Source organism: Pseudomonas sp. HMSC066A08 (genome assembly GCF_001813025.1).
Lineage (GTDB): Bacteria > Pseudomonadota > Gammaproteobacteria > Pseudomonadales > Pseudomonadaceae > Pseudomonas > Pseudomonas aeruginosa.
In genome coordinates this window covers 8,292-61,294 of record NZ_KV811280.1, presented here as the reverse complement: position 1 = coordinate 61,294, position 53,003 = coordinate 8,292, and the positions used below count along the sequence as shown (strand labels likewise).

At 64.8% G+C, this 53,003-nt stretch carries 45 protein-coding genes, 1 tRNA gene and 2 pseudogenes; 27 read left to right on the top strand and 21 right to left on the bottom strand.

The features are described from left to right. Positions 1-185 precede the first annotated feature (185 nt). A complete protein-coding gene (locus HMPREF2886_RS05955; protein WP_039027721.1) occupies positions 186-1,784 on the top strand; it encodes an ABC transporter substrate-binding protein in 1,599 nt (532 codons plus the stop codon). Between the two features lie 67 nt (positions 1,785-1,851). Here HMPREF2886_RS05955 and mdpA read toward each other — a convergent pair whose 3' ends face one another. Further along, positions 1,852-3,069 carry a metallopeptidase MdpA gene (gene mdpA / locus HMPREF2886_RS05950; RefSeq protein ID WP_003116232.1) on the bottom strand — a complete coding sequence of 406 codons (1,218 nt, stop codon included), beginning with the start codon at positions 3,067-3,069 and terminating at the stop codon, positions 1,852-1,854. A gap of 168 nt (positions 3,070-3,237) precedes the next feature. Here mdpA and psdR point away from each other — a divergent pair, with 168 nt between their 5' ends. The 8 genes from psdR (at position 3,238) to HMPREF2886_RS05910 (ending at position 12,990) form a co-directional block, all read left to right on the top strand. After that, the gene (psdR, locus tag HMPREF2886_RS05945; RefSeq protein WP_024914687.1) at positions 3,238-3,801 is read left to right on the top strand and encodes a transcriptional regulator PsdR; all 564 of its coding nucleotides are present in this window, start codon (positions 3,238-3,240) and stop codon (positions 3,799-3,801) included. Between the two features lie 265 nt (positions 3,802-4,066). After that, positions 4,067-5,668, top strand: a complete 1,602-nt coding sequence (locus HMPREF2886_RS05940; RefSeq protein WP_021264153.1) for an ABC transporter substrate-binding protein — start codon at positions 4,067-4,069, stop codon at positions 5,666-5,668. A gap of 224 nt (positions 5,669-5,892) precedes the next feature. After that, positions 5,893-7,347, top strand: a complete 1,455-nt coding sequence (locus HMPREF2886_RS05935) for an OprD family outer membrane porin (protein ID WP_083318526.1) — start codon at positions 5,893-5,895, stop codon at positions 7,345-7,347. A gap of 48 nt (positions 7,348-7,395) precedes the next feature. Then, positions 7,396-8,991 (top strand): ABC transporter substrate-binding protein, encoded by a 1,596-nt coding sequence (locus HMPREF2886_RS05930; RefSeq protein WP_057387696.1) that lies wholly within the window; start codon positions 7,396-7,398, stop codon positions 8,989-8,991. A 67-nt stretch (positions 8,992-9,058) separates the two neighbouring features. After that, positions 9,059-10,069 (top strand): ABC transporter permease subunit, encoded by a 1,011-nt coding sequence (locus tag HMPREF2886_RS05925; protein ID WP_033970493.1) that lies wholly within the window; start codon positions 9,059-9,061, stop codon positions 10,067-10,069. Between the two features lie 11 nt (positions 10,070-10,080). Next, the gene (locus tag HMPREF2886_RS05920; RefSeq protein WP_070746961.1) at positions 10,081-10,992 is read left to right on the top strand and encodes an ABC transporter permease subunit; all 912 of its coding nucleotides are present in this window, start codon (positions 10,081-10,083) and stop codon (positions 10,990-10,992) included. Between the two features lie 52 nt (positions 10,993-11,044). Continuing rightward, positions 11,045-12,019: an ABC transporter ATP-binding protein gene (locus HMPREF2886_RS05915; RefSeq protein WP_003094451.1), complete on the top strand. Its 975-nt coding sequence runs from the start codon at positions 11,045-11,047 to the stop codon at positions 12,017-12,019. Beyond that, entirely contained in the window at positions 12,019-12,990 is a 972-nt protein-coding gene (locus tag HMPREF2886_RS05910; RefSeq protein WP_033970487.1) for a peptide ABC transporter ATP-binding protein, read from the top strand. Before HMPREF2886_RS05915 ends, HMPREF2886_RS05910 begins: the two co-directional genes overlap by 1 nt. Positions 12,991-13,022: 32 nt before the next feature. Here the strand turns inward: HMPREF2886_RS05910 and HMPREF2886_RS05905 are convergent, their stop codons facing one another. Beyond that, positions 13,023-13,655, bottom strand: coding sequence for a LysE family translocator (locus tag HMPREF2886_RS05905; RefSeq protein ID WP_033970486.1), 633 nt, complete (start codon positions 13,653-13,655; stop codon positions 13,023-13,025). Between the two features lie 140 nt (positions 13,656-13,795). Here HMPREF2886_RS05905 and HMPREF2886_RS05900 point away from each other — a divergent pair, with 140 nt between their 5' ends. After that, positions 13,796-14,269: an Lrp/AsnC family transcriptional regulator gene (locus HMPREF2886_RS05900; RefSeq protein WP_058179513.1), complete on the top strand. Its 474-nt coding sequence runs from the start codon at positions 13,796-13,798 to the stop codon at positions 14,267-14,269. A 4-nt stretch (positions 14,270-14,273) separates the two neighbouring features. Here the strand turns inward: HMPREF2886_RS05900 and HMPREF2886_RS05895 are convergent, their stop codons facing one another. From HMPREF2886_RS05895 to HMPREF2886_RS05885, 3 genes are read right to left on the bottom strand one after another with little or no spacing between them, the layout of a single operon-like run. Continuing rightward, the gene (locus tag HMPREF2886_RS05895) at positions 14,274-15,203 is read right to left on the bottom strand and encodes a 5-oxoprolinase subunit C family protein (RefSeq protein ID WP_033970485.1); all 930 of its coding nucleotides are present in this window, start codon (positions 15,201-15,203) and stop codon (positions 14,274-14,276) included. Continuing rightward, positions 15,200-15,877, bottom strand: a complete 678-nt coding sequence (pxpB, locus tag HMPREF2886_RS05890) for a 5-oxoprolinase subunit PxpB (RefSeq protein ID WP_057387695.1) — start codon at positions 15,875-15,877, stop codon at positions 15,200-15,202. Before pxpB ends, HMPREF2886_RS05895 begins: the two co-directional genes overlap by 4 nt. Further along, on the bottom strand, positions 15,874-16,629 hold the full coding sequence (locus HMPREF2886_RS05885) for a 5-oxoprolinase subunit PxpA (RefSeq protein WP_033970482.1): 756 nt from the start codon (positions 16,627-16,629) through the stop codon (positions 15,874-15,876). Before HMPREF2886_RS05885 ends, pxpB begins: the two co-directional genes overlap by 4 nt. A gap of 129 nt (positions 16,630-16,758) precedes the next feature. On the opposite strand from HMPREF2886_RS05885, the gene lpxO reads away from it, so the two are divergent. Continuing rightward, positions 16,759-17,658, top strand: coding sequence for a lipid A hydroxylase LpxO (lpxO, locus tag HMPREF2886_RS05880; protein ID WP_003094463.1), 900 nt, complete (start codon positions 16,759-16,761; stop codon positions 17,656-17,658). Positions 17,659-17,843: 185 nt separating this feature from the next. On the opposite strand, the gene HMPREF2886_RS05875 is transcribed toward lpxO, so the two are convergent. Both HMPREF2886_RS05875 and piuD read right to left on the bottom strand, forming a co-directional pair. Further along, positions 17,844-20,396 carry a PepSY domain-containing protein gene (locus tag HMPREF2886_RS05875; RefSeq protein WP_070746959.1) on the bottom strand — a complete coding sequence of 851 codons (2,553 nt, stop codon included), beginning with the start codon at positions 20,394-20,396 and terminating at the stop codon, positions 17,844-17,846. 215 nt (positions 20,397-20,611) lie between these two features. Then, on the bottom strand, positions 20,612-22,912 hold the full coding sequence (gene piuD / locus HMPREF2886_RS05870) for a TonB-dependent siderophore receptor PiuD (protein ID WP_070746958.1): 2,301 nt from the start codon (positions 22,910-22,912) through the stop codon (positions 20,612-20,614). Between the two features lie 217 nt (positions 22,913-23,129). On the opposite strand from piuD, the gene HMPREF2886_RS05865 reads away from it, so the two are divergent. The 3 genes from HMPREF2886_RS05865 (at position 23,130) to HMPREF2886_RS05855 (ending at position 26,553) form a co-directional block, all read left to right on the top strand. Beyond that, entirely contained in the window at positions 23,130-23,810 is a 681-nt protein-coding gene (locus HMPREF2886_RS05865) for a Fe2+-dependent dioxygenase (protein ID WP_033976477.1), read from the top strand. Positions 23,811-23,812: 2 nt separating this feature from the next. Further along, positions 23,813-24,628 (top strand): tetratricopeptide repeat protein, encoded by an 816-nt coding sequence (locus HMPREF2886_RS05860; RefSeq protein WP_070746956.1) that lies wholly within the window; start codon positions 23,813-23,815, stop codon positions 24,626-24,628. A 122-nt stretch (positions 24,629-24,750) separates the two neighbouring features. After that, entirely contained in the window at positions 24,751-26,553 is a 1,803-nt protein-coding gene (locus HMPREF2886_RS05855) for a phosphoethanolamine transferase CptA (protein ID WP_033970474.1), read from the top strand. 55 nt (positions 26,554-26,608) lie between these two features. On the opposite strand, the gene HMPREF2886_RS05850 is transcribed toward HMPREF2886_RS05855, so the two are convergent. The 7 genes and pseudogenes from HMPREF2886_RS05850 to HMPREF2886_RS05825 all read right to left on the bottom strand — a co-directional run bounded on the left by HMPREF2886_RS05850 (position 26,609) and on the right by HMPREF2886_RS05825 (position 34,780). After that, positions 26,609-27,034 (bottom strand): VOC family protein, encoded by a 426-nt coding sequence (locus HMPREF2886_RS05850; protein WP_033970473.1) that lies wholly within the window; start codon positions 27,032-27,034, stop codon positions 26,609-26,611. 115 nt (positions 27,035-27,149) lie between these two features. After that, positions 27,150-28,313 (bottom strand): type III PLP-dependent enzyme, encoded by a 1,164-nt coding sequence (locus HMPREF2886_RS05845; RefSeq protein WP_033970471.1) that lies wholly within the window; start codon positions 28,311-28,313, stop codon positions 27,150-27,152. 451 nt (positions 28,314-28,764) lie between these two features. Continuing rightward, positions 28,765-29,469 (bottom strand): methyl-accepting chemotaxis protein, encoded by a 705-nt coding sequence (locus tag HMPREF2886_RS35280; protein WP_369700337.1) that lies wholly within the window; start codon positions 29,467-29,469, stop codon positions 28,765-28,767. Positions 29,470-29,622: 153 nt separating this feature from the next. Beyond that, positions 29,623-29,826 (bottom strand): annotated as a pseudogene (locus tag HMPREF2886_RS35275) (HAMP domain-containing protein); the annotation flags it as partial. A 1,149-nt stretch (positions 29,827-30,975) separates the two neighbouring features. Beyond that, positions 30,976-31,812: a regulatory signaling modulator protein AmpE gene (gene ampE, locus HMPREF2886_RS05835; RefSeq protein ID WP_070746954.1), complete on the bottom strand. Its 837-nt coding sequence runs from the start codon at positions 31,810-31,812 to the stop codon at positions 30,976-30,978. Next, complete coding sequence (ampD, locus tag HMPREF2886_RS05830) at positions 31,809-32,375, bottom strand: 1,6-anhydro-N-acetylmuramyl-L-alanine amidase AmpD (RefSeq protein WP_033970467.1); 567 nt, start codon at positions 32,373-32,375, stop codon at positions 31,809-31,811. The genes ampE and ampD overlap by 4 nt, the downstream gene beginning before the upstream one ends. Before the next feature lie 149 nt (positions 32,376-32,524). Then, complete coding sequence (locus HMPREF2886_RS05825; protein ID WP_057389196.1) at positions 32,525-34,780, bottom strand: DUF1631 domain-containing protein; 2,256 nt, start codon at positions 34,778-34,780, stop codon at positions 32,525-32,527. A 285-nt stretch (positions 34,781-35,065) separates the two neighbouring features. Between HMPREF2886_RS05825 and nadC the strand changes: the two genes are divergently transcribed. Further along, the gene (nadC, locus tag HMPREF2886_RS05820) at positions 35,066-35,914 is read left to right on the top strand and encodes a carboxylating nicotinate-nucleotide diphosphorylase (RefSeq protein ID WP_070746952.1); all 849 of its coding nucleotides are present in this window, start codon (positions 35,066-35,068) and stop codon (positions 35,912-35,914) included. Positions 35,915-35,966: 52 nt separating this feature from the next. Here nadC and HMPREF2886_RS05815 read toward each other — a convergent pair. Both HMPREF2886_RS05815 and HMPREF2886_RS05810 read right to left on the bottom strand, forming a co-directional pair. Then, positions 35,967-36,042: transfer RNA gene (locus HMPREF2886_RS05815), tRNA-Thr, on the bottom strand. Positions 36,043-36,102: 60 nt separating this feature from the next. Beyond that, positions 36,103-36,558: a pilin gene (locus HMPREF2886_RS05810; protein ID WP_070746950.1), complete on the bottom strand. Its 456-nt coding sequence runs from the start codon at positions 36,556-36,558 to the stop codon at positions 36,103-36,105. A gap of 231 nt (positions 36,559-36,789) precedes the next feature. Between HMPREF2886_RS05810 and pilB the strand changes: the two genes are divergently transcribed. The 5 genes from pilB to yacG are packed head-to-tail and all read left to right on the top strand — an operon-like array spanning position 36,790 to position 41,395. Next, on the top strand, positions 36,790-38,490 hold the full coding sequence (gene pilB, locus HMPREF2886_RS05805; RefSeq protein WP_033976388.1) for a type IV-A pilus assembly ATPase PilB: 1,701 nt from the start codon (positions 36,790-36,792) through the stop codon (positions 38,488-38,490). Between the two features lie 3 nt (positions 38,491-38,493). Further along, a complete protein-coding gene (gene pilC / locus HMPREF2886_RS05800) occupies positions 38,494-39,714 on the top strand; it encodes a type 4a pilus biogenesis protein PilC (protein WP_033976387.1) in 1,221 nt (406 codons plus the stop codon). A gap of 3 nt (positions 39,715-39,717) precedes the next feature. Further along, positions 39,718-40,590: a type IV prepilin peptidase/methyltransferase PilD gene (gene pilD, locus HMPREF2886_RS05795; protein ID WP_033976386.1), complete on the top strand. Its 873-nt coding sequence runs from the start codon at positions 39,718-39,720 to the stop codon at positions 40,588-40,590. Further along, complete coding sequence (coaE, locus tag HMPREF2886_RS05790) at positions 40,587-41,198, top strand: dephospho-CoA kinase (RefSeq protein ID WP_003094654.1); 612 nt, start codon at positions 40,587-40,589, stop codon at positions 41,196-41,198. The genes pilD and coaE overlap by 4 nt, the downstream gene beginning before the upstream one ends. After that, entirely contained in the window at positions 41,195-41,395 is a 201-nt protein-coding gene (yacG, locus tag HMPREF2886_RS05785; protein WP_003094656.1) for a DNA gyrase inhibitor YacG, read from the top strand. The genes coaE and yacG overlap by 4 nt, the downstream gene beginning before the upstream one ends. 36 nt (positions 41,396-41,431) lie before the next feature. On the opposite strand, the gene HMPREF2886_RS05780 is transcribed toward yacG, so the two are convergent. From HMPREF2886_RS05780 to HMPREF2886_RS05765, 4 genes are all read right to left on the bottom strand, one after another. Further along, positions 41,432-41,641, bottom strand: coding sequence for a hypothetical protein (locus HMPREF2886_RS05780; RefSeq protein ID WP_070746948.1), 210 nt, complete (start codon positions 41,639-41,641; stop codon positions 41,432-41,434). Between the two features lie 105 nt (positions 41,642-41,746). Next, positions 41,747-42,436, bottom strand: a complete 690-nt coding sequence (locus tag HMPREF2886_RS05775) for an energy-coupling factor ABC transporter permease (protein WP_003103868.1) — start codon at positions 42,434-42,436, stop codon at positions 41,747-41,749. After that, positions 42,433-42,903: a hypothetical protein gene (locus HMPREF2886_RS05770; RefSeq protein WP_003103866.1), complete on the bottom strand. Its 471-nt coding sequence runs from the start codon at positions 42,901-42,903 to the stop codon at positions 42,433-42,435. Before HMPREF2886_RS05770 ends, HMPREF2886_RS05775 begins: the two co-directional genes overlap by 4 nt. After that, entirely contained in the window at positions 42,900-43,325 is a 426-nt protein-coding gene (locus HMPREF2886_RS05765; protein ID WP_033970457.1) for a GNAT family N-acetyltransferase, read from the bottom strand. The genes HMPREF2886_RS05770 and HMPREF2886_RS05765 overlap by 4 nt, the downstream gene beginning before the upstream one ends. A 132-nt stretch (positions 43,326-43,457) precedes the next feature. Here HMPREF2886_RS05765 and HMPREF2886_RS05760 point away from each other — a divergent pair, with 132 nt between their 5' ends. The 4 genes from HMPREF2886_RS05760 (at position 43,458) to HMPREF2886_RS05745 (ending at position 46,100) form a co-directional block, all read left to right on the top strand. Then, positions 43,458-44,087, top strand: a complete 630-nt coding sequence (locus tag HMPREF2886_RS05760) for a DUF1780 domain-containing protein (protein ID WP_003094668.1) — start codon at positions 43,458-43,460, stop codon at positions 44,085-44,087. After that, positions 44,084-44,533 (top strand): MOSC domain-containing protein, encoded by a 450-nt coding sequence (locus HMPREF2886_RS05755; protein WP_033970456.1) that lies wholly within the window; start codon positions 44,084-44,086, stop codon positions 44,531-44,533. Before HMPREF2886_RS05760 ends, HMPREF2886_RS05755 begins: the two co-directional genes overlap by 4 nt. Positions 44,534-44,558: 25 nt before the next feature. After that, positions 44,559-44,729, top strand: coding sequence for a DUF3094 family protein (locus HMPREF2886_RS05750; protein WP_003094672.1), 171 nt, complete (start codon positions 44,559-44,561; stop codon positions 44,727-44,729). Between the two features lie 63 nt (positions 44,730-44,792). Continuing rightward, on the top strand, positions 44,793-46,100 hold the full coding sequence (locus HMPREF2886_RS05745) for an NAD(P)/FAD-dependent oxidoreductase (protein ID WP_033970454.1): 1,308 nt from the start codon (positions 44,793-44,795) through the stop codon (positions 46,098-46,100). A 38-nt stretch (positions 46,101-46,138) separates the two neighbouring features. Here the strand turns inward: HMPREF2886_RS05745 and zapE are convergent, their stop codons facing one another. Next, entirely contained in the window at positions 46,139-47,197 is a 1,059-nt protein-coding gene (zapE, locus tag HMPREF2886_RS05740; protein WP_033970453.1) for a cell division protein ZapE, read from the bottom strand. Between the two features lie 585 nt (positions 47,198-47,782). On the opposite strand from zapE, the gene HMPREF2886_RS05735 reads away from it, so the two are divergent. The 3 genes and pseudogenes from HMPREF2886_RS05735 to HMPREF2886_RS34960 all read left to right on the top strand — a co-directional run. Then, entirely contained in the window at positions 47,783-49,420 is a 1,638-nt protein-coding gene (locus HMPREF2886_RS05735; RefSeq protein ID WP_052156918.1) for a ShlB/FhaC/HecB family hemolysin secretion/activation protein, read from the top strand. 58 nt (positions 49,421-49,478) lie between these two features. Next, positions 49,479-52,499, top strand: coding sequence for a two-partner secretion domain-containing protein (locus HMPREF2886_RS05730; protein WP_070746946.1), 3,021 nt, complete (start codon positions 49,479-49,481; stop codon positions 52,497-52,499). Positions 52,500-52,682: 183 nt separating this feature from the next. Then, positions 52,683-52,990, top strand: a pseudogene (locus HMPREF2886_RS34960) (recombinase XerC); the annotation flags it as partial. Positions 52,991-53,003: the final 13 nt, after the last annotated feature.

Here is a 53,003-nt window from a genome sequence, read left to right as displayed (position 1 = left end):
CCGTGTACCAGCCGATGCGCAAGACGGTACACGACTTCAGGATCAGCCCCTTCGGCCTGAACTCGTTCTACGAGGTCAGCGTCGGCAAGTAGCTTCGCCTGCCAGCCGCGCCGCCCCGCCACGAGCTAGGCGGCGCCTCTCCCCAGGGCGGCCGACCCGGCCGTCCCGCTCCAGAGGAGTCATCCATGCGACCACGCTCTGCCCTGCGCTACAGCCTGCTGCTGCTCGCCCTCGCCGCCAGCGCCGCCATCCAGGCCCAGCCGAAGACCCTGGCGGTGTGTACCGAAGCGGCGCCGGAAGGGTTCGATCCGGCCCGCTATACCTCCGGCTACACCTTCGACGCCTCAGCCCATCCGCTGTACAACGCGCTGGCCGCGTTCGCTCCGGGCAGCGCCACGGTGATCCCGGCCCTGGCGGAAAGCTGGGACGTCTCCGCTGACGGCCTCGTCTACACCTTCCGCCTGCGCCAGGGCGTGAAATTCCACAGCACCGACTACTTCAAGCCAAGCCGCGAATTCAACGCCGACGACGTGCTGTTCAGCTTCCAGCGCATGCTCGATCCGCAGCACCCCGCCCACGACCTTTCGCCCAGCGGCTACCCCTACGCCGACGCCATGCAACTGCGCGACATCATCGAGCGCATCGAGAAGATCGACGAACATCAGGTGCGCTTCGTCCTCAAGCACCCAGAGGCGCCGTTCCTCGCCGACCTGGCCATGCCGTTCGGCTCGATCCTCTCCGCCGAATATGCCGGCCAGCTGATCGCCAGGGGCAAGGGCGACGAACTCAACAGCAAGCCGATCGGCACCGGCCCGTTCGTCTTCACCCGCTACCGCAAGGATGCCCAGGTGCGCTACGCGGCCAACCCCGACTACTGGAAGGGCAAGCCGGCCATCGACCACCTGGTGCTGGCGATCACCCTCGACCCCAACGTGCGCGTGCAGCGCCTGCGCCGCAACGAATGCCAGATCGCCCTGACGCCCAAGCCGGAAGACGTCGCCGCGTTGCGCCAGGACCCGCAACTGACGGTGCTGGAAGAAGCGGCGATGATCACCTCGCACGCCGCGATCAACACCCGGCACGAACCGTTCGACGACCCGCGCGTGCGCCGGGCGATCGCCATGGGCTTCAACAAGCCGTCCTACCTGAAGATCGTCTTCGGCGATCAGGCCCGCCCGGCCATCGGCCCCTACCCGCCGATGCTGCTCGGCTACGACGACAGCATCCGCGACTGGCCCTACGACCCCGAACGGGCCAAGGCCCTGCTGAAGGAAGCCGGCGTCGCCCCGGACACACCCCTGAACCTCTACATCAGCACCGGCAGCGGCCCCGGCGGCAACCCGGCGCGAGTGGCGCAACTGATCCAGTCCGACCTGGCCGCCATCGGCATCCGGGTGAACATCCGCCAGTTCGAGTGGGGCGAGATGGTCAAGCGCACCAAGGCCGGCGAACACGACATGATGCTCTACAGCTGGATCGGCGATAACGGCGACCCGGACAACTTCCTCACCCACAACCTCGGCTGCGCCTCGGTGGAGTCCGGGGAAAATCGCGCGCGCTGGTGCGACAAGGGCTTCGACGAAGCCATCCGCAAGGCGCGCATGAGCAACGACGAGAGCCAACGGGTAGCGCTGTACAAGGAAGCGCAGCGGATCTTCCACGAGCAGATGCCCTGGTTGCCGCTGGCGCATCCTTTGATGTTCGACGCGCAACGCAAGAACGTCAGCGGCTACCGCATGAGCCCGATGTCGGCGCGGGACTTTTCACGGGTGAAGCTGGACTGATCGCTGCGCCGCACGCGGGAAGCCCTGGCCCTTGCCTTCCCGCGTGCGGCGTTATCGTTCGGCCGGCTCAGCCGCCGAGGCCGAAGGGATCGTCGATGGACGGACTCGGTTGGGTGAACCAGCGCGGTCCTTCCTCCGTCATGTAGAAGTGATCCTCCAGGCGAATGCCGAACTCGCCGGGCACGCAGATCATCGGTTCGTTGCTGAAGCACATGCCGACATCCAGCGGCGTGCGATCGCCACGTACCAGGTACGGGCCTTCGTGGACGTCCATGCCGATGCCATGCCCGGTGCGGTGCGGCAGGCCAGGCAGGCGGTAGTCCGGCCCCAGGCCGTTGGCCTCCAGCGAACGCCGCGCGGCGGCGTCCACCGCCTCGCAGGGCTGGCCCAGACGCGCGGCCTCGAAGGCCGCCAACTGGGCGTCGCGCTCCATCCCCCAGAATTCGCGCTGGCGTGCGCTGGGCGTGCCGAACACATAGCTTCGGGTGATATCCGACTGGTAGCCGTGCACCTGGCAGCCGGTATCGATCAGCACCATGTCGCCGTCCTTCAGCACCTGCGCATGCTTCACCCCATGCGGGAAGGCACTGGCGGCACCGAACAGGACGATGCAGAAGGTCGAACCGGGCGCGCCCACCTTGCGGTGCGCCTGGTGGATGAACTCGGCGACTTCGGTGGTGCTGATGCCTTCGCGGAGAATGCTCGCCGCGGCCTTCTGCACTTCCAGGGTCATGTCCTTGGCCCGCTGCATCAGCGCCAGCTCCTCGGCCGACTTGCGCATCCGTCCCTGGTCGATCAGCGGCGCGGCGCTGACGAAGTTCCTGCCCGGCGCCTGTTGGCGCAAGCGCTCGAACATGCCGAACGGCAGGCTCGGACACAGTGCGACCGTGCTGCGCTCGCCCACGCCGAGCGCCTCCAGGCGATCGAGCAGCAGGCGGTAGGGATCCTGGTGTTCCTCCCAGGTGTGGATGGCGCCGTCGACCACCTGGAAGTCGCGCACCGTACCTTCCTCGAAGGCCGGCGCAAGGTATTCGAGGGCGCCCTCGGCGGGCAGTAGCGCACCCACCAGGCGTTCACTGGGGTGCCATTGCACGCCGCTGAAGTAACGCAGGTTGCTGCCTGCATGCAGGTACGCCGCGGCGATGCCATGCTCGCCCATCCACGCCTGGGCCGCGGCGATACGCGCACGGTAAGACGCCAGGCCGATCGGCTGCGCGCCGTCCATCATGTTCCGCAGACGCTCCAGCGCCTGCGCAGGGGTACTCCCGCCAACACCCACGGTCATTTGTTGTTCTCCTCGTCTGGACCGGGCTGGAATTTAAGTCGAGCTTAAATTCAGGTCAAAACAAATTTTCAGTCACACTTAAAAAATAGGGGTTCGGGTAGTTCATCTGTCAGACTTTATTGACGCCCCGCGCTGGGTATACTGCGCCTTTCAACAAGAGTCTCCCCAATGACCGTAGACCGCATCGGCGAACGCCTGCGTCGCTATCGCCGCGCCGCCAAGAAGACCCTGCACCAAGTCGCCAGCGAATCCGGTCTCACCGCGAGCTTCCTCTCCCAGGCGGAGCGCAACCTCACCGGTGTATCGATCTCTTCCCTGGCCAACATCGCCAAGTCGCTGAATATCCCGCTCAATGCCCTGTTCGACCAACCGGCACAACCCCAGCCCGACTCCCACGAAGGCGAGCGGGTACGCTACACCATCGAGGGCCAGCCGCTGGCCTACGAACGCCTGTCCAGCTCCTTCCCCGGCAACCTGATCAATGCGGTCAAGATGAACATGCCGGTGGGCTACCAGTCGGAGCTGATCTCCCATGAGGGCGCCGAGTTCTCCTACGTCCTGTCCGGGCAGATCGTCTACACCATCGAGGGTCGCCAGTACCCCCTCGGCGCCGGCGACTCGGTGCACTTCGACGCGACCAAGACCCATTGCCTGGCCAACGTCGGCAACGATGTGGCGGAGGTCCTGACCATCACCACCATGGGCCTGTTCGACGACCATCCGACGCCCTGATCCAGTCCGCAGCGCACCTTCCCATCCTGTCAGGCAAACGTTTTCGCAAGAGAAATGTTAGTCGTGCTTAATTTTCGTTGACCACAATTTCAGCATGACTTAATTTCGGCATCAGCGAATCGTCGACCAACAACAAACGGACGATCGCTGTCGCCGCACAGGGTCCATGGCTGTCACCCGCCATCCATGGAAAGGCGAGAGTTGCCATGGCCCATAAGGCCGATCCTCAGACGATGCCCTTAGAAAAAGAAAAAATGAGGTTTGCATGCGTAAGATCCTTCCCCTTCGGGCCTGGCTGGCAGCCGGTCTGATCCTCGGCTCCCCGTTCTCCCACGCCGCCAGCAACCTGGTGTTCTGCTCGGAGGGCAGCCCGGCCGGCTTCGATCCCGCCCAGTACACCACCGGCACCGACTACGATGCGACCTCGGTCACCCTGTTCAACCGCCTCGTCCAGTTCGAGCGCGGCGGCACCCGGGCGATCCCCGCCCTGGCGGAAAGCTGGGACATCGGCGACGACGGCAAGACCTACACCTTCCACCTGCGCAAGGGTGTGAAGTTCCACAGCACCGACTACTTCAAGCCGACCCGCGAATTCAACGCCGACGACGTGCTGTTCACCTTCGAACGCATGCTCGACAAGGATCATCCGTTCCGCAAGGCCTACCCCACCGAGTTTCCCTACTTCACCGACATGGGCCTGGACAAGAACATCGCCAGGGTCGAGAAGCTCGACGAGCACAGGGTGAAGTTCACCCTCAACGAGGTCGACGCCGCCTTCATCCAGAACCTGGCGATGGACGTCGCCTCGATCCAGTCCGCCGAATACGCCGGGCAGTTGCTCGAGGCCGGCAAGCCACAGCAGATCAACCAGAAGCCGATCGGCACCGGGCCTTTCATCCTGAGCCGCTACCAGAAGGATGCGCAGATCCGCTTCAAGGGCAACAAGGACTACTGGAAACCCGAAGACGTGAAGATCGACAACCTGATCTTCTCGATCAACACCGACGCCGCGGTGCGCGCGCAGAAGCTCAAGGCCGGCGAGTGCCAGATCACCCTCAACCCGCGCCCCGCCGATCTCAAGGCCCTGCAGGAAGCGGCGAACCTGAAGGTGCCTTCGCAGCCGGGCTTCAACCTCGGCTACATCGCCTACAACGTCACCCACAAGCCGTTCGACCAGCTCGAAGTACGCCAGGCGCTGGACATGGCGGTAAACAAGCAAGCCATCATCGACGCCGTCTACCAGGGTGCCGGGCAACTGGCGGTGAACGGCATGCCGCCGACCCAGTGGTCCTATGACGAAACCATCAAGGACGCCCCGTTCGATCCGGCCAAGGCCCGGGAACTGCTGAAGAAGGCCGGCGTCGCCGAGGGCACCGAGATCACCCTGTGGGCGATGCCGGTGCAGCGTCCCTACAACCCCAACGCCAAGCTGATGGCGGAGATGATCCAGGCCGACTGGGCGAAGATCGGCATCAAGGCCAGGATCGTCAGCTACGAATGGGGCGAGTACATCAAGCGCGCCCATGCCGGCGAGCATGACGCCATGCTGTTCGGCTGGACCGGCGACAACGGCGATCCGGACAACTGGCTGGCGACCCTCTACGGCTGCGACTCGATCAACGGCAACAACGTATCGAAATGGTGCGACGCGGCCTACGACAAGCTGGTCAAGGCTGCCAAGCGGGTCTCCGACCAGGACAAGCGCAGCGAGCTGTACAAGCAGGCCCAGCACATCCTCAAGGAGCAGGTGCCGATCACCCCGATCGCCCACTCCACCGTGTACCAGCCGATGAACAAGTCGGTGCATGACTTCAAGATCAGCCCCTTCTCGCGGAACGCCTTCTATGGCGTAGCCAACCAGCCCTGATGCCGACGCCGCCCCGGTCGTGAAACGACCGGGGTGCAGAAGAACGGCACGACCCGTACTTCATTTCTTTGCTTTTCCTGCCCGTGTTCCAGAACGGCGCTGCGCGCGATCCGTCAGGAGCGCTCGCAGCGCCGTATTCGACCGCCGCGCCCAGGCGCGGGCGAAACCGGCGCAAACCTGGTGGGTAAAACAGGTGCCATGACAACAATAAAGGGAGCAATCAGGTGATGAGATACCAACGAGTGACCGGCGCGACGCTGGGATTGGCCATGATGGCATCGGTCGCGCCAGGCTGGGCGGCGGACGAGCAGGCAACCCCGCCGACCCCGGACAATCCCAGCTACGCCGCCCAGGTGCAGAGCATCCCCAGCGTGGAGAAACCGATCAAGGGCCAGGCCGGCGCCAGCGGGCTGTTCGAGGGACAGAGCCTGACCCTGACCACCCGCAACTTCTACTCGCGGGAAAACATGAAGGACAGCTTCACCTTCCGCATTCCCAAGGCCGGCGGCGGCTCCCAGCGCATCCACCAGCGCAACGCCTGGGTCCAGGGCACGGTGCTCAAGTACAGCTCGGGCTACACCCAGGGCAGCATCGGCTTCGGCTTCGACGTCGCAGCCTTCAACGAGATCGCCCTGGAGCGCGGCAAGGGCCGCATCGGCGGCGGCGGCAACCGGACCCTGGCGAACAGCGATGGCGAGGCGATCGGCGAGTGGTCCAAGCTGGGCGTCGCCAACATCCGCCTGCGCGCCTCGAACACCGAATTCAAGGCCGGTCGCTTCCTGGTCAACACTCCAGTGTTCAGCTATATCGACAACCGTGCCCTGCCCTCCAGCTTCACCGGCTTCGCCGTGACCAGCGAGGAGCTGGACAACCTCAGCCTGCAGGCCGGCAGCTTCCGCAAGGTCAGCCCGCGAACCGGCTCCGGCGACGAGGACATGACCACCGAGTACGGCACCCGCCAGGTCAAGGGCGACCGCCTGAACTACCTGGGCGGCAACTACAAGCCGCTCGACGGGCTGGAGATTTCCCTCTATGGCTCGCATTTCCAGGACGTCTGGAACCAGTACTACCTGGGCGTGACCCACGACATCGGCGACCTCGAGAACGGCATCGCCCTGCGCACCGCCTTCAACGGCTACCACACCGGCGACACTGGCGCGCGCGAGGCCGGCTACATCGACAACGACACCTGGAGCCTGGCCTTCACCCTCGGCCATCGCGCCCACGCCCTGACCCTGGCCTACCAGCAGGTCGACGGCAACGAATACTTCGACTACGTGCACGAGACCTCGGCGATCTTCCTGGCCAACTCGATGCTGGCCGACTACAACAGCCCCAACGAGAAGTCCGCGCAGATCCGCTACGAGACCGACTGGAGCTACTACGGGATCCCCGGCCTGAGCACCGGCGTGTGGTACGTGAAGGGCTGGGACATCGACGGCACCCACTACGACGGCGATCGCAACGGTGCCTACGGCAACTACGCCGAGGTGCGCGCCCAGGACGGCGAGAAGCACCACGAGCTGGGCCTGATGGCGGCCTACAAGGTGCAGAACGGGCCGATCAAGGACAGCACCTTCAAGCTCACCTACATGATGCACAAGGCCAGCCAGAACCAGGTCGACGGCAGCGTCAACGAACTGCGCCTGGTCAGCACCTTCCCCTTCAACCTGCTGTAAACCTGCGACACCGGCGGCCCCGGAGACGGGGCCCACAAGGAGGACCCCATGCTCCATCCGTTGCTCCGACACCTGCCCCTGGCCCTGGCGCTATGCGCCGCCGGCGCGGCCCAGGCGAAGAACCTGGTGGTCTGCACCGAGGCCAGCCCGGAAGGCTTCGACATCGTCCAGTACACCGGCGCGGTGACCGCCGACGCCTCCGCGGAAACCGTGTTCAGCCGCCTGCTCGCCTTCCGTCCCGGCACCACCGAGGTGATCCCGGGGCTGGCCGAGCGCTGGGACGTCAGCGCCGACGGACTGAGCTATACCTTCCACCTGCGCCCCGGCGTGAAATTCCATACCACCGACTACTTCAAGCCGACCCGGAGCCTGAATGCCGATGATGTGCTGTGGACCTTCCAGCGCGCCCTCGATCCGAAGCATCCCTGGCATGCCTCGGCGCTGCGCGGCTACGCCTACTTCGACGCGATGGGCATGGGCGAGCTGATCAAGTCGGTGGAAAAGGTCGACGAGCTCACCGTGCGCTTCGTCCTCAACCGTCCCGAAGCGCCGTTCCTGCGCGATATGGCGATGCCCTTCGCGTCCATCTATTCCGCCGAGTACGGCGACCGGTTGCTCGCCGCCGGCAAGCAGGGCCAGCTGAACAACCAGCCGATCGGCACCGGGCCGTTCGTCTTCAAGCGCTACGCCAAGGACGCCCAGGTCCGCTACACGGCGAACCCGGACTACTACGCCGGCAAGCCGCCGATCGACAACCTGGTGTTCGCCATTACCCTCGATCCCAACGTGCGCATGCAAAAGGTCCGTGCCGGCGAGTGCCAGGTCTCGCTGTACCCGAAACCGGAGGACGTGCCGCGCCTGAAGCAGGACCCGAACCTGGCGGTGGACGAGATCGATGCCCTGCTGACCACCTACATTGCCATCAACACCCAGCACAAGCCGCTCGACGACCCGCGCGTGCGCCAGGCGATCAATCTCGCGCTGGACAAGAAGGCCATGCTCGACGCGGTGTTCGGCCCCGGCGCGGCCAGTCCGGCGGTCGGTCCCTATCCCCCGACCCTGCTCGGCTACAACCATTCGATCCAGGACTGGCCGCACGACCCCGAACGCGCCAGGGCGCTGCTCAAGGAAGCCGGCGCGGAAAATCTCAGGATCACCCTGTTCATTCGCAACGGCACCTCGCCTACCATCCCCAACCCCGCCCTGGCGGCACAGATGCTGCAGGCTGACCTGGCCAAGGCCGGCATCCAACTGACCATCCGTTCCCTGGAATGGGGCGAGCTGCTCAAGCGTTCGAAGGCCGGCGAGCACGACCTGTCGCTGCTTGGCTGGGCCGGCGACAACGGCGACCCGGACAACTTCCTCAGCCCGAACCTGAGCTGCGCCGCCGCCGAGTCGGGTGAAAACCAGGCGCGCTGGTGCGACAAGGACTTCGAGGCGCTGATGCGCAAGGCCCGCGAGGTGAGCGATCCGGCCGAGCGGGCGAAACTGTACGAGCAGGCCCAGGTGGTATTCCACGAACAGGCCCCATGGATACCGCTGGCCTACCCGAAGCTGTTCAACGTCCGGCGGAACACGGTGCAGGGCTACGTGATCAATCCGTTGAGCAACAACAACTTCGCCACCACCTCGGTGAAGCCGTAGAAGAACAAGGACCACAGCCCCGCCGCCAGCGGGGCGCACGGTCCGCGATGAGGAGTTACCCGCCAACATGCTTAGTTTCATTGCACGACGATTGGGGTTGCTGATCCCCACCTTCTTCGGCGTGACGCTGCTCACCTTCGCGCTGATCCGCCTGATTCCCGGCGACCCGGTGGAAGTGATGATGGGCGAACGTCGCGTCGATCCGCAGATGCATGCCGAGGCCCTGCACCGCCTGGGCCTGGACAAGCCGTTGTACCAGCAGTACCTGGACTACGTGGGCAACCTGGCACAGGGCAATCTCGGCGAATCGCTGACCACCCGCGAAGGCGTCTGGCACGAATTCCTCACCCTGTTCCCGGCGACCCTGGAACTGTCCCTGGCCGCCATGCTCTTCGCCGGCACCTTCGGTCTGCTGGCCGGGGTGATCGCCGCCCTGAAACGCGGTTCGCTGTTCGACCACGGGGTGATGACGGTGTCCCTCGCCGGCTATTCGATGCCGATCTTCTGGTGGGGCCTGATCCTGATCATGCTGTTCTCCGTGTCGCTGGGCTGGACGCCGGTGTCCGGCCGTCTCGACCTGCTCTACGACATCGAGCCGAAGACCGGCTTCATGCTGATCGACACCCTGCTTTCCGACGAACAGGGCTCGTTCCTCGATGCCGTGCGCCACCTGATCCTGCCGGCCATCGTGCTGGGCACCATCCCGCTGGCGGTGATCGCCCGCATGACCCGCTCGGCGATGCTCGAGGTGCTGCGCGAGGACTATGTGCGCACCGCCCGCGCCAAGGGCCTGTCGCCGGCCCGGGTGGTCTTCGTGCATGCCCTGCGCAACGCCATGATCCCGGTATTGACGGTGTTCGGCCTGCAGGTCGGCACGCTGCTCGCCGGCGCAGTGCTGACCGAAACCATCTTCTCCTGGCCGGGCATCGGCAAGTGGCTGATCGACGCCATCAGCCGCCGCGACTACCCGGTGGTGCAGAACGGCATCCTGCTGGTCGCCACCCTGGTCATCCTGGTCAATTTCGTCGTGGACATCCTCTACGGCCTGGCCAACCCGCGCATTCGCCACCAACGCTGAGGAGCCAGCCGATGAACGCCATGCACAACGCTCCCACCAGCGACCCGAGCCTGGTCTACCCGTCCCCGCTGAAGGAATTCTGGCAGGCCTTCGCGCACAACAAGGGCGCCCTCGGCGGCCTGCTGTTCATGCTGCTGATCGTGTTCTGCGCGCTGTTCGCCCCCTGGGTCGCACCCTACGATCCGAGCGAGCAGTTCCGCGACTTCCTGCTGACCCCGCCATCCTGGCTGGAAGGCGGCCAGGCGCGCTTCCTGCTCGGCACCGACGAGCTGGGCCGCGACCTGCTCTCGCGGCTGATCCACGGCGCCCGCCTGTCGCTGCTGATCGGCCTGTCCTCGGTGGTGATCTCGCTGATCCCCGGCATCCTCCTCGGCCTGCTCGCCGGCTTCTCGCCGAACCGTGCCGGGCCGCTGATCATGCGCCTGATGGACATCATGCTGGCGCTGCCGTCGCTGCTGCTGGCGGTGGCCATCGTGGCGATCCTCGGCCCAGGCCTGATCAACACCGTGATCGCCATCGCCATCGTCTCGCTGCCGGCCTACGTGCGCCTGACCCGCGCTGCGGTGATGACCGAGCTAAACCGCGACTACGTCACCGCCTCGCGCCTGGCCGGCGCCGGCACCCTGCGGCTGATGTTCGTCTGCGTGCTGCCGAACTGCATGGCGCCGCTGATCGTCCAGGCCACCCTGAGCTTCTCTTCGGCGATCCTCGACGCCGCCGCCCTCGGTTTCCTCGGCCTCGGCGTGCAACCGCCGACCCCCGAGTGGGGCACCATGCTCGCCTCCGCCCGCGACTACATAGAGCGCGCCTGGTGGGTGGTCAGCCTACCCGGCCTGACCATCCTGCTCAGCGTACTGGCGATCAACCTGATGGGCGACGGCCTGCGCGACGCCCTCGATCCGAAACTGAAGAACGCGGCATGAGGAGCACAACCATGAACAGCGCATCCGTATCCGCGCCACAGGAGACCGCCGCATGAGCCTCCTCGATATCAAGAACCTCAGCGTACGCTTCGGCGACACCACCGCCGTGCCCGTGGTCGACGGCCTCGACCTGAGCGTCGACAAGGGCGAGGTGCTGGCCATCGTCGGCGAGTCCGGCTCCGGCAAGTCGGTGACCATGATGGCCCTGATGGGCCTGATCGACGCCCCCGGCTGGGTGTCCGCCGATCACCTGCGCTTCGACGGCCACGACATGCTCACCCTCAAGGGCCGCCAGCGCCGGCGCATCGTCGGCAAGGACATGGCGATGGTCTTCCAGGACCCGATGACCGCCCTCAACCCCAGCTACACCGTCGGCTACCAGATCGAGGAAGTCCTCCGCCTGCATCTCGGCCTGCGCGGCAAGGCCCTGCGCCAGCGCGCCCTGGAACTGCTCGAACGGGTCGAGATCCCGGCCGCCGCCAGCCGCCTCGACGCCTACCCGCACCAACTCTCCGGTGGCATGAGCCAGCGCGTGGCGATCGCCATGGCCATCGCCGCCGAGCCCAAGCTGCTGATCGCCGACGAGCCGACCACCGCCCTCGACGTGACCATCCAGGCGCAGATCATGGAGCTGCTGCTGAACCTGCAGCGCGACCAGGACATGGCGCTGATCCTGATCACCCACGATCTCGCCGTGGTCGCCGAGACCGCCCAGCGCGTCTGCGTGATGTACGCCGGCGAAGCGGTGGAGATCGGCGGCGTGCCGGCGCTGTTCGACCGCCCGACCCATCCCTATACCGAGGCGCTGATCAAGGCGATCCCCGAACACTGTGCCGGCGAAGCCCGCCTGGCCACCCTGCCCGGCATCGTACCGGGGCGCTACGACCGCCCGCGCGGTTGCCTGTTGTCGCCACGCTGTCCCTATGCCCAGGAGCATTGCCGCCAGGAGCGGCCGGCCCTGGAGGCGCACGAGCGCGGCGCGGTGCGCTGCTTCTATCCGTTGAACCTGCTGAACGAGGTGGCCTGATGGAAACCGTTCTGACCGCCCGTGATCTGACCCGTCACTACGAAGTCTCCCGCGGCCTGTTCAAGGGCCACGCCCAGGTGCGCGCGCTGAACGGCGTATCGTTCGAACTGGAAGCCGGCAAGACCCTCGCCGTGGTCGGTGAGTCCGGCTGCGGCAAGTCGACCCTGGCGCGCGCCCTGACCCTGATCGAGGAACCCACCTCCGGCTCGCTGAAAATCGCCGGGCAGGAGGTCAAGGGCGCCAGCAAGGACCAGCGCCGGCAACTGCGTCGCGACGTGCAGATGGTCTTCCAGAACCCCTACGCCTCGCTCAATCCGCGACAGAAGATCGGCGACCAGTTGGCCGAGCCGCTGCTGATCAACACCGAGCTGTCGCGCGAGGAGCGCCGCGAAAAGGTCCAGCAGATGATGCGCCAGGTCGGCCTGCGGCCGGAGCACTACCAGCGCTACCCGCACATGTTCTCCGGCGGCCAGCGCCAGCGCATCGCCCTGGCCCGGGCGATGATGCTGCAACCCAAGGTGCTGGTGGCGGACGAGCCGACCTCGGCCCTCGACGTGTCGATCCAGGCCCAGGTACTGAACCTGTTCATGGACCTGCAGCAGCAGTTCCGCACCGCCTACGTATTCATCTCGCACAACCTGGCGGTGGTCCGCCACGTCGCCGACGATGTCCTGGTGATGTACCTCGGCCGACCGGCGGAGATGGGGCCGGCGGACAAGCTCTACGAGAACCCGCTGCATCCCTACACCCGCGCGCTGCTCTCGGCGACCCCGGCGATCCATCCGGACCCGACGAAGCCGAAGATCCGCATCCAGGGCGAACTGCCGAACCCGCTGAACCCGCCGGAGGGTTGCGCCTTCCACAAGCGCTGCCCCTACGCCACCGAGCGCTGCCGCAGCGAGGTGCCCGAGCTGCGCCTGCTCGACCAGCGCCAGGTGGCCTGCCACCACGCCGAGCAATTCCTCGGCTGAGCGCCACGGGGCGTTCGCCGCCCCGCAGCCCTTCAGAGCTGGCGCAGCAGCGCCAGCCTTACCCCGAACCCTATCAACAACCCACCGAAACCCCACTGCTGCAGGCGCTGTGCCCGCGGCCGGGACGCCAGCCAGCGGCCCAGGCGGCCACCGGCCAGGGCGTAGGCGCAGTCGAAGGCCAGACCAACCAGAACCAGGACCGCACCGAGCGCGGCGAACTGGATGGCCAGCGAACCGGCCTCGGGGCTGACGAACTGCGGCAGCAGCACCGAACAGAACAGCAGGGCCTTGGGGTTCAGCAGGTTGGTCAGGAGTCCGCGCAGCAAGGCCCGGCGGTCGGCGTGAGGGACTACCGGCGCGGAGCCCGCGTCGCTGGCCGGCAAGGCCAGTCCGCCACCGCGCAGCATCTGCAGGCCAAGCCAGGCGAGGTAGGCGGCGCCGAGCAGGCGCACCAGGTCGAAGGTCCAGGGAGCGGTACGGAACAGCAGCGCCAGTCCGGTCGCGGCCATCAGCACATGGCAGGCCCGAGCCAGGGCCAGGCCGAGGGCGGTGACCAGTGCCGCGCGACGGCCCTGGCGGGCGCCGGTCTGGAACAGCAGGAGCATGTCCGGTCCGGGGACCAGGTAGACCACCGCCAGGGCAATCAGGAAAGCGCTCGTGTCCATCGTATCGGCTCCAGGAGGTGACCCGGATAGCGATTCTATGCCCGCAAGGCAGGGCAGGTGCTTGCGTTTTCCACCAGCCTATCCATTCTATTTGGCAGTAAATTCCACTCCCCGAAGACTATCCATCCGGATATGCCAATATGAAACTCGACGCCTATGACCACCGCATCCTCGCCGCCCTCCAGCGCGACGGCCGCCTGAGCAACGTCCTGCTGGCCGAGGAGATCGGCCTCTCCCCGTCTCCCTGCCTGCGCCGCGTGCGCCTGCTGGAAGAGGCCGGGGTGATTCGCGGCTACCAGGCCAGCATCGACCGCGACGAGGTCGGCCTCGGCCTCACGGTGTTCGTCGGGATCAAGGTGGAACGCCACCGCCAGGAGCAGGCCGAGGCCTTCCACCGTGCGGTGGTCGACCTGCCGGAGGTGATCTCGGTGCACCTCGTCTCCGGCGAGTCGGACTTCCTCCTGCAAGTGGTGGTCCCCGACCTGCGCGCCTATGAACGCCTGCTCAGCGAGACCCTGTTGCGCCTGCCCGGGGTCAGCGACATCCGCAGCAACTTCGCGATCAAGACGGTCAAGGCGCCCTCGCCGCTGCCGCTCGGCCACCTGGCCGGCTGAGCGCTCAGCCGCGGAAGAAGCGGTAGAAGCGCAGCAGATCGGCCTGCTGCGTCGCCAGGTCGCTCTCGACGAAGGTTACCTCGCTATGCGCGGGGCTTTGCGCCAGGCGCGAGAGGTCCAGTGGATGGACGAAGCCCAGCAGCGGATAGCCACCCATGCTCTGGCGGTCAGCCATCAGCACGATGGGTTGGCCGTCGGGCGGAACCTGGATAGCGCCCTCCACCACGCCCTGCGACCAGGCGCGCGGCGCCCCGCGCAGCGGCTTGCCGGCCAGGCGGACGCCCATGCGATCGGACCGCGGGCTGATTCGCCAGGCGCTGGCGAAGAAGGCTTGCCTGCTGGCTGCATCGAAGGCCGCCGCATCGCCGCCGAGCAGCACGCGCAAGGGCCGCTGCTGCCGGTAGTCCGGCTGGAAACGCCAGGGCACGCTGGCGTCCCACGGGCACGCCGCTCCCGCTTCGGCGCACGGCAGGCAATCGCCCTCCGCCAGGATCCGGCCATCGCCCTGTAAACCGCCGAGCCCGTCGCGAACCTGGCAAGCGACGCTGCCCAGTACCGGCCTGGCCCGGAAACCGCCGGCGCAGGCCAGGTAGGCACGCTGCCCGGCCTCGGCGAAGCCCAGTTCGATGCGTTGCCCGCGGCGGACCCGGAAGCGACTCCAGGGCAGGCATTCGCGGCCGTCCACCGTCAGCGCCAGGCGCGCTCCGGTCAACGCCAGCCAGGTCGCCTCCACCCTGCACTCCAGCACCAGGCCGCCGAAAGCGATTTCCAGCAATGGCGTCCCCCAGGGATTGCCGAGCAGGCGATTGGCCCAGGCTGCCGCCTGGCGGTCCAGAGGGCCGCCCGCGGATACGCCGAGGTGCTGCCAGCCACGCCGGCCGTCGTCCTGCAGCAGGCTCTGCGGTCCCGCCTTGACGACCCGCAAACCATTCATTCGCGCCCGCCCAGGTCGAGGAAGGCCTCGCGCCCGATGGCGACGAAGCGCACCCGGTCGCCCAGCGCCAGTGGGCACGGAGGACTGGCGGCCGGATCGAACGGACGCCACGGACTGCGTCCCAGCAGGTGCCAGCCGCCGGGCGAGGCCTGCGGATAGATCGCCGTCTGCGCCTCGGCAATGGCCAGGCTGCCGGCCGGTACACGCGCCCGCGGGGTGGCCCGCCGCGGCAGGACCAGGCGCGGGTCGAGGCCGCCGAGGTAGGCGAATCCCGGAGCGAAACCGATCGCGCCGACCCGGTATTCAGCCGCGCTGTGCAGTTCGATCACCCGTTCGCCAGTCAATCCACAGGCAACCGCTACCGTCGCGAGGTCCTCGCCGGCGTACCAGACGGGAATCTCGTGCAGGCGCCCGGCATCCTCGGCGGGGCGCCAGGCGTACCACTCCGCCAGCAGCGGCCCCAGGTGTTCTTCCAGTACCTGCGGGGCGATGCGGTAGGGGTCGTAATGCAGCATCAGGGTGGTCCAGCCCGGCACCAGATCCCTGACGCCTTCGCCGAGCCCCTCGCGCAGACGTCTGGCCAGCTCGGCCAGGCGCACAGACAGGTCCACTTCGGGTTCTTCGGCGAACGTCAGCAGCAGGGCTTCGGCACCAGCGGGTTCGATGCGGATCACAGGCTGTCCAGGGCCGCGCGCAGGCGCCGGAGGACCGCCAGCGACTCCGGGTTGTCGCCATGCACGCAAAGACTGTCGGCGGTCAGGCGCAGCGGGTTGCCGTCGTAGTCGGGGAAGGCTTCGCCGCGGGCGATGGCCAGGGCCTGCCCGATGATCCGCTGCGGATCGTGATGCACCGCGCCGCCAAGCCGCCGCGGAGCCAGCCGCCCGTCCGGCAGGTAGGCACGATCGGCGAAGGCCTCGAACAGCAGCGGCACGTCGGCCTCGTCGGCCAGTTCCAGTTCGCGGCCGTTGTCGGCCAGGGCCAGCACCATCAGCGGCAGGCCCTTGCGATAGGCGGCGCAGGCGTCGAGCACGGCGCGCAGCAGCTCGTCGTCGCCGACCAGGTCGTTGTACAGCGCGCCATGCGGCTTGACATAGGCCACCTGGGCACCGAGGGAACGGCAGAAAGCGTCCAGCGCACCGACCTGGTACAGCACCATGGCATGCACCTCTTCGGCAGAGCAGGCCAGCGAGCGCCGGCCGAAGCCGCTCAGGTCGGGATAGGCCGGGTGCGCGCCGATGCTCACGCCATGGCGTACCGCCAGCTCCACCGCGCGCCGCATGGTGAGCGGGTCGCCAGCGTGGAAGCCGCAAGCCAGGTTGGCCTGGTCAACCAGCGGCATGCTGTGGACATCGTCGCCCATGCGCCAGGCGCCAAAGCTTTCGCCCATGTCGCAGTTGAGCAGGATACGCCGGCCGATGTCGTTCATTGTGCGCTCCTTTCGAGGCCAGGATTTCGGAAAAATGAGCGCAGTGCTGGCGAATTAGCGTCAGGTAGCATACTCAGGCACCTAGAACAGGAGTAAATTCTCCTCTTTTGCACCGACGACCCTGCATTCATGAAAGTTCTCATCCTGGCGGCCTATGCGCTGAGCATCCTCTATGTCCATTTCCGCGGCCGGGTACGCCACAAGCTGTCGCGCCAATTGAGCGACCACTCCAGCTTCCTCGCTCCGATCAACTGCCTGATGTACCTGTTCTCGAAGGTACCGAACCGTCCCTACCTGGCACCGCAGACCTTCCCCGAACTGCAGGTTCTGGTCGACAACTGGCAAGCCATCCGCAGCGAGGCACTGCACCTGCACGACGCCGGCAACATCAAGCGTTCCGAACAGTACGACGATATCGGTTTCAACTCGTTCTTCAAGAGCGGCTGGAAGCGCTTCTACCTGAAATGGTACGACGAGGCCCATCCCTCCGCCGGACAACTCTGCCCGCAGACCACCGCCCTGTTGCGGCAGATTCCCTCGGTCAAGGCGGCGATGTTCGCCGAACTGCCGCCGGGCTCGAAGCTGGTGCGACACCGCGATCCCTACGCCGGCTCGCTGCGCTTCCACCTGGGACTGTTCACCCCCAACGACCCGGCCTGCTTCATCGAGGTGGACGGCGAGCGCTACCACTGGCGCGACGGCGAGGCGGTGGTGTTCGATGAAACCTTCATCCACTACGCGGAAAACGCCACCGAACACAACCGCATCATTCTCTTCTGCGACATCGAGCGGCCGCTGACCCAGGGCTGGGCCACCGCCTTCAACCGCTGGTTCAGCCGCAACGTGATGGCTGCCGCGGCGGCCCCGAACAACGCAGGCGACCGGACCGGCGGGCTGAACCGGATCTTCGACAGCCTCTACAAGATCCGCCTGCAAGGCAAACGTTTGAAGAAGCGCAACCGCAAGCTCTACTACCTGCAGAAATGGGGCTTCTTCGCCCTGGTACTGGCTTTCATCCTGTGGATCTGAGGCCCGGCGACGCAAGGCCCCGATAGCTCCGTAGGGCGGATGACGCCAACGGCGTCATCCGCCGACACCCCGCCGAAATGGCGGATAACCGTTCTGCGGTTATTCGTCCTACGCCCCGAAAAGCCCGGCAGTCCCAGCAGTTGGCAACGAAAAGGCTCCCTTGGGAGCCTTTTTCATTCATCCGTTCAGTACACGTCGCGCCGGTAACGTCCTTCGTCGGCCAGGCGTTGCAAGGCCTCCTCACCGAGCACTTCGCGCAGCACCCGGTCGACACCGCCGGCCATGCCCTGCAGGCTGCCGCAGACGTACAAGGCCGCGCCCTCGTCGATCCAGTGCCGCAGTTCATCCGCCGCTTCACGCAGGCGGTCCTGGACATAGATCTTCTCCGCCTGGTCGCGGGAGAAGGCCAGGTCCAGGCGTTGCAGCTCGCCCCTGGCCAGGGCCTGCTCCAGCTCCGCACGACAGTAGTAGTCGTGGGCGAAATTGCGTTCGCCGAACAGCAGCCAGTTGCGCTTGCGCCCGGCGGCGATGCTGGCGCGCAACAGGCTGCGCAGGCCGGCGAGCCCGGTGCCGTTGCCGATGAGGATCAGCGGTACGTCATCCTCCGGCAGGTGGAAACCCGCGTTGCGGCGCAGGCGCAGGGTCAGCGCGGCGCCGAGCGGCAGGTACTCGGTGAGCCAGCCGGAGCAGATGCCCAGGCTGCCGTCGGCATGCTGCTCCTGGCGTACGATCAGTTGCAGGTCGCCATCGCTCTGCAACGAGGCGATGGAGTACTGGCGCACGGAAAGCGGAATCAGCGCATCCAGCAGCGCCTGCGGGTGCAAGCCGACCAGGTGTTCGAAAGAATCCGGCAGCAGGCGCCCGGCCAGGGCCTGCTCCAGGCTCTGCTCGACGCCCTCGACCGCCACCCGCGCCTGGCCGTCCAGGTGATGCCGTTGCAGCCATTCACGGATGCGCGCGGGCGCCTGGTGCGGAACGATCTCCAGCAGATCGCCGGCGCGCCATTGGATGGCGCTGTCGGCCGGCGCGCGCAGGTCCAGCAGCCAGGTCGACTCGCCCTGGCTGCCAGGGTTCAGGCACTCCCGCCGCGCCAGCGACCAGACTTCGAAGGCCGGCGCTTCCCAGGCCGCCGGGGCGGCACCGCCGGTCACCTCGGCCAGGCTTTCCTGCCATTGGCGCAGGGCCGCGGCGTCGCCATCATCGACCTCCACCGGGGCGAACAGGCTCCGCGCGCCCTGCCCCTGCAACCAGCCCTGCATGCGCCGGGCGAAGCCGCAGAACTGCTCGTACTGGCGATCTCCCAGGGCCAGCAGGGCGTAGCTCAGGCCATCGAGGCTGGCGGCCTGGCCAAGCACCTTGCGTTCGAAGCCGCGGGCGCTGTCCGGCGCCTCACCGTCGCCGAAGGTGCTGACCACGAACAGCGCCTTGCGCGCCTCGGCGAGTTGCCCGGCATCCAGGCGCGCCAGCGATTCGACCCGCACCGGCAACCCGGCCGCCTGCAACTGGCCGGCGCTCTGCCAGGCCAGTTGCTCGGCAAAACCGCTCTGGCTGGCGTAGCCGATCAACCAGGGCTCGCCGCTGGCGCCGGCGCTGCCGCCCAGGCCGGCGCGGCTCGCCCGTACCGCGCGTTTCTTGCGCCGGCGGTCGAGGTAGAGCAGCCAGCCGGTGATGAAGAACAGCGGCATCGCCAGGCTGGCGAGCATCATCAGGATGCGTCCGGCCATGCCGAAATAGCTGCCTACGTGCAATGCATAGACGCTGGCCAGCAACTGGCTGCCGAAAGAACGGTCGCTATAGCGCTGGTCGCTTTTCACCTGGCCGTTGGCCGGGTCCAGGGTCAGGGTGTTGAAGGCACGCTCGTGCGACGCGTCGGTCAGGCGATAGAACACTGTCGCCGGCTGGCCGCCCGCCGGCGGCAGGCGCAGGTTGTAGGCCTGCAGGCGGTCGCCGCCGGCCTGGCGGATGCTGTTCCATACCGCCGCGTAGTCGACCGCCAGCGGAGCCGCATCGGCCGGGCGCTCGCCACGTCCGCCCGGCTTGCCGCGCTGCGCCTGCTGGCCGGCGGGTGCGTCGTCGAGCAGTTTGAACAGGCCGTTGCGGTACCACTCGTAGGACCAGTACAGGCCGGTCAGCGCAGCCAGCAGGTAGAGCGCCAGGCACCAGGTGCCGGCCACGGCATGCAGGTCCCAGTTGAAACTGCGGCCCTTGCGCGACCAGTCGAGGGTCAGCCAGGCGCGCCAGTCGAGGACCTTGCGCGGCCAGCGCAGGTAGAGACCGGACAGGCAGAAGAAGATCAGGATCAGGGTGCAGGCGGCGGTGACCTGCTTGCCGTACTCGCCCATGGCGAGAAAACGGTGCAGTTGCATCATCAGGTTGAAGAAACCCTCGCCGCGCGGCTCGCCGACGAAAGCCCCGGTGTAGGGATCGATCCAGCGCGACTCGCCGCGGCGCTGCCCCGGCGGCGGGGTGTAGAAGATCCGCCCGGCCTTGTCGCTGTCCATCTCGACCCAGACGAAGGCCACTTTCCGCCCCGGCTCGGCGCCTTCGATACGGCGCACCAGTTCGTCCAGCGGCAGCACGCCCTCGGGGCGCTTCTGCACCACCAGCACGTCAGGGTTGAGCGCGCGCATCAGCTCGTCCTGGAACGACAGGGTCGCTCCGGTGACGCCCATCAGCGCCAGCACCAGGCCGGCGCTGATACCGAAGAACCAATGCAACTGGAACCAGACTTTCTTCACAGGATCACCTTCACGGCCGCCGCGCGGCAACAACGGGACTACGCCGACGCCAAGCGCCGGCCAGACGACACGAGGACGTCGGCGGGCAATTCTATTTGATAATCAGTTGCGATAAAGCCGAATTAACGTTCTTTACGCTCTATTTACCCACCTGGATGCGGGAAAGCCCCATCCCGTAGGGGGAATGGGGCTTTCGTGGGGAGCGAGAGCGGCTGTCAGAAGTGGAAGTTGGTGCTGAACAGTATCGTCCTTCCAGCAGCCTGGGACGCATAGTGCGCCGCATAGGCTTTGTCGAAGTACTTCTTGTCGAACACATTCTGCACGTTCAACTGGAAATCGACGTTCTTGCTCAGTTTGTAGCTGGCCATTGCGTCATAGCGCCAGTAATCGGGGACATAGACGGTATTGCCAACGTCGCCATAGACCTTGTCGACATAGAAAGCCCCGCCACCGACTGTGGTCTTCGGGAAGATGTCATAAGTGGACCAGAGACTGAAGCTGTTCTTCGGCGTATTTGGCATCTCGTTGCCGTTGTTGGAAGCCGCCGATGCGTTCACATTGCCATTACGCCCAGCCTTACCGGCATCGACCAACTCGCTGTCCAGGTAGCTGTAGCCCGCGAACACCTTCCACTTCTCGGTCAGCTTGCCGCTGGCGCTCAACTCCACTCCGTCGACGCGGGATTGTCCGGCGTTATCGTAGGTCTGGTTGGCGACCAGGATGCGGGTATTGTCCTTGTCGGTGCGGAAGATCGCGGCACTCAACTCCAGCCGCTCGTTGAAGAAAGCCCACTTGGTACCAAGCTCGTAGTTCGTGGTTTCTTCCGGTTCAAGGTTGTTGCTGATGGCGAACCCGTCGACAGCATTCGAGGTATCCCCATTATCGAGCATGCTACCCGGCGGCGTAGCCGAAGTGGCGTAGGACGCATAGATGCTGCCGTTGGGTACAGGCTTCCACACCAAGCCTGCCTGCCAGTTCCAGAAGCTCGACTTGTCGCTGAGTTTGGTAGCGGGTCTTACACCGTGGTTCTTCGCCGTAGTTTCGAAACTATCGAAGCGCGCGCCAATATTGACCTGCCACTGTTCGTCCAGGTCGATGGTGTCGAACGCATATATTGCCTTGGTGGTGCCGACCGTATTCAGCGGCGCATATTTCCGGGTAATACTGCCATTCCATGGATCGTGCGGATTGGGATTTTCCAGACTAGTGCAGTTGTAGCCGCTAGGCGCCCCAATCAGCGATGGATTGCACTTGTTGTTGCCCAGGCCGGTATTGGTATCGACGGTATACCCATCGCGCTTGCTGTCTTCTCGGCTGAACTCCAGGCCGGTACTGAAGCTGTTCTTGAAGCCACCCAGGTAGAACTCTCCAAACAGGTCAGTCTGGTTGACTGCTGTGGTGGTGGTACTTACCCGATTGTTCTGGCGGCGCCAGACCGAGCCATTGTTGATGTTGCCCTGGCTGTCATCCGGTTGTGTCCACAGATAGTCCTGATGGCTGTTGCCGTAACGCGAGGTATTGCGAATAGTGAGGCTGTCCGTCAGATCATGCTCAACAGTGATGGTACTGGTATCGATCCGGCTCTTCTGGAAATCGCGCCCCGTCAGTCCATAGAAATTGCCTCGATCGACATTCACCGGTTTGTCCGGATTGTGCTTGCTGCGATCACTACTCTTGGCATAGGGAATGCCCGAATCCGGGGTATCGTCACTTTCCAGGTGATAATGGCTGACGGTCACTCGTGTCGGCGAGCCAAGACCGAAGGTGAGCGACGGCGCTACGCCCCAGCGACTGACATCGACTTCATCGCGGCCCGCGACATTGGCATCGTGCTTGAGAAGATTCAGTCGGAATGCCGCATTGCCATCGAGGAACTCCTGGTTGAGGTCCAAGGTGTAGCGGCGAGTCTGGTCAGAACCATAGGTGAAGCCGCCATCGATGAAATTCCCAGCCTTGGCCTGCTTGCTGACGAGGTTGAGGCTGCCGCCGGCCGAGCCACGTCCTCCGAATGCCGAGTTAGGGCCCTTGCTGACCTCGATCTGCTCGAGGTTGAAGATCTCGCGGGTCTGTGCACCAGTATCGCGTACACCATCGACGTAAGTATCGCTTTGCGCATCGAAGCCGCGAATGAATGGCCGGTCACCGGTGGGATTGCCGCCTTCGCCCGCGCCAAAGGTAATACCTGGAACGGTACGCAGTGCATCCTGGAGAGACACGGCGGCGGTATCCTTGATCACCTGCTTTGGTACTACCGTGACGGAGCGCGGCGTGTCCAAGAGCGGCGCGGTGTACTTCTTCGACGCCGAGCGGTCGACGTTGTAGGTGGTTTCGTCCTGCTGCTCGCCGACGATGGTGGCCGCATCCAGCGACAGTACGCGGTCCTTGTCGGTCTTTTTCTGCCCGGCCTCGTCGGCGTGGGCTGCCTGCGGTGCGGCGATGGCGGTGATGGCCACACCGATGGCCGAAGCCAGCAGACGTTGCGAAGAAACGGCGGTATCCGTGGACTGACGCGACATTCGAAACCCCTCCCCGGGAGCTGTGAAGGTCGCGGAATTTATTGCAGATCAGAATTGTTATCAATTATTACGGATTCGCATTCGACAGGAATTTACATTCTTTACAATTTTCTCATTACATTTTTTCCCATCTCGCTCGTCTACAGCCCCTGGCGGTTTTACACACCCAATGCAAATCAATATCATTGGCAATCATTTCGCCTTCATGGACAGCGCCATGTTGCTGCATATTCCCGCCATCTTCACCGCCGAGGAAGTCTCCCGGATCCGCGCAGCCCTGGAGCAGGCGGAATGGGCCGACGGCAAGGCGACCGCCGGCTACCAATCGGCCAAGGCCAAGCACAACCTGCAACTGCCGCAGGAGCACCCGCTGGCCCGGGAGATCGGCGAAGCCATGCTGCAGCGCCTGTGGAACCATCCCCTGTTCATGTCCGCCGCCCTGCCGCTCAAGGTCTTCCCGCCGCTGTTCAACTGCTATACCGGCGGGGGCTCGTTCGACTTCCACATCGACAACGCCGTGCGCGACGTCCATGGCGGCCGCGAGCGGGTCCGTACCGACCTGTCCTCGACCCTCTTCTTCAGCGACCCGGCGGACTATGACGGCGGCGAACTGGTGATCCAGGACACCTACGGCCTGCAACAGGTGAAGCTGCCCGCCGGCGATCTGGTGCTCTACCCCGGCACCAGCCTGCACAAGGTCAATCCGGTCACCCGCGGCGCGCGCTACGCCTCGTTCTTCTGGACCCAGAGCCTGGTCCGCGAAGACAGCCAGCGCACCCTGCTATTCGAAATGGACCAGTCGATCCAGCAACTCACCCGCGACATCCCCGACCATCCCTCGCTGATCCGCCTCACCGGCACCTACCACAATCTCCTGCGGCGCTGGTCGGAACTCTGAACATGCGCCACCTGCTGCTCCGTCACGACGCACTGGACGCCGAAGGTTTCGCCGCACAACTGGCCGGTACCCCGGGCGAGGTTGCCCAGGCCATCCTCGGCGCTGCGCGCGAGGGCCTGACGGAAGCCCAGGCCCTGCTCGGACAGATACTTCTGGACGGCCAAGGCATCCAGCGCGACCCGGCCCTGGCGCGGACCTGGTTCACGATCGCCGCCGAACGTGGCCACGCAATGGCGCGCAATATGCTCGCTCGCTGTCTTGAACATGGCTGGGGCGGCCCGGCGGATCCAGCCGCGGCAGCGGTCCACTATCGGATCGCCGCCCAGGCCGGCCTTGACTGGGCCCGCTACAACCTGGCCAATCTCCACGCCACCGGCCGCGGCGTGCCCCAGGACCAGGCGCGCGCCTATGCGCTGTATCGGCAAGCGGCCGAACAGGGCCACGCGAAATCGATGAACCTGGTGGGTCGCTACCACGAAGAAGGCCTGGTGGTCGCTCGCGACCTGGCGCAAGCTGCGCACTGGTATCGACGTTCCGCCGAGGGCGGCGATTTTCGCGGCCAGTTCAGCCACGCCGCGATGCTCAGTGCCTCGGGCCACCATGCCGAAGCCGAAACCTGGCTCCGGCGCGCCCTCGAAGGCGGCAACCTGAACTTCCTGCGCAGCGCCCGCCATGGCCTGGAGCAGTCGGCCCACCCGCCGTTCCGCAGCCTGGCGCTGGCCTATTACCGACGCGCGGCGCAGTTGGGCGACGACACCGATCGAGAGGCCCTGGAACAGGCGCTCGAACGTCACGGGCACGCGCGACTGCCTGTCTGACGAACAACGCCCAACCCTTTGTTCACACCCACATAACACTTTTTTGACAAGCCTTTCCCTACCCTCGCCGCTTCATCGAGGCGAGCGACGATCGCGCCTCCGGTCCATCGTACGAGGCTATCGTGTCCCCCACTCCACCAAGCGTTACGCGCAATCGCATCGACTGGGCCGGCCTGGGCTGGCTGTTCCTGTTCTTCTGGTTCTTCTCCGGCATCACCCAACTGCTCCTGCTGACCTCCGGCAACAGCGGTTTCTCCGGTTTCCGCAACGCCATGGTGCTGAGCACCATCTGGCTTGCGCCGGTGCTGCTGTTCCCGCGCTGGACCAAGCCGCTGGCCGCCGTCATCGGGCTGGTGCTGTGGGCCGCCTCGCTGGTCGGCCTGAGCTATTTCGGCATCTATCACCAGGAATTCTCGCAAAGCGTGATCTTCGTGATGTTCGAGTCGAACACCGCCGAAGCCAGCGAATATTTCAGCCAGTACTTCAACCCCTGGATGACCCTCGGCCTGGTGCTCTACAGCCTGGTCGCCATCCTCCTCTGGCGCCGCCTGCGCCCGGTCTACCTGCCGCGCTTCAGCGCCCTGCCGGTGGCGGTGCTGCTGATCGTCGCGACCATCGGTTATCCGTTCTACAAGCAACTGGTCAGCCAGGGCCGGCCCTTCGACGAAGCCCTGGACAAGGTCCAGGCGCGCATGGAACCGGCGGTGCCCTGGCAATTGCTGATCGGCTACCAGCAATACCGCCAGCAACTGGGCAGCATGCAGGCGCTGTTGCAAAAGAACGCCGCCCTACCGCCGCTGAAGAACCTCGTCGATGCCAATGGCGATACGCCGCGCACGCTGGTCCTGGTGATCGGCGAATCCACGTCGCGCAAGCACATGAGCCTCTACGGCTATCCACGCGAAACGACCCCGCAGCTGGACGCACTGAAGGCCGCGAACCGGAACCTCACGGTATTCAACAACGTGGTGGCGTCGCGGCCATATACCATCGAGGTGCTGCAGCAGGTGCTGACGTTCGCCGACCAGGAGCATCCCGACCGCTTCCTCACCGATCCGTCGCTGATGAACCTGATGAAGCAGGCCGGCTACAAGACCTTCTGGATCACCAACCAGCAGACCATGACCAAGCGCAACACCATGCTGACGACCTTCGCCCAGCAGACCGATGCGCAGTTCTACCTGAACAACCAGCGCAGCCAGAACGCCAGCCAGCTGGACGGCGCGGTGCTGGCGCCCTTCGCCAAGGTGCTGGACGACCCGGCGCCGAAGAAGTTCATCGTGGTCCATCTGCTCGGCACCCACATGAACTACAAGTACCGCTATCCCGCCGACTACGCTCGCTTCGTCGACCGCCAGGGCGCCCCGGCGGCTCTCAGCGACGACCAGGTGGAGGTCTACAACAGCTACGACAACGCCGTGCTGTACAACGACTACGTGGTCTCCAGCCTGATCAAGGGCTTCGCCAACAGCGATCCGAACGGCTTCCTGGTCTACCTCTCGGACCATGGCGAGGAAGTCTTCGACGAAGCCCCGCACGACCGTCTCGGCCGCAACGAAGGCGACCCGACCCGCGGCATGTACACCGTGCCCTTCCTGGTCTGGACTTCGCCCAGCTGGCAGCAGACCCATCCGCGCGACCTGCAGGCCCTGGTCGACCGACGCTACAGCAGCGAAGACCTGATCCATACCTGGTCCGACCTCGCCGGCCTCAACTATGACCTCTTCGATTCGACCAAGAGCCTGGTGAGCAACGACTTCCGGCATGAAGTCCGCTGGATCGGCAACCCCTATGCCCACAATGGCTTGCGCGACTTCGACAAGCTGCCGCTGGACAAGGCCGACGCCGGGCAGCAGGTAGCCCAGGCCGGACGACCCGCGCCAACGACGCCGCGCGCACCGTCCCGTCAGCCGAACGAAGGCTGACCGCTACCAAGGAAAACGCCCCGCCGAGCGGGGCGTTTTTCCAGCCGTAGCGCCCTCAGGGCAAGACCAGGTTGCCCTGCTCGTCGAACGGCCAGAACGGGTTGTAGGCAATTTCCCAAAGATGTCCATCCGGGTCAGCGACATATCCGGAGTAGCCACCCCAGAACACTTCCTGCGGCATCTTGGTCGCCTGCCCTCCGGCCGCCGTGGCCACGGAGAACAGACGGTCCACCTCGTCCCGCGAAGCGCAATTGCAGGCCAGGGTGATAGCCGCGAAGCCGGTCGGACGATCTTCCACCTGCGCATCCTCGGCGAGGGCGCTGCGTCCGTAGAGGCCGAGGACCAGGTTGCGGCCCTTGAGAAATACCACCTGCTCGCTGCCGTCCGAAGAGGGCTGCCAGCCCAGCGCCTGGTAGTAGAGAGAGGAGCGGGCCAGATCGGCGACCCCGAGGGTCACCAGGGAAACACCATTGCCTGTCATGTCGGCGTCCTTGTCATGGGTTGTCGAGCAAGGCTGACACGAGCGCCGCGAGGCTTCCAGAGCGACATGAAAAAGCCCCGCCGAGGCGGGGCTCTTCGTAGCAGAGGCGACTGCGCTAGAGGTAGAACGCCTTCAGCGGCGGGAAGCCGTTGAACTCCACCGCACTGTAGCTGGTGGTGTAGGCGCCGGTAGACAGCCAGTAAAGGCGGTCGCCGCTCGACAGGTTCAGCGGCAGGCCATACTTGTAGTGCTCGTACATGATGTCGGCGCTGTCGCAGGTCGGGCCGGCGATCACCACCTCTTCCATCTCGCCCTGCTTCTCGGTCCAGATCGGGAACTTGATCGACTCGTCCATTGTTTCGATCAGTCCGGAGAACTTGCCGACGTCGGCATAGACCCAGCGCTCCACGGCGGTCCGCGACTTGCGGGCGACCAGCACCACTTCGCTGACCAGGATGCCGGCATTGGCGATCAGCGAACGGCCCGGCTCGAGGATGATTTCCGGCAGGTCGTCGCCGAAGTCCTCCTTGAGGAAGCGGATGATCTCCTCCGCATAGGTTTCCAGGTCGTTGGTCTTGGTGATGTAGTTGGCCGGGAAGCCGCCGCCCATGTTGATCATCTTCAGGACGATGCCGTCTTCTTCCTTCAGGCGCTCGAAGATCACCTTGACCTTGGCGATCGCCGCGTCCCACACCGAGATGTCGCGCTGCTGCGAACCGACGTGGAAGGAAATGCCGTAGGGCTCCAGGCCCAACTGGCGGGCCAGGATCAGCAGGTCCATGGCCATGTCGGTCTGGCAGCCGAACTTGCGCGACAGCGGCCAGTCTGCGGTAGTCGAGCCCTCGGTGAGGATACGCACGTAGACCTTGGCGCCGGGAGCGGCCTTGGCGATGTTGCGCAGGTCGGCTTCGGAGTCGGTGGCGAACAGGCGCACGCCCTTCTCGTAGAAGTAGCGGATGTCCCTGGATTTCTTGATGGTGTTGCCGTAGCTGATGCGCTCCGGACCGACGCCGGTCTTCATCACCTTGTCCAGTTCGTAGATCGAGGCGATATCGAAGTTCGAACCCTTGTCGCGCAGCAGCTCGGTGATTTCGGTAGCGGGATTGGCCTTCACCGCGTAGTAGATCCTGGCGAAGGGGAAGCAGTCGGTCAGTTGGTCGTAGGCATCGGCGATGGTCTGCTTGTCGATGACCACGAAGGGGGTTTCCTGCTTGTCGGCGAAGGCCTTCATGCGCTGGAAGGTTTCAGGGGCGAAATAATCCTCGACCTTGATGGACATGGTTGGGACTCCCAATGGCAAAACACATGGATTCGTAGGGGTGAAGCTGAACGTCTAATCCGTTTCCCCACTTTGGTTCGCCTACTTCCCAAGGCATGTCGCCGAGTATCACCTGCCTGCCGGCAGCCACCGCCTGTTCATCCTGGTAGGTCGCGCGCGTGTCCCGCGCGACGACCTGGCCGCTTGAGCAGCGGACGTCGCCTTGCCACAAGGCGATCTCTCGTCGTCAGTACTTGAGCCGGATGGATCGTTTCCAGCATGGACGTTCGGGCGCGAACTTTAGGACCAAGGGGACGCGAGATCAATAAAAAAATGCCGCGATTTCGCCTCCGCCTGTCGCACCGCCGGATTGACCTGCTCAGCCTTTACCCCATGTGCATGACAGTGGAATGTCCCCGTCCGCCCAGCGTTCAATCGGATGGACGAAAAACGTCCCGCGCAGGCCTTGCGCCTACACCCTGAACGCGCCGATCAGGCGTTTCAGCTGGGTCACCTGGGCGCCCAGTTCGCGGCTGGCCCGCTCGGTCTGGCTAGCGCCTTCCGCGGTGCGCTCGCCGGCCTGGTTGATCTCGACGATGTTCTGGTCGATATCGTGGGCGACGGCGGTCTGTTGCTCGGCGGCTGCGGCGATCTGCTGGTTCTGGTCGACGATCATGCCCACCGCACCGAGGATATTCTCCAGTGCCTGCTGCACCTGCGCCGACTCGTTGACCGTGCCATCGGCGGTATGGTGGCTGCTGCCCATCGCCTTCACCGCCGCATCGACGCCGCCCTGCAGGCGCAGGATCATCTGTTCGATCTCGGCGGTGGATTGCTGGGTGCGCTTGGCCAGCGTGCGCACCTCGTCGGCCACCACCGCGAAACCGCGCCCCTGCTCCCCGGCACGAGCGGCCTCGATCGCCGCATTGAGCGCCAGCAGGTTGGTCTGTTCGGCGATGCCCTTGATCACATCCAGCACCTGGCTGATCGAGGCGCTGTCACTGGCCAGGCGATTGATCGCCGCCACCGACTGGTCGATCTCGCCGGCCAGGCGCTGGATGCTACCCACCTGCGATTCGACCAGGCTGCGCCCGCTGAGGGTTTCCTGGTTCACGCTGTTCGCGCTGCTCACCGCCATCGCCGCGCTGCGCGCCACTTCCTGGGCGGTAGCGGCCATCTGGTTCATCGCCGTGGCCACCTGCTCGATCTGGCTGCGTTGCCCGGCTACCGCCTGGTTGCTTTCGGCCGACACCGACTCGACGCGCAGGGTCTGCCGCTCGACCTCGCCGACGGTCTGGCTGACCCGCTCGATCAGGTCGTGGATCTTCGCCACCGACTCGTTGAACGATTGTCCCAGCTCGCCCAGCTCGTCACGACTGCGGGCCTGGAAGCTGACCGTCATGTCGCCGCCGGCGACGCGCTCCATCATTCGTCCGAGGTCTTTCAGGGTGGCCCGTGTGGAAACGTAGAAACCGCCGTAGAGGTATAGGATCGCGGCGAAAACCACAACCAACGCGGCGACGAGCAACAGCATCTGCGTGCGCACCTGTTGCAGGCGCTTTTGCAACTGGGTATCGAGATAGCCGAGAACGGCGTCGTCGAGCTGGTAGGTCTTGTCCATCGCCGCGCTGACCTGATCGTAGAACTGCGTCCACGGGGTATCCAGCGTCTCGGCCACGATTACCCGATCCTCGAACAACTGCCCCAGGCTCTTCAGGGTCTCGCGACTGGCCTGGGCGGCCTCCTCGAGCACCTGTGGGCTACCGGCCAGGGACTCCTGCAGCTTCAGGCCATACTCGCCATGCAGTTTCTCGAACTCCAGCAGCAGCTCGTCGAGCCGCGCGCTGGAGGACGAATTGAGGAAACCCTGGCCCAGGGAGTAGGCGCCGATGGCGCGCCCCTTGCTGATGGCCGCCGTCACCTCCGGCGTTATCGAGCCGACCAGCTCGCTGAGCTGGCGCACCTGGCGCTGGCTGTCCTGGCTGAGCCCGGCCTGGGCGATGAGCAACTTGATGAATACCTGCGCGCTACCGAGCAGCTTCTCCGCCCGTGCGCCCTTGCCTTGCAAGGACCCTTCGGCCTCCACGGCCTGCAAGCCGTTGAGCAACCGGTCGCGCTGGGCCTCGAATTCGGCTACCGCCGCCCCATCCTCGCTGAGCGGCGCCAGCGCCTCGAGCCGCCCGCGCAGCCCCTTCTGGATGTCCGCGATGCGCGCTTCCAGATCGCCAGCCTTGCCGGACTGGCCGATGACCGCATTGATCTGCAACAGATCGTTGAGGGACTCCAGGCCACGCCGGATCTGAAGTCCACTACCCAGCAGCGTCAAGCTCTGCAGTTCGATTCGGGTGTCGCTGAACTGGCGATAGGCATCGCGCACCAGATAGAAGCTGGTGATCAGCAGCGGCAGGAAGAACAGCACGCTGATCAGGCCGAACTTCATGCCGAAGCTGAGCCGGTTCATCAGCGCGATGGCGGGATAGAGTACGGTCTTCACCCAGACGTCTCCTGATTATTCTTATCGTTCTAAGAGATGCCGCCGCGTGGCGACACTGACGCTCGGAGTCCGCTCGCTAATGGCCTTTCGAAATCACGCGAACACGTTCACCTGTGTACCCGATATCGGCCTGGGGTTCTGTAACTTAAGGTTAACGGGGAATCGCAGGCGATTCCCCTGTCGCTGCGCTCAGAGGAACAGCGCGCAGAAGGCGAACACGGCGTACCAGAGCACTGCCGCGCGCACCAGCAATTGCCAGAGCGCATCCAGGCTGGCGACGCCGGCGGCACCCAACTCGACCGCTTCGACATCGCTGGCGACCCGTCCGGCCTTGCCCAGCAGCGCGGCCGCCGAGATGTCCCAGGCCAGCAGCCAGTGCAGCAGCACGCGGATAACCGCGAGGAAGTTGCCGACCAGGGCGAAGCTCAGCACCAGCGCACGCACCGGCAACCAGTCGAGGATATGCCGGACGCGCGCCGCCTGTTCGCGCAACGCCGGCTGGCGGGCGTGCTCCAGTGCCAGTGCCAGCAGGCGATAGGCCAGGGCCGCCACCGGGCCGAGCAAGGCATACCAGAAGATCACCGCGAAGAAGCTCTGGTAGCCCTGCCAGAGCAGATGGCCGTGCACCCGGCCGATCAGTTCGCTCTCGCTGCCGCCAAGGATCCCCAGGTCGCGTTCGGCGACATGGAAGGCAGCCTGGGCCTCCTCGCGCCGCCAGGCGTCGCGGAACGGCCCGAGGTCAGCCATGACGTCGCCGCGGCCGAGACTGTAGACCACCACCAGAAGATGCAGCGGAAGGCTCAGCCAGCCATAGGCCAACGGCTGCAGCAATGTCAGCAGCAGGGCCAGCGGCAGCAACGGCAGGACCACCGCGAGCAGCAGCCCCAGCCAGGAGCGGTGGGACACCGAAGGCAGGTCCTCGACCAGGCCCAGCCAGGCGAGCCAGGCGCCATCGCGCTGGATACGCCGGCGCCAGTCGGAGAACTTCTCCAACGCAAGGGCCAGCAGCAACACCAGGAACGTCATGTTTCCTCCTTGGAATCGGTCAATCCGGCGCGGTAGCGCGACCAGTCGAAAGCCCCGCCGGGATCGGTCTTGCGCTCCGGGGCGATATCGCAGTGGCCCTGGATGCGTTCCGGGGTGATCGCCGGGAAGGCCGCGCGCAACAGCCGCGTCAGCCCGGCCAGGGCAGTGTACTGCGCGTCCGTGTACGGTTCCGTGTCGGTCCCCTCCAGTTCGATGCCAAGGGAGAAGTCGTTGCACGCCTCGCGACCGTCGAAGCAGGAAACCCCGGCATGCCAGGCGCGGTCGTGGCAGGAGACGAACTGGGTGATGCCGCCGTCGCGTTCGATGAGGAAATGCGCGGAAACCGTCAGGTGGCGGATTTCCTCGAAATAGGGATGTTCGTTCGGGTCCAGGCGATTCTGGAAGAACGCCTGGACCTTGCCGGTGCCGAACTGTCCCGGCGGCAGGCTGATATTGTGGATGACCAGCAGCGACACCGCGTCCCCTTGCGGACGCAGGTTGAAATTCGGTGAAGGGCAGTGGCGGACGCCACGGATCCAGCCGGTAACGGAATCGAAATGCATACGGGCTCCTGAACGAGCCCCCACTCTAATCCAGCGGCGCCGGAATGACGATCAGGCGGGCTCTGGATCGGCCGCTTCGACATGCGTCGAGGAAAGGTATTACCCGCAAGAACGAAAAGACCCGGCATCCGCCGGGTCCTCGAGAAGCGCTAGGCGCCCTTGAGGCGCCGCAGGTTGCCGATCACCGACTCCAGGGCCCGGTCGAACAGCAAGGCATCGTCCAGCAGGCGTACCGCCTGCCGGCGAAACTCCACCGCCAGGCCCATGCGGGTCTTTTCCAGGACCTTCATCCCGGTACGATTGACGAAGATGTAGCGACCGGTGGGCCGGATCACTGCCGCCAGCTTGCAGCGCAGCTTGTGCTCGGCATCCTCCTGGATCTCCACCCAACTGCCGACACGCAGCGCATCGACCCGCAGCAGGGCCTCGTCGTTGTCTGGCAGGCGCACTTCGCTCTCGACAGGCGCCGGGGCGGCGTCCGGCGAGGTCAGGACGATTTCCTCGACCACCCGCAGCATGACCGGCGCCCGGGGCTTTTCCGCAGCCGTGCCCGGGGCCGCTTCGTCGAGCAGGGGGCTGTCCGCGACCGCCGCCTCGCCGCGCTTGTCGCGCTGCAGGCCCTGGACATGCAGGGTTTCCAGCTGGCTGAAGAATTCACCGGTGGAAAACGGATCGAAGGCTGCGCTGGCCAATCCCTCGCGCAGTGCCTTGAGCAGGCCTGGCACACGCTCCAGCAACTGTTGGCGGGACAGCGGATCGTCATGCGGGCCGACGCTCCAGATCAGCTCGTCCATGGTATCCAGGGCCTCCCGCCACTCGGCCGAAGCCTTGCCATGCTTGAGGCAGATCAGCAGCATCACCTTGCTCCAGGCATCCCGCAGCAGGCGCACCACCACCTCCGGCAGGACCTTGCCGAGCAGTCGCTGGTTCAGCACCTGCTCCACGTCCTGCCGGGCCAGTTCGGCCTTGGCGCGGCCTTCCTCGGCGTCGCGGGTGCGTTGCTCGAGGAGCTCGCTGCGGCGGCGCTCGTCGCCGGTGAAGGCAATGAAGTCCTCCAGCAACTCGGCGAAGATCGCCGGGTCGTCGACGAAGTCGTTCAACAGCCGCATCACGACCTGTTCGATCTTCTGGTACAGGCTGTCGCGCCGGGCATCATTGTGTTCGGCCCAGCCCAGCGACGCGGATGCGATCTCGTTGAGCAGGCGACGCGCCGGATGGCTACCGCGGCTGAAGAAGGTCTTGTCGAGCAGGGCCACCTTGAGCATCGGGATCTGCATCCGACCGATCAGAGCCTTCAGCGAATCAGGCAGGGTGCGGTCGTCGAGAATGAATTCGAACAGCATCGACACCAGGTTGATGACGTCATCGTCCACCTGGCCGACCACCCGAGAACGGCCGCTCTTGTGGCTGACCCGCTGGAGCAGTTGGTCGACCCCGTCGCGGACGTCGAACTCCGCGGCGCCGGGGCCCGGCAGGTGCTGTTGCAGGTGGGAAAGCAGGCGCATCAGGTCGTTGCTGGAAATCGGCGCGGCATTCTCAGGCGTTTCGCGACGGTAAAAGGAAGGATTGTCGCGAACCTGCGCCAGCAGTTCCTGCAGCGCGCCGAAGACCTCCTGCTGACCGCCGTCGAGCAGCGCAGCTCGTTCCTGCAGGGTCCCGGCATCGCGCACAGCTTCGGGACGGACAGCGGGCTGACGCCGCGGCAGCGCGGATTTGAGTTCCGGCAGCACACCCGCAGCGACCAGGATCTGGTTGGCCTCGGCGTACAACTGGTCGCAATGGGCCAGGACGTACTTCTCGAACAGCTTGAGAATGATCAGCTTGACCTTGATCTCGACGCCGAGCCCCTGGCAGGCATCGAGGAAAGCCGCGGTCAGCGGACGCGGAGCGAGGGGATTGCTCTTCTCGTCGACCTTCCGGCCGACCAGGGTGTTCAGGCGGGTGCTCAGGTGGGCCAGCGCGGTGGCATCGCGGCTCATCACCCGCGCCACCATCGCGTCCACCGCGACGGACTCCTCCAGTTCCTCGTTCTGTACCAGGCTAAGGCTGTCGAAGGACACGGTATCCAGGGTCGGCACGGATTTGCCGGACTGTATCTGGTTGAGCGCCGAGAACTCCTCGAAGACCTTCTGCAGGTAGACCCGCTCGATACTCTTGCGCTTGAGGCGCAGGTCGCGCATGGCTTCGAAGAAAGCGTTCTGTTCGAGGTTGCTGGTGGCTCGGTCGGCCATTTCGAAGAGGGTGTCGTCGGCGTTGTCGAACAACGCCTGCAACGCCTGTTTCAGCTGCAGCGCCGCCTTGTCGCGCACCTGCACGAGGATGACCGGCAGGCGCCCCGCTCCGGCGTTCGGCGACGGCTCGGAAGCGACCCTGGTCAGGTGCACCACATTGGCATCGTTCTGCATCGGGACTCTCCTGCCACCCTCGCGGCCGCGCATGGAATGGCAAAAATCGGGCACAGAGGATCGATTGGCGTCGTCCGTAACGTCAATTTCCAGGCGTCAAAAACAAGTATCTACATTCATTATAGAGATACTTTCAAATCTAGATAGAGGGTTTTCCTATAGACATGACTCTCTTCACACAAGCGAAGGCCGATGAATGGCGGCCGTCCCGACCGGCGCCCAGGCAGGCACAGACGCCGTCCGCCGCGCTCCGTATAATCGCCCGATCTCGTACAGGAGCCCGCCATGCCTAACCTCACCCTTGCCGACCTCCAAGGCGAAATCCAGGCCAACGTCCGTACCGCCCTGGCGGAAGATGTCGGCGGCGGCGACCTTACCGCTCAGTTGATCGATCCACAGCGCGAGGCCGAGGCCCGGGTGATTACCCGCGAGCACGCGACAATCGCGGGCCGCGCCTGGGTCGACGAAGTCTTCCGCCAGGTCGATCCCCGAGTGCTGGTGACCTGGCAGGTGGAGGACGGCCAGCGAGTCGAGCCGAACCAGACGCTGTTCCAGCTAAAAGGTCCGGCCCGCGCCCTGCTCACCGGCGAGCGCAGCGCGCTGAACTTCCTCCAGCTGCTTTCCGGTACCGCCACCCGCAGCCAGCACTACGCCGACCTGGTCGCCGGCACCGAGGTGAAGCTGCTCGACACCCGCAAGACCCTGCCCGGCCTGCGCCTCGCGCAGAAGTACGCGGTCACCTGCGGCGGTTGCCACAACCATCGCATCGGCCTCTACGATGCCTTCCTGATCAAGGAAAACCACATCGCCGCCTGCGGCGGTATCGACCGGGCAATCGCCGAGGCCCGGCGCATCGCACCCGGCAAGCCGGTGGAAGTGGAAGTGGAGAGCCTCGATGAACTGCGCCAGGCGCTGGAGGCCGGCGCCGATATCGTCATGCTCGACGAACTCAGCCTGGACGACATGCGCACCGCCGTCGCCCTCACTGCCGGCCGCGCCAAGCTGGAAGCTTCCGGCGGAATCAACGAGAGCACCCTGCGCAACATCGCCGAGACCGGCGTCGACTACATCTCCATCGGCACCCTGACCAAGGACGTCAGGGCCGTCGACCTGTCCATGCGCCTCACCCTCTGAACGAATCGCAGGCGAAAAAAAGCCCCGCCGAAGCGGGGCTTTTTCATGCGACTGGTGCCGGATAGAGGAATCGAACCCCCGACCTTCTCATTACGAATGAGCTGCTCTACCGACTGAGCTAATCCGGCGGCGGCGGAAAAACTATCATCAAAGCATCAATAGTTCAACACCAGCCATTACCAATAGAATTACTTGTCAGAGCAGCCTTTCGGAATGAACTGCTTTTCCTGATCACTGGTGCACTTCCAAAGGCCATCAGTAGCAGTACGAGTCAGAGTAATGACTTTGTCTTTGTTCTTCGGACCAGCAGCATCCATGGTGAAGGTCAGAGTAATATCAACAGCACCATTTGCAGGATCAGGGTTCAGAGCAATGGTGCCGAGATTATTGGCCTTTCCATCTACACCCAGCGGAACTTCTTTTTTAGCAGCGTCTTCTGCACCAGTACCACTCCTAACGCTCCAACCACGAGAAAGAGCCTCTTCTACAGTTGTCTTCAACGGGTTGATGGACGCCAGCGCCGAAGCGCCTTCCGAGCGCGCAACATAGTTCTGGTATTGGGGAATGGCAATTGCCGCCAGGATACCGATGATCGCAACCACGATCATCAGTTCGATCAAGGTAAAGCCTTTTTGAGCTTTCATGAATCTCTCCGTTGATTATGTATAGGCCTAACGCCTGAACCTCAACAAGCACTTACCATGCCAAATATCAAACCGCGCCATGCTCAAGGAAATCAGACTCCCTTCTCGATGAGAGTCAAACTTAAAACGGACAGGATGTGACATTTTTTGACAGCTGGATTTCCTCGATTTGGCAGCCCCTGTCATCTGCGTTATAAGGCACTTCAATAGCCCTTCTGCGATTCCTTCCCCATGAACGACAGCATCCAACTGAGCGGCCTGTCCCGACAGCTCGTCCAAGCCAATCTACTCGACGAAAAAACCGCCCTGCAGGCCCAGGCGCAGGCGCAGCGCAACAAGCTGGCGCTGGTGACGCACCTGGTGCAGAACAAGCTGGTAAGCGGCCTGGCCCTGGCCGAATTGTCCGCCGAGCAGTTCGGCATCGCCTATTGCGACCTGAACAGCCTGGACAAGGAAAGCTTTCCGCGGGACGCCATCAGCGAGAAGCTGGTCCGCCAGCACCGGGTCATCCCTTTGTGGCGGCGCGGCAACAAGCTCTTCGTGGGCATCTCCGACCCCGCCAACCACCAGGCCATCAATGATGTCCAGTTCAGCACCGGCCTGACGACCGAAGCGATTCTGGTCGAAGACGACAAGCTTGGCCTGGCCATCGACAAACTGTTCGAAAGCGCTACCGACGGTCTCGCAGGCCTCGACGATGTCGACCTCGAGGGACTGGATATCGGTAGCGCGGACAAGTCCACCCAAGAGGATGCCAGCGCAGAAGCGGACGACGCACCTGTAGTACGTTTCGTCAACAAGATGCTGCTGGATGCCATCAAGGGCGGCTCTTCCGACCTGCACTTCGAGCCCTACGAGAAGATCTACCGGGTGCGCTTCCGTACCGACGGCATGCTCCACGAAGTGGCCAAGCCGCCGATCCAGCTCGCCAGCCGCATCTCCGCGCGACTCAAGGTGATGGCCGGCCTGGATATCTCCGAACGACGCAAGCCGCAGGACGGGCGGATCAAGATGCGCGTGTCGAAGACCAAGTCGATCGACTTCCGCGTCAACACCCTGCCGACCCTGTGGGGCGAGAAGATCGTGATGCGGATCCTCGACTCCTCCAGCGCGCAGATGGGCATCGACGCCCTCGGCTACGAGGAGGACCAGAAGGAACTCTACCTGGCCGCACTCAAGCAGCCACAGGGCATGATCCTGGTCACCGGCCCCACCGGCTCGGGCAAGACGGTATCGCTGTACACCGGCCTGAACATCCTGAATACCACCGATATCAACATCTCCACCGCCGAAGACCCGGTGGAGATCAACCTGGAAGGCATCAACCAGGTCAACGTCAATCCGCGCCAGGGCATGGACTTCTCCCAGGCGCTGCGCGCCTTCTTGCGCCAGGATCCGGACGTGATCATGGTCGGCGAGATCCGCGACCTGGAGACCGCCGAGATCGCTATCAAGGCGGCACAGACCGGGCACATGGTGATGTCCACCCTGCACACCAACAGCGCCGCCGAGACCCTGACCCGCCTGCTGAACATGGGCGTGCCGGCGTTCAACCTGGCGACCTCGGTGAACCTGATCATCGCCCAGCGCCTTGCGCGAAAACTCTGTTCGCACTGCAAGAAAGAACACGACGTGCCGAAGGAAACCCTGCTTCACGAGGGCTTCCCGGAAGACAAGATCGGCACCTTCAAGCTTTATTCGCCGGTGGGCTGCGACCATTGCAAGAACGGTTACAAGGGCCGTGTCGGTATTTATGAAGTAGTTAAAAACACCCCGGCCCTGCAGCGGATTATCATGGAGGAAGGCAACTCCATCGAGATCGCCGAGCAAGCCCGCAAAGAAGGCTTCAACGATCTGCGCACCTCAGGCCTGCTGAAAGCCATGCAGGGGATCACCAGCCTGGAGGAAGTCAACCGCGTGACCAAGGATTAATCCATGGCGGAAAAAGCGTTAAAAACCAGCGTTTTCATCTGGGAGGGCACCGACAAGAAAGGCGCCAAGGTCAAGGGCGAACTGACCGGGCAGAATCCCATGCTGGTGAAGGCCCATCTGCGCAAGCAAGGCATCAATCCGCTCAAGGTACGCAAGAAAGGTATCTCCCTGCTGGGCGCAGGCAAGAAAGTCAAACCCATGGACATCGCCCTGTTCACCCGGCAGATGGCGACCATGATGGGCGCTGGCGTTCCCCTCCTGCAATCGTTCGACATCATCGGCGAAGGCTTCGACAATCCCAACATGCGCAAGCTGGTGGATGAGATCAAGCAAGAAGTGTCCTCGGGCAACAGCCTGGCCAACTCACTGAGAAAGAAACCGCAGTACTTCGACGAACTCTATTGCAACCTGGTCGATGCCGGCGAGCAATCGGGCGCCTTGGAAAACTTGCTGGATAGAGTCGCGACATACAAGGAAAAAACGGAATCGTTAAAAGCAAAGATCAGGAAGGCGATGACTTATCCTATCGCCGTCATCATCGTTGCCTTGATCGTCTCCGCCATTCTGCTAATCAAGGTCGTTCCGCAGTTCCAATCCGTATTCCAAGGTTTTGGCGCAGAGCTGCCTGCATTCACTCAAATGGTCGTAAATTTATCCGAGTTCCTACAGGAGTGGTGGCTTGCCGTCATCGTTGGCGTGGGGGTGATTGGCTTTACCTTCAAGGAACTGCATAAACGCTCGAAAAAATTCCGCGACGCACTCGACAGAACGATCCTCAAACTTCCCATTTTCGGAGGCATCGTCTACAAATCCGCGGTAGCCCGTTATGCACGGACCTTGTCCACGACCTTCGCCGCGGGTGTTCCCTTGGTCGATGCGCTCGACTCCGTCTCCGGAGCGACCGGCAATATCGTGTTCAAGAACGCGGTCAGCAAGATCAAGCAAGACGTTTCCACCGGCATGCAGCTCAACTTCTCCATGCGCACCACCAGCGTCTTTCCCAACATGGCGATCCAGATGACCGCTATCGGCGAGGAGTCCGGTTCGCTCGACGAGATGCTGAGCAAAGTCGCCAGCTACTACGAAGAGGAAGTCGACAACGCCGTGGACAACCTCACCACGCTCATGGAGCCGATGATCATGGCCGTTCTCGGCGTACTGGTTGGCGGTCTGATCGTGGCCATGTACCTTCCGATCTTCCAACTCGGCAACGTCGTCGGATAACTGATGCCCCTCCTCGACTACCTGGCCAGCCATCCGCTGGCCTTTGTCTTGTGCGCCATCCTTCTTGGCCTGCTGGTCGGCAGCTTCCTCAACGTCGTCGTGCATCGCCTGCCGAAGATGATGGAGCGCAACTGGAAGGCCGAGGCCCGCGAAGCGCTCGGGCTGGAACCGGAACCCAAGCAGGCGACCTACAACCTGGTGCTGCCGAATTCGGCGTGTCCGCGCTGTGGCCACGAGATCCGCCCCTGGGAAAACATCCCGCTGGTCAGCTACCTGGCGCTGGGCGGCAAGTGCTCGTCCTGCAAGGCCGCCATCGGCAAGCGCTACCCCCTGGTGGAACTGGCCACCGCGCTGCTCTCCGGCTACGTGGCCTGGCATTTCGGCTTCACCTGGCAGGCGGGCGCGATGCTCCTGCTGACCTGGGGCCTGCTGGCGATGAGCCTGATCGATGCCGATCACCAACTGCTGCCGGACGTGCTGGTGCTGCCGCTACTCTGGCTGGGCCTGGTCGCCAATCATTTCGGTCTCTTCGCCAGCCTCGACGATGCGCTGTTCGGCGCGGTGTTCGGCTACCTGAGCCTGTGGTCGGTGTTCTGGCTGTTCAAGCTGGTGACCGGCAAGGAGGGCATGGGCTACGGCGACTTCAAGCTGCTGGCCATGCTCGGTGCCTGGGGCGGCTGGCAGATCCTGCCGCTGACCATCCTGCTGTCGTCGCTGGTCGGGGCGATCCTCGGGGTGATCATGCTGCGCCTGCGCAACGCCGAAAGCGGCACGCCGATCCCCTTCGGTCCCTATCTGGCGATTGCCGGGTGGATTGCATTGCTCTGGGGTGATCAAATAACCCGGACCTATCTGCAATTCGCCGGATTCAAATGACCCAACCCTGGATACTAGGCCTCACGGGCGGTATCGGCAGCGGCAAGAGCGCAGCCGCCGAGCATTTCATTTCCCTCGGCGTCCACCTGGTGGACGCCGACCATGCCGCCCGCTGGGTGGTGGAGCCGGGGCGTCCGGCCCTGGCGAAGATCGTCGAACGCTTCGGCGACGGCATCCTCCTGCCCGATGGCCAGCTCGACCGCGCCGCCTTGCGCGAGCGGATCTTCCAGGCGCCGGAGGAACGGCGCTGGCTGGAGCAATTGCTGCACCCGCTGATCGGCGCGGAGATCGTCCAGTACCTGGCCAGGGCCGAATCGCCCTACGCCATCCTGGTCTCGCCGCTGCTGGTGGAGTCCGGCCAGCGCCAGATGACCCAGCGAGTGCTGGTGGTGGATACCCCGGAACACCTGCAACTACAGCGCACCATGCTTCGCGACAAGGTCTCCGAGGAGCAGGTGCGCTCGATCCTCCAGGCCCAGGCCCGGCGCGACGAGCGTCTGAAGCACGCCGACGACGTGCTGGTCAACGACGGCGACCTGTCCCACCTGCAGCGTGAAGTCGAACGACTGCACGCCTTCTACCTGACTTTGCGAGGAGGCCGAGCATGAGCCAGCCCCTGACCGTGGAGTGCCCGACCTGCGGCGCGCCCGTCGAATGGAAAAGCGACAACAAGTACCGCCCCTTCTGCTCCGACCGCTGCAAGCTGATCGATCTCGGCGCCTGGGCAGCCGAGGAACATGCGATTCCCGGCGACACCCTGGAAGACGACATCTTCTCCGCCGACCTGCCGCCTCGCGAGCATTGAACGCAACGGGCCAGCCGGATTGGCTGGCCCGCTCCTTCAGGGACGCATGAAAGCGTAGTCGCACTGGTCGTCGAGATTCTCCGCAAGAAATTGCAGTTCGCTGGCCAGGTCGCCAGCATCGCGCTCCGCCCGGTTCAGTTCGACGATTGCGCTGAGCAACGCGCGCAGGCGCATTGCCCGGTCCGCCTCGTCGCTCTTCGACAGCAGCTCTCGCAGGCCCTCTCGGGCCCATTCATGGACACCCATGTTCCGCTCCTCACCTGGGAAAACGGCAGGATCGTGGCCGGCTTGGTCCGAAACACTGACGCAAGTCAGCCGCCGCCCGCCATGGACCTGGCGAATGACTGATCATCAGGGCTTGCGCTCTTCGTCCTTCCAGGGCGCCTGCAGGTAGCGCGTGCGATTGAAGGTTTCCAGCCACTCCGGGTAATAAACCACCAGGCCGGTGATCACCGTGCCGTTGATGAAGGCCTCGGGGAACATGATCAGCCACAGGTAACCGGCGAAGTCCTCCAGCCAGGGCGGCATCGGGAAAAGGCCGTCGATCCAGACCACGCCAAGGCCGAGCAGCAGGACCACCACCGCGGTGAGGGCCGCCGGGAAGAAACCGCAGCAGAAGATGTAGACGAACAGGTTGCGCGGCTGGCGCTTTTCCACGAACAACGCCGCCAGCTCGGCGATCAGCGCGGGAATCGCCACCAGCAGCACGCCGTTGACGCCGATCGCCAGCCAATCCTGGCGGCCGAGCAGGCACAAACCCAGCTGCGCCACCAGCCCCACCACGATCGCCAGCGGCCAGTCGAGCAGCAGGGTCACGGCGGTCATGCCGATGAAATGGAAGGACAGCCCCGACTCGAAGTCCCGGCGTACCAGCCAGAGCAGGAACAGCCCGAGCATGGTCCCGAACACCAGGTGCTGGCGGCGGGTATCGCTGACCAGCTCGACCCAGGGCGCGCGCCAGGCGGCGAGCAGCAGCACCGGCGCATAGATGGCCCAGCCCAGTTCCAGGCTTTCCGCCGACAGCAACTCGGCAGCGATCACGGCTGCAGTTGTTCCAGGGCGATGCGCAGGGCCACCGGCGAATCCAACTGGCGGGTTTCCAACACGCGGCGCTGCTCCAGCCTGACCCAGAGGACCTTGCCCTCGTCCGAGGCATAGCGAGAAGCGATGGCCGCGTCGCGATCGAGCAGCACCGGATAACTGTAGTCACGCATGGCCGGCACCGCGAAAAGCCGGGAAATCAGCGCCGGCATGCGGCTGATGTCCGCCAGGAACAGCGCGTGGCGCGCCTCCAGGTAGCCCTTTGGGCGTTCCGCCAGCGCCGCCTTGACCAGCTTCGAGCCGTCCATGTCCCGCGCCACCAGCAGGACCCGGGTGGAGTCGTCCAGCGAGTGCGCCTTTTCGAACTGGTCCTGCAACGTCCAGGGCTCCAGGGTGGAGCCCTTCTCCACGGCCAGCGCCAGGCCGGGCAGCAGCATGGCCAGCAGAACCCAATGCAATCGTTTCACGCGTGTCCCTCCCGAGTGGAAAATACCTGGATGTCCTTGCGCCGCTCCCAGTCCGCCTGGGCTCGCCAGAATGCCTGTGCCTCCTCGGCGGCATCCAGGACGAAGACATGGGATTTGCCGATCCCCTCCCTCGCCAGACGCGCCAGCACCTCGTCGAGCATCCGCCGCGCCAGCCCCAGCCCTCGATAACCGGGATCGACCACCAGGTGCTGGAGGTAACCACGGCGACCGTCATGCCCGGCCATCAGGCAGGCGATCACTTCCCCTTCGGCTTCGACCAGCAGGCTCAGCCCGGGGTTGCGTTGAAGGTAGGCGAGGAAGAAGGGATAGGCGTCCTCCGCACGGAGGCGGATACCTGGCGTTCGCGACCACAGCGCGAAGAGTGCCGGGTGATCGGCGGCGATGACGCTGCGAAGTTGCATCGGAACGGCTCCGGCCCAAGGGGAACGGCAGTGTACACCGAGCCTCGCCGCTGGCGCGCTCCGGGACGGATTGTCGCAGCCGGAACGCCTGCGGGCTGGAAAGCGGCCCTGCCGGCAGACTAAGCTGAGCCCATGAACGAAGCGGATTACCTGCGCCTGCTCACCCGTCAGGCCGAACAAGCCAACGACTTCCTCTCCAACGCACGTAAATGGGACCGCGAGCGCTGGGTCTGCCAGCGCTTCCTCGAAGCCCTCAACGTGCCCTATCGCCAGGAGGATTTCGCCGCCCCCGGGGAACAGCCGCCGGACGTCCTGTTCAAGGGTGCCGGCTTCGAGGTGTTCTTCGTCCTCGATGAAGGTCGCCGGCTGAACGAGGAGTGGCGCGAGGAACTGACCCGTCGCCGCCAGGCCGTCAGCCTGCGCCAACTGATCCGCCGCGAAGAGCGGCCACAACGGATCGCCGCCGCCGAGCTGCAGGCACGGCTGGCGCCAACCCTGCGCAAGAAGGCGCACAACTATAGCGAGCGCGGCATCGACCACGGCGAACTGGACCTGCTGGCCTTCGTCAACCTGAAGCGCGCGGTGCCCGATTTCAATACGCCCTTCCCGCCGCCCACCGAATACCTGCGCCAAGGCTGGCGCTCGCTGTCGATGGTCGGTCCGACCTTTGCCCGGGTGCTCTTCGCTCACTCCGGCGCCCCCGAGTTCCTGCGCGCCAACCTCGGCCGCAGCATCCTGTTCGACGCCGGGGTAGGCCTGTGAGCGAAGGGCGGGTGAAGTGGATCGGCGTGCGCGCCGGCAGCCGCGCGCCGATCCAGGAACTGGAGGCGGTGGAGGCACGGCGCGGTCTGGGACTGACGGGCGACCACCCGCACCCGCCGCGCCAGGTCACCCTGGTGCAGTGGGAACACATCGAAGCCCTCGGTACCCTGCTGGGCAGGCCACTGTTGCCCAACGAGATGCGCCGCAACATCGCCGTCGCCGGCATCAACCTGCTCAGCCTGAAGGATCGTCGCTTCCGCCTCGGCGGCGCGCTGCTGGAAACCACTGGCTGGTACCAACCCTGCGGACGCCTGGAAAAGCACATCGACCACCGCACGCTGAAAAGCGTGCGTGAACAGGGCGGCATCACCGCGCGGGTGATCGGCAGCGGAGTGATCCGCCTCGACGATCCGCTGGTGATCGAGCCCCCTGTCTGTCTAGAATGACCGACATCGAAAACGGAGGCCTGCCATGTCCAGCCGACTGAGCCCCGAAGACCAGCAGAAGGTCGAGCAGTACCTCGCCTCGCCGCTGCACCAGGTCGAGCGTGCGCCGTTCCGCCCGTGGTTCCTGATGTTCGTCCTGCTCGCCGTGGTCATCGGCCTGGGCCTGCTCAGCCGCCTCCTCAGCTACCTGGCCTGAGTCGTCCGGTCGAGCCACGCTCCCGACGACCGCCTCACGGAATTCCCACTATGAGATATCCACATGTCCCATCGCATCGTGATCGTCGGCGGCGGCGCCGGCGGGCTGGAGCTCGCCACCCGTCTCGGCCGCACCCTGGGTAAACGCGGCAAGGCCCAGGTCACCCTGGTCGACGCCAACCTCACCCACATCTGGAAACCCCTGCTGCACGAAGTCGCCGCCGGCTCGCTCAACTCCTCCGAGGATGAGCTGAACTACGTCGCCCAGGCGAAATGGAACCACTTCGAATTCCAGCTCGGCCGCATGCAGGGCCTGGATCGCGCCGGCAAGCGGGTCCGCCTGGCCGCACTGGTGGACGAGAATGGCGTTGAGCTGGTTCCCGAGCGCGACATCGCCTACGACACCCTGGTGATCGCCGTCGGCAGCACCACCAACGACTTCGGCACCGAGGGCGCTGCGCAACACTGCATTTTCCTCGATACCCGCGCCCAGGCCGAACGCTTCCACCGCCAGTTGCTCGGCCAGTACCTGCGTGCGCATACCGGGCACGACGCGAACAACAACGCAGTGAGTATCGCCATCATCGGCGCCGGCGCCACCGGCGTCGAACTGGCTGCGGAACTGCACCACGCCGCGCAGATGCTGGCCGCCTACGGGCTCGACCGGATCCGCCCGGAAGACCTGCACATCAGCCTGGTCGAAGCCGGCCCGCGGGTGCTGCCGGCACTGCCCGAGCGTATCAGCCAGCCGGTACACCAGACCCTGAGCAAGCTCGGCGTACGGGTGATGACCGGCTCCGCGGTGAGCAAGGTAGATGCGGACGGCCTCTGGACCGGCGACGGCGAATTCGTCCCGGCGACGCTCAAGGTCTGGGCGGCGGGCATCCGTGCTCCGGCCTTCCTCAAGGAACTCGACGGCCTGGAAAGCAACCGTATCAACCAACTGGTGGTCCGCCCGACCCTGCAGACCACCCGCGACGACGACATCTTCGCCTTCGGCGACTGCGCCGCCTGTCCCCAGCCGGGGCAACCGGGAGAGCAACCGCGCAACGTGCCGCCACGCGCCCAGGCCGCGCACCAGCAGGCCTCGCTGCTGGTGAAATCGCTGCGTGCCCGTCTCGAAGGCAAGCCGCTGGGCGACTATCACTACCGCGACTACGGTTCGTTGATCTCGCTGTCGCGCTTCAGCGCGGTCGGCAACCTGATGGGCAACCTGATGGGTAGCGTCATGCTCGAAGGCTGGCTGGCGCGGATGTTCTACGTATCGCTATACCGCATGCACCAGATGGCGTTGTACGGTCCGCTGCGCACCGCGATGCTGATGCTCAGCGGGCGCCTGCGCAGCACCGAACCGCGCCTCAAGCTGCACTGACCGGCCGCGCCCCGCCGCCAGCGGCGCGGGGCGCCACCTCAGCGACGAAACTGCCGCAGTTGTGCCAGGCGGCTGGCGGTACGCGCCATGTCCGCCGGCAGCGCGCTGCCTTCGACGAGCTCCGCCAGGGCCGTCTCGGCGCGCAGGAACAGGCGCCGGTCGTTGTCGTGGAGAACGTCGACGAGGTTGACGAAGCGCTGCTGGGCGGCGACCGAACAGCGTGCCATCGGCGGCACGCCATCCAGCACCCAGGTGGAAAAGCGCTCGCCGAGGACCAGGTAGTCCATTACCGCGGTCGGCGCCTCGCAGAGATCGGCGAAGGCGAACCACACCAGGTCGTCGCGCACCGCGCGCGCCAGCAAGGCTCTCGCTCCGCAGCGCAGCATCGCCCGCTCCGCAGGCTCGGGCACCGCCAAACCCAGCCCTTGCAGGCCTTCCGCCGCGGCGGAGTGACAATAGGCGCCGCCCGGGTAACCGGAGGCAGCTTCGGCGCTCGCCGGACGCCTCCGGTAATCCTGCGCACCGGCCACCTCCAGCACCTGCATGCGCGTTTCGATCAGGCGGATCGCTGGCAGGAAACGCTCGTGGTACAGCGGATTGGGCAACAGTTGCCGGGGCGCGTAGTTGGACGTGCAGACCAGGGTGATGCCGCGCCGGAACAATTCGCGGAACAAGCGGCTGATGAGCATCGCATCACCGATGTCGTGCACATGGAATTCGTCGAAGCAGAGCAGACGGCAATCGCCGAGTAGTTCATCGAGCGCGCCGCCCAACGCGTCGGCCTGCCCCTGGCGACGAAACATGCCGTCGTGCAATTGGCGGAAGAACGCGTGGAAATGGATCCGGCGCTTGCGCTCCAGGTCGGCGCTACGGAAGAAGCCATCCATCAGCCAGCTCTTGCCGCGTCCTACCGGCCCCCACAGGTAGAGACCGCGCGCGGCCCGGCGGAACAGCGAGGGGCCGCGACGCAGGCGTTGCAGCAGCTCATCCAGGTGGGCAATGGCGCTGCGCTGGGCGTCATCCAGCACATAGCCGCGCTGCTGCGCTTCGCGCTGGAAGTGGCGCGCCACGGGAAGCGCGGAGGTCGATTCGGACATGGACGTTCGCCGTGAAGAACACGCGGGACTCGGGGGCTCGATGTGGAAACCCGGCCAGCCGAGCAGGTTGGGCGCAGCCGCCGGAGGAAACGATTCTAGCGCCGGCCGATCAAGGCGCTCCAGCTTCCTCGCGCCGACAATGGGCGATTGTCGGACGGGCCTTGCCAGGCTCCTCGTGCCACCGCCGACAGCAATTGGCACTCCTGTGCCACCGGGCCGCGCCCTCCGCGGCACAAACCGCCCGCGGCTCTGGCAAGCACTTCTCCGACATCCTCTTCCCACCTCTCCGTCATCTCTTTCCCGAAGCCCCTACAACTCTTGAAGAAAAGGGGGCATCCAGAATCAGAAAGCTACGATTGTTTCCGATTCCCCTCCTATCCAGCCTATTGGGCACCCCGTTTTCCAGTCCTGATCCATATCGGCACCGTCGATGTGGTTCCCGGGTTTTCTTCCGCAAAACAAGCGAACCGATGAACGATGCCGCCCTGTCTCGATGACTTTCCGTTGAACCATCACCCTCTGCCATCCAGCGACTCCCTGAACAATGCCCGACCAAGACGCAGTGCCGGTATCGCCGGCGTGGCGCTGCTGCTCTCCTCCCTGGGCATCGCCGCGGCCCCCATCTCGATACCGGACGCCGGCCAGGCCGTACGCGATGCGCAGAGCCAGCGCCTCGACCTGCCCGCGCCCATGGAGCTGGATCCGGAAAAACCCGCGCCGCAAGACGCAGGTGCTACCGACGCCTCTGCCGAGGGGCCACGAGTACGGGTCGACAAGTTCCAGGTAGGCGGCAACCGGGTGTTCGATTCCGCGCGGCTGCTCGCCCTGCTGGCCGATCTCGAGGGGCATGAGCTGAGCCTGCCGCAACTGCATGCCGCCGCCGGCCGAATCGGTGATTTCTACCAGCAGCATGGCTACGTACTGGCGCGTGCCTACCTGCCCGCACAGGAAATCGAGAACGGCACGGTACGGCTCGAAGTCGTCGAGGGGCGCTATGGGCAGGTCGAACTGCACAATGGCTCGCGTACCCTCGATCCGGTGGTGCGCCAGCCCCTGGCCAATCTGGAAAGCGGCACCCCCGTAAAGGGCGACGAACTCGAGCGCAGCCTGCTGCTGCTCAGCGACATTCCGGGCGTGGAAGCCAAGGGCACGTTGCTGCCGGGACAAGTTCCCGGCACCACCGACCTGCGCATCGATGCCCGGACCGCCCCGCTCTTCAGCGGCCGCCTGGAGGCGGACAACTTCGGCGACCGCGCCATGGGCGAATACCGCCTGGGCGGCGTCTTCGACCTCAACGGTCCGCTGGGCCTGGGCGACCAGCTGAACCTGCGCCTGCTCGGCAGCGATCGCCATCAACGCTACTACCGCGCCGCCTACCAGCTGCCGCTGGGTCCCTGGGGATCACGCATCGGCATGGCGCACTCGGAAACCTCCTACCGGCTGGTGCGCGACTTCAAGGAATGGGAAGCCCACGGGCGAGCCATCATCGACAGCCTGTTCCTCACCCATCCGCTGCTACGCAGCCGCGCCTTCAACCTGTCCACGCAATTACAGTACGAAGAAAAGCGACTGAACGACGACATCGACCTGTTCGAGTTCAAGAAGAGCAAGCAGATCCATCTCTGGACCGCCGGTTTCAGCGGCAGCAGCCAGGACCGCCTGCTCGGTGGCGGGCAGACCGGTTTCTCGCTGGCCTACGGGCATGGCCGGCTGAACCTGGACAGCGGCGAGCGCAGCAGGGACAGGAAGAGCGCCGGCACACAGGGGCGCTTCGACAAACTCTCCATCAACGCGGTACGCCTGCAGCGGCTGACCGACCGCCTGCAGCTGTTCACTCAGCTCAATGCCCAGTGGAGCTCCGGCAACCTCGACAGCGCGGAGAAGTTCGACATCGGCGGTGCCTATGGCGTCCGTGCGTTTCCGTCAGGCACCCAGGGCGGCACCGGCGACGAGGGTTGGCAGGCGAGCGCGGAGTTGCGCTACAGCCTGGCTCCCGGCTGGCAACTGAGCAGCTTCGTCGACCAGGGCGCGGTGAAGTTCCAGAAGAAGCCCTGGACCCCGGAAGTCAATCGCAACCGCATGGGCGGGGCCGGCACCGGCGCCACATGGTACGGCGCGGACCATCAGGTCAGCCTGACCGCCGCCTGGCCGCTGGGCCAGGAGAAGGGCATCGCGCCCGACCGCAATCCGCGCCTGTGGCTGCAGGCGACCCGTTATTTCTGAGCGACACCCGTTCTGCTGCGGAGCAGCAGAACTTTTCCCACCCAGAGAGGACCTACCCATGAATAGAAGCTACGCCCTGGTCTGGAACCAGGCTACAGGATGCTGGAATGTCGCCAGCGAAGGCACCCGCCGCCGCGGCAAGAGCGGCCGCGGCACGCTGCTGGCAGTCGCCGGCGCATCGTTGCTGAACCTTCTCGGCCTGCCCGAAGCCTTCGCCCTGCCCTCCGACGGCAAGATCGTCAATGGCCAAGGCAGCATCCATACCAGCGTCGACGGCAAGCACATGACCATCGACCAGCAGAGCCAGAAGCTGATCGCCCACTGGAACGGCTTCGACATCGCCGCCGACGAGCGCGTCAGCTTCCAGCAACAGAACAGCAATGCCATCGCCCTCAACCGGGTACTCGGCAACGATGGCAGCAAGATCCTGGGCAAGCTCGACGCCAACGGCAAGGTGTTCCTGATCAACCCCAACGGGGTGATGTTCGGCAAGACCGCCCAGGTCAACGTCGGGGGCCTGGTGGCCAGCACCCTGGACATTTCCGACAAGGACTTCCTCGACGGCAATTACCGCTTCAACGGCAAGTCCGGCGCCGGCGTGAGCAACGCCGGAACCCTTAGTGCCAGCGAAGGCGGCAGCATCGCCCTGCTCGGCGCGCGGGTCGACAACAGCGGCGTGGTCCAGGCCCGCCTGGGCAGCGTCGCCCTCGGTGCCGGCCAGGATGTCAGCCTGAACTTCGACGGCGACGGGCTGCTCAACCTGCAGGTCAACGCCGGCGCGGTCGACGCCCTGGCGCACAATGGCGGCCTGCTCAAGGCCGACGGCGGCCAGGTGCTGATGACTGCCCGCAGCGCCGACAGCCTGCTCAAGACCGTGGTCAGCAACCAGGGCGTGATCGAGGCCAAGACCCTGCAAAACAAATCCGGCCGCATCGTCCTCGATGCCGGCGATGGCGGCGCCGTCCTGGTGGCTGGCCGACAGGACGCCAGCGCTCTGGGCGGCCAGGGCGATGGCGGCGTGGTGGAGAACCGCGGCGGCAAGGTCGAGGTGCAACTGGCGGCCCAGGTGGACACCCAGGCCGACCAGGGTCGGACCGGCACCTGGAAGATCCGCTCGAATGAAGTGGATGTCGCCCAGACCGCTATGCGCAAGACCCCGACCCTGCTGGCCGATACCCTGTCGCGCAACCTGGGCAGCACCCATATCGAACTCACCAGCAAGCGCGGCAACCTGAAGGTCGACGCGCCGGTTTCCTGGAACAGCGCCAACAAGCTGAGCCTGAGCGCCGAGCAGGGCGACGTCGAGCTGAACGGAACCATCAAAGCCACCGGCAACGGCGCGGGCCTGGCCTTGAACGCCCGCAACGAGATTCGCCAGAAGGCCGATATCACACTCTCCGGACAGAACACGGCACTGAGCCTGAACTACGGCAAGCGCCACAGCCTTCAGGACGACGCGCGAGTGACCCTGTCCGGCAAAGGCGCCTCCTTCCGCGCCAACGACCAGGACTACAAGGTCGTCCAGAGCCTCCAGCAACTGCGAGAGATCGACCGGAATCTCGGCGGTCGTTACGTACTGGGCAACGCCATCAACGGCGGCAACACCAGCTTCCTGTCCCTGGGCAATGGCGGGGCCTTCACCGGCATCTTCGACGGCCTGGGCAACGAGATCAGCAACCTGGCGGTCTATGGTACCAGCGCGTTCATCGGCCTGTTCAGTAACAACCACGGCACGCTGCGCAACCTGTACCTCGACCGGGTCGAGGTCAGCGGATCCCGCTCCACCGGCTACAACAACGATATCGGTACGCTCGCCGGCGCCAACATCGGCACCATCTATAACGTCAAGGTCAGCAACGCCCGCGTCACCGGCTCCGCACAGAACAACACGCTGGGCGGGCTGGTCGGCCTGAACCTCGGCCGCATCGATCAGGCCTCCGCCAGCGGCCAACTGATCGGCAATGGGCGCACCTACGCCATCGGCGGCCTGGTGGGCGAGAACATTTCGACCGCCAACGGTATCGCCAGCATCGACAACAGCCAGGCGGACGTGATCATCTCCGGGCGGATGTCGAGCGACTCGACCTCCTATGGCGCGGGCGGCCTGGTAGGCAACAACCGGGAGGCCCGGATTTCCAACAGCCACGCATCAGGCAGCCTGAACCTGGCCGGTAACAACCTGAACCTGGGTGGGCTGCTAGGGCGCAACTATCTGGGCGAACTGACCAACGCAAGCTCCTCGGCCTCGGTTTCCGGCTCTGGCCGTGGTGGCTTCCGCGGTGGCCTGGTCGGCTTCAACGAGAAGGGCACGCTAACAAACGTTTCCGCCCGCGGAAATGTCAACGGCGCCGGCGCAGTGGCGGCCGGCGGCCTGGTCGGCCGCAATGAGGGCGGCACCTTGACCAACGCGTCCGCGGAAGGCGACGTCAGCGGCAACGGTACCGACTCGCTCGGCGGCCTGGTCGGCAAGAACGTCAAAGGCACTCTGAGCAATGTCAGCGCCAGCGGCAACGTGGCCGACAAATCGGGCCGCCACCTGGGTGGACTGATCGGCAGCAGCGAACAGAGCACCATCACCAACGCCAAGGCCCGGGGAGACGTCAATGGCATGGCCAACGACGCCCGGATCGGTGGCCTGATCGGTTCGAGCAAGGACACCCTCATCACCAACGCCCAGGCTTCGGGCAAGGTTCGCGGCGGCATCGGCGCTTTCGCCGGAGGCCTGGTGGGCCTGCTGGAAGGCTCGAGCAAAGTGGCGAACTCGTCGGCCAGCGGCGACGTAGAGGGCGGCGCCTCGAGCCATGTCGGCGGACTGGTCGGCACGAACTACGGAAACATCGAGAACTCGTCGGCCTCCGGCAGCGTCACTAGCAATCAGGGCCAGAGCCTGGGCGGGCTGGTCGGGATCAACATGGGCTCCGTCAGGAACTCCTCGGCCAGCGGCAAGGTAGTTGCTCAGAACCCCCTCTTTATCCATGGCGGACTGATTGGCCTCAACCTCGGCGGACAGCAATCTCAGAACACGCTGCTCGAAGAGGCGAAGAACGTGCCGATGATCGGACGCGACTTCAGCTTCTAAGCCGTATCACCAGCCCTTCCCGCTTCGGCGGGAAGGGATTCCAGCCCAAGGATTTCCAGAAACAGAAAAGCCCGGCTCGATGCCTGATGCCAGTCAGTTAAGGCATTGACGCCGCAGCCGGTACGATGGAAACAGGCTCATGAACTTTCATGAGCCTGTTTTTTTATGAGCCTTCAACAACCCCCGCAAGCCTCTGCCAAGCAGAGGCCATGTTGGCAACCTCTCGCTCGAGTGGGCGAAGTACCGCCGCCGGAGGCCAGGACAGAACCTTCAGAACCAAGGGAGCACACACCGGGGACAGGCATTCAGGGAGGTCCAACCGCGTGGGAGGCAGAAGCGCTACCACAGCCACCTGACACCTTCGAGCAAAGCATGCTGTTCACTCTGATGGCTCAACACTTATCGAACCGTGCCGCCCGGCCTCAGCGGCTTCCACCGCAACAAGCGGATCTGGTGGATGGGGAGCTGCCGCCCGAAGCAGTCTCGCCTAGCGATACCGGTACT

Bases quoted from the DNA above. Each gene is read 5' to 3' on its own strand.
- HMPREF2886_RS05955 (WP_039027721.1), top strand. From the start codon at position 186: ATGCGACCACGCTCTGCCCTGCGCTACAGCCTGCTGCTGCTCGCCCTC.
- mdpA (WP_003116232.1), bottom strand. From the start codon at position 3,069: ATGACCGTGGGTGTTGGCGGGAGTACCCCTGCGCAGGCGCTGGAGCGT.
- psdR (WP_024914687.1), top strand. From the start codon at position 3,238: ATGACCGTAGACCGCATCGGCGAACGCCTGCGTCGCTATCGCCGCGCC.
- HMPREF2886_RS05940 (WP_021264153.1), top strand. From the start codon at position 4,067: ATGCGTAAGATCCTTCCCCTTCGGGCCTGGCTGGCAGCCGGTCTGATC.
- HMPREF2886_RS05930 (WP_057387696.1), top strand. From the start codon at position 7,396: ATGCTCCATCCGTTGCTCCGACACCTGCCCCTGGCCCTGGCGCTATGC.
- HMPREF2886_RS05925 (WP_033970493.1), top strand. From the start codon at position 9,059: ATGCTTAGTTTCATTGCACGACGATTGGGGTTGCTGATCCCCACCTTC.
- HMPREF2886_RS05920 (WP_070746961.1), top strand. From the start codon at position 10,081: ATGAACGCCATGCACAACGCTCCCACCAGCGACCCGAGCCTGGTCTAC.
- HMPREF2886_RS05915 (WP_003094451.1), top strand. From the start codon at position 11,045: ATGAGCCTCCTCGATATCAAGAACCTCAGCGTACGCTTCGGCGACACC.
- HMPREF2886_RS05910 (WP_033970487.1), top strand. From the start codon at position 12,019: ATGGAAACCGTTCTGACCGCCCGTGATCTGACCCGTCACTACGAAGTC.
- HMPREF2886_RS05905 (WP_033970486.1), bottom strand. From the start codon at position 13,655: ATGGACACGAGCGCTTTCCTGATTGCCCTGGCGGTGGTCTACCTGGTC.
- HMPREF2886_RS05900 (WP_058179513.1), top strand. From the start codon at position 13,796: ATGAAACTCGACGCCTATGACCACCGCATCCTCGCCGCCCTCCAGCGC.
- HMPREF2886_RS05895 (WP_033970485.1), bottom strand. From the start codon at position 15,203: ATGAATGGTTTGCGGGTCGTCAAGGCGGGACCGCAGAGCCTGCTGCAG.
- HMPREF2886_RS05885 (WP_033970482.1), bottom strand. From the start codon at position 16,629: ATGAACGACATCGGCCGGCGTATCCTGCTCAACTGCGACATGGGCGAA.
- lpxO (WP_003094463.1), top strand. From the start codon at position 16,759: ATGAAAGTTCTCATCCTGGCGGCCTATGCGCTGAGCATCCTCTATGTC.
- piuD (WP_070746958.1), bottom strand. From the start codon at position 22,912: ATGTCGCGTCAGTCCACGGATACCGCCGTTTCTTCGCAACGTCTGCTG.
- HMPREF2886_RS05865 (WP_033976477.1), top strand. From the start codon at position 23,130: ATGTTGCTGCATATTCCCGCCATCTTCACCGCCGAGGAAGTCTCCCGG.
- HMPREF2886_RS05860 (WP_070746956.1), top strand. From the start codon at position 23,813: ATGCGCCACCTGCTGCTCCGTCACGACGCACTGGACGCCGAAGGTTTC.
- HMPREF2886_RS05850 (WP_033970473.1), bottom strand. From the start codon at position 27,034: ATGACAGGCAATGGTGTTTCCCTGGTGACCCTCGGGGTCGCCGATCTG.
- HMPREF2886_RS05845 (WP_033970471.1), bottom strand. From the start codon at position 28,313: ATGTCCATCAAGGTCGAGGATTATTTCGCCCCTGAAACCTTCCAGCGC.
- HMPREF2886_RS35280 (WP_369700337.1), bottom strand. From the start codon at position 29,469: ATGGCCGCTACCGCCCAGGAAGTGGCGCGCAGCGCGGCGATGGCGGTG.
- ampE (WP_070746954.1), bottom strand. From the start codon at position 31,812: ATGACGTTCCTGGTGTTGCTGCTGGCCCTTGCGTTGGAGAAGTTCTCC.
- ampD (WP_033970467.1), bottom strand. From the start codon at position 32,375: ATGCATTTCGATTCCGTTACCGGCTGGATCCGTGGCGTCCGCCACTGC.
- HMPREF2886_RS05825 (WP_057389196.1), bottom strand. From the start codon at position 34,780: ATGCAGAACGATGCCAATGTGGTGCACCTGACCAGGGTCGCTTCCGAG.
- nadC (WP_070746952.1), top strand. From the start codon at position 35,066: ATGCCTAACCTCACCCTTGCCGACCTCCAAGGCGAAATCCAGGCCAAC.
- HMPREF2886_RS05810 (WP_070746950.1), bottom strand. From the start codon at position 36,558: ATGAAAGCTCAAAAAGGCTTTACCTTGATCGAACTGATGATCGTGGTT.
- pilB (WP_033976388.1), top strand. From the start codon at position 36,790: ATGAACGACAGCATCCAACTGAGCGGCCTGTCCCGACAGCTCGTCCAA.
- pilC (WP_033976387.1), top strand. From the start codon at position 38,494: ATGGCGGAAAAAGCGTTAAAAACCAGCGTTTTCATCTGGGAGGGCACC.
- pilD (WP_033976386.1), top strand. From the start codon at position 39,718: ATGCCCCTCCTCGACTACCTGGCCAGCCATCCGCTGGCCTTTGTCTTG.
- coaE (WP_003094654.1), top strand. From the start codon at position 40,587: ATGACCCAACCCTGGATACTAGGCCTCACGGGCGGTATCGGCAGCGGC.
- yacG (WP_003094656.1), top strand. From the start codon at position 41,195: ATGAGCCAGCCCCTGACCGTGGAGTGCCCGACCTGCGGCGCGCCCGTC.
- HMPREF2886_RS05780 (WP_070746948.1), bottom strand. From the start codon at position 41,641: ATGGGTGTCCATGAATGGGCCCGAGAGGGCCTGCGAGAGCTGCTGTCG.
- HMPREF2886_RS05765 (WP_033970457.1), bottom strand. From the start codon at position 43,325: ATGCAACTTCGCAGCGTCATCGCCGCCGATCACCCGGCACTCTTCGCG.
- HMPREF2886_RS05760 (WP_003094668.1), top strand. From the start codon at position 43,458: ATGAACGAAGCGGATTACCTGCGCCTGCTCACCCGTCAGGCCGAACAA.
- HMPREF2886_RS05750 (WP_003094672.1), top strand. From the start codon at position 44,559: ATGTCCAGCCGACTGAGCCCCGAAGACCAGCAGAAGGTCGAGCAGTAC.
- HMPREF2886_RS05745 (WP_033970454.1), top strand. From the start codon at position 44,793: ATGTCCCATCGCATCGTGATCGTCGGCGGCGGCGCCGGCGGGCTGGAG.
- zapE (WP_033970453.1), bottom strand. From the start codon at position 47,197: ATGTCCGAATCGACCTCCGCGCTTCCCGTGGCGCGCCACTTCCAGCGC.
- HMPREF2886_RS05730 (WP_070746946.1), top strand. From the start codon at position 49,479: ATGAATAGAAGCTACGCCCTGGTCTGGAACCAGGCTACAGGATGCTGG.